Annotated in this window: 42 protein-coding genes (1 of these 42 only partly in view); 25 read left to right on the top strand and 17 right to left on the bottom strand. The window is 64.1% G+C overall.

The window, feature by feature from the left end:
• Window positions 1–185 precede the first annotated feature (185 nt).
• Both panP and pgm read right to left on the bottom strand, forming a co-directional pair.
• Window positions 186–1829, bottom strand: coding sequence for a pyridoxal-dependent aspartate 1-decarboxylase PanP (gene panP / locus DESUT3_RS06655; RefSeq protein ID WP_221251643.1), 1644 nt, complete (start codon window positions 1827–1829; stop codon window positions 186–188).
• 96 nt (window positions 1830–1925) lie between these two features.
• Window positions 1926–3578, bottom strand: coding sequence for a phosphoglucomutase (alpha-D-glucose-1,6-bisphosphate-dependent) (pgm, locus tag DESUT3_RS06660; protein WP_221251645.1), 1653 nt, complete (start codon window positions 3576–3578; stop codon window positions 1926–1928).
• A 138-nt stretch (window positions 3579–3716) separates the two neighbouring features.
• Here pgm and DESUT3_RS06665 point away from each other — a divergent pair, with 138 nt between their 5' ends.
• The 6 genes from DESUT3_RS06665 (at window position 3717) to DESUT3_RS06685 (ending at window position 5999) form a co-directional block, all read left to right on the top strand.
• Window positions 3717–3992: a cupin domain-containing protein gene (locus DESUT3_RS06665; RefSeq protein WP_221251647.1), complete on the top strand. Its 276-nt coding sequence runs from the start codon at window positions 3717–3719 to the stop codon at window positions 3990–3992.
• A 22-nt stretch (window positions 3993–4014) separates the two neighbouring features.
• Window positions 4015–4284, top strand: a complete 270-nt coding sequence (locus DESUT3_RS06670; protein ID WP_221251648.1) for a YkgJ family cysteine cluster protein — start codon at window positions 4015–4017, stop codon at window positions 4282–4284.
• Window positions 4285–4357: 73 nt separating this feature from the next.
• Window positions 4358–4759, top strand: coding sequence for a hypothetical protein (locus DESUT3_RS06675; RefSeq protein ID WP_221251650.1), 402 nt, complete (start codon window positions 4358–4360; stop codon window positions 4757–4759).
• 90 nt (window positions 4760–4849) lie between these two features.
• The gene (locus tag DESUT3_RS06680; RefSeq protein WP_221251651.1) at window positions 4850–5209 is read left to right on the top strand and encodes a hypothetical protein; all 360 of its coding nucleotides are present in this window, start codon (window positions 4850–4852) and stop codon (window positions 5207–5209) included.
• Between the two features lie 328 nt (window positions 5210–5537).
• On the top strand, window positions 5538–5672 hold the full coding sequence (locus tag DESUT3_RS21115; protein WP_264082191.1) for a hypothetical protein: 135 nt from the start codon (window positions 5538–5540) through the stop codon (window positions 5670–5672).
• Window positions 5673–5732: 60 nt separating this feature from the next.
• Window positions 5733–5999 carry a hypothetical protein gene (locus DESUT3_RS06685; protein ID WP_221251653.1) on the top strand — a complete coding sequence of 89 codons (267 nt, stop codon included), beginning with the start codon at window positions 5733–5735 and terminating at the stop codon, window positions 5997–5999.
• A gap of 92 nt (window positions 6000–6091) precedes the next feature.
• On the opposite strand, the gene DESUT3_RS06690 is transcribed toward DESUT3_RS06685, so the two are convergent.
• The gene (locus tag DESUT3_RS06690) at window positions 6092–6499 is read right to left on the bottom strand and encodes a rhodanese-related (seleno)protein (protein ID WP_318836001.1); all 408 of its coding nucleotides are present in this window, start codon (window positions 6497–6499) and stop codon (window positions 6092–6094) included.
• A 150-nt stretch (window positions 6500–6649) separates the two neighbouring features.
• On the opposite strand from DESUT3_RS06690, the gene DESUT3_RS06695 reads away from it, so the two are divergent.
• The 3 genes from DESUT3_RS06695 to DESUT3_RS06705 all read left to right on the top strand — a co-directional run bounded on the left by DESUT3_RS06695 (window position 6650) and on the right by DESUT3_RS06705 (window position 7753).
• The gene (locus DESUT3_RS06695; RefSeq protein ID WP_221251656.1) at window positions 6650–6889 is read left to right on the top strand and encodes a hypothetical protein; all 240 of its coding nucleotides are present in this window, start codon (window positions 6650–6652) and stop codon (window positions 6887–6889) included.
• A 68-nt stretch (window positions 6890–6957) separates the two neighbouring features.
• Entirely contained in the window at window positions 6958–7446 is a 489-nt protein-coding gene (locus DESUT3_RS06700) for a CreA family protein (RefSeq protein WP_221251657.1), read from the top strand.
• A 31-nt stretch (window positions 7447–7477) separates the two neighbouring features.
• The gene (locus DESUT3_RS06705) at window positions 7478–7753 is read left to right on the top strand and encodes a hypothetical protein (protein ID WP_221251658.1); all 276 of its coding nucleotides are present in this window, start codon (window positions 7478–7480) and stop codon (window positions 7751–7753) included.
• Between the two features lie 41 nt (window positions 7754–7794).
• On the opposite strand, the gene DESUT3_RS06710 is transcribed toward DESUT3_RS06705, so the two are convergent.
• Window positions 7795–9078 (bottom strand): MFS transporter, encoded by a 1284-nt coding sequence (locus DESUT3_RS06710; protein ID WP_221251659.1) that lies wholly within the window; start codon window positions 9076–9078, stop codon window positions 7795–7797.
• Window positions 9079–9260: 182 nt separating this feature from the next.
• Between DESUT3_RS06710 and dmpI the strand changes: the two genes are divergently transcribed.
• The 4 genes from dmpI to DESUT3_RS06730 all read left to right on the top strand — a co-directional run bounded on the left by dmpI (window position 9261) and on the right by DESUT3_RS06730 (window position 12869).
• Window positions 9261–9449, top strand: a complete 189-nt coding sequence (dmpI, locus tag DESUT3_RS06715; protein ID WP_221251660.1) for a 4-oxalocrotonate tautomerase DmpI — start codon at window positions 9261–9263, stop codon at window positions 9447–9449.
• A 35-nt stretch (window positions 9450–9484) separates the two neighbouring features.
• On the top strand, window positions 9485–9919 hold the full coding sequence (locus tag DESUT3_RS06720; protein ID WP_221251661.1) for a DUF4019 domain-containing protein: 435 nt from the start codon (window positions 9485–9487) through the stop codon (window positions 9917–9919).
• 247 nt (window positions 9920–10166) lie between these two features.
• Window positions 10167–10958, top strand: a complete 792-nt coding sequence (locus DESUT3_RS06725; RefSeq protein ID WP_221251662.1) for an RT0821/Lpp0805 family surface protein — start codon at window positions 10167–10169, stop codon at window positions 10956–10958.
• 96 nt (window positions 10959–11054) lie between these two features.
• Window positions 11055–12869, top strand: coding sequence for a trans-sulfuration enzyme family protein (locus DESUT3_RS06730; RefSeq protein WP_221251663.1), 1815 nt, complete (start codon window positions 11055–11057; stop codon window positions 12867–12869).
• Between the two features lie 176 nt (window positions 12870–13045).
• On the opposite strand, the gene DESUT3_RS06735 is transcribed toward DESUT3_RS06730, so the two are convergent.
• Entirely contained in the window at window positions 13046–13444 is a 399-nt protein-coding gene (locus tag DESUT3_RS06735; RefSeq protein ID WP_221251664.1) for a septal ring lytic transglycosylase RlpA family protein, read from the bottom strand.
• A gap of 129 nt (window positions 13445–13573) precedes the next feature.
• On the opposite strand from DESUT3_RS06735, the gene DESUT3_RS06740 reads away from it, so the two are divergent.
• Window positions 13574–14497 carry a histone deacetylase family protein gene (locus DESUT3_RS06740; protein ID WP_221251665.1) on the top strand — a complete coding sequence of 308 codons (924 nt, stop codon included), beginning with the start codon at window positions 13574–13576 and terminating at the stop codon, window positions 14495–14497.
• 112 nt (window positions 14498–14609) lie between these two features.
• Here DESUT3_RS06740 and tdh read toward each other — a convergent pair whose 3' ends face one another.
• The 3 genes from tdh to DESUT3_RS06755 are packed head-to-tail and all read right to left on the bottom strand — an operon-like array spanning window position 14610 to window position 17387.
• Entirely contained in the window at window positions 14610–15635 is a 1026-nt protein-coding gene (tdh, locus tag DESUT3_RS06745) for an L-threonine 3-dehydrogenase (protein ID WP_221252492.1), read from the bottom strand.
• 11 nt (window positions 15636–15646) lie between these two features.
• Complete coding sequence (locus DESUT3_RS06750; RefSeq protein ID WP_221251667.1) at window positions 15647–16837, bottom strand: glycine C-acetyltransferase; 1191 nt, start codon at window positions 16835–16837, stop codon at window positions 15647–15649.
• Between the two features lie 16 nt (window positions 16838–16853).
• The gene (locus DESUT3_RS06755) at window positions 16854–17387 is read right to left on the bottom strand and encodes a glycine cleavage system protein R (RefSeq protein ID WP_221251669.1); all 534 of its coding nucleotides are present in this window, start codon (window positions 17385–17387) and stop codon (window positions 16854–16856) included.
• A 372-nt stretch (window positions 17388–17759) separates the two neighbouring features.
• Here DESUT3_RS06755 and xthA point away from each other — a divergent pair, with 372 nt between their 5' ends.
• Together xthA and DESUT3_RS06765 are read left to right on the top strand one after the other, a co-directional pair.
• A complete protein-coding gene (gene xthA, locus DESUT3_RS06760; protein WP_221251671.1) occupies window positions 17760–18578 on the top strand; it encodes an exodeoxyribonuclease III in 819 nt (272 codons plus the stop codon).
• Between the two features lie 140 nt (window positions 18579–18718).
• On the top strand, window positions 18719–20296 hold the full coding sequence (locus DESUT3_RS06765) for an HDOD domain-containing protein (RefSeq protein ID WP_221251673.1): 1578 nt from the start codon (window positions 18719–18721) through the stop codon (window positions 20294–20296).
• 38 nt (window positions 20297–20334) lie between these two features.
• On the opposite strand, the gene DESUT3_RS06770 is transcribed toward DESUT3_RS06765, so the two are convergent.
• From DESUT3_RS06770 to DESUT3_RS06790, 5 genes are all read right to left on the bottom strand, one after another.
• The gene (locus DESUT3_RS06770) at window positions 20335–22326 is read right to left on the bottom strand and encodes a preprotein translocase subunit SecA (protein ID WP_221251675.1); all 1992 of its coding nucleotides are present in this window, start codon (window positions 22324–22326) and stop codon (window positions 20335–20337) included.
• Window positions 22323–24485, bottom strand: coding sequence for a hypothetical protein (locus DESUT3_RS06775; protein ID WP_221251677.1), 2163 nt, complete (start codon window positions 24483–24485; stop codon window positions 22323–22325). Before DESUT3_RS06775 ends, DESUT3_RS06770 begins: the two co-directional genes overlap by 4 nt.
• Window positions 24486–24636: 151 nt before the next feature.
• Entirely contained in the window at window positions 24637–26460 is a 1824-nt protein-coding gene (locus tag DESUT3_RS06780) for an efflux RND transporter periplasmic adaptor subunit (protein ID WP_221251679.1), read from the bottom strand.
• Between the two features lie 188 nt (window positions 26461–26648).
• Complete coding sequence (locus DESUT3_RS06785) at window positions 26649–27494, bottom strand: efflux RND transporter periplasmic adaptor subunit (protein ID WP_221251682.1); 846 nt, start codon at window positions 27492–27494, stop codon at window positions 26649–26651.
• Window positions 27491–29101 carry a TolC family protein gene (locus tag DESUT3_RS06790; protein ID WP_221251683.1) on the bottom strand — a complete coding sequence of 537 codons (1611 nt, stop codon included), beginning with the start codon at window positions 29099–29101 and terminating at the stop codon, window positions 27491–27493. Before DESUT3_RS06790 ends, DESUT3_RS06785 begins: the two co-directional genes overlap by 4 nt.
• Window positions 29102–29579: 478 nt before the next feature.
• Between DESUT3_RS06790 and DESUT3_RS06795 the strand changes: the two genes are divergently transcribed.
• The 3 genes from DESUT3_RS06795 to DESUT3_RS06805 are packed head-to-tail and all read left to right on the top strand — an operon-like array spanning window position 29580 to window position 42584.
• Window positions 29580–37823, top strand: a complete 8244-nt coding sequence (locus DESUT3_RS06795; RefSeq protein ID WP_221251684.1) for a cadherin-like domain-containing protein — start codon at window positions 29580–29582, stop codon at window positions 37821–37823.
• A gap of 45 nt (window positions 37824–37868) precedes the next feature.
• Window positions 37869–40823, top strand: a complete 2955-nt coding sequence (locus DESUT3_RS06800; protein ID WP_221251685.1) for an ATP-binding protein — start codon at window positions 37869–37871, stop codon at window positions 40821–40823.
• A 27-nt stretch (window positions 40824–40850) separates the two neighbouring features.
• Window positions 40851–42584, top strand: coding sequence for a GGDEF/EAL domain-containing response regulator (locus DESUT3_RS06805; protein WP_221251686.1), 1734 nt, complete (start codon window positions 40851–40853; stop codon window positions 42582–42584).
• Between the two features lie 48 nt (window positions 42585–42632).
• Here the strand turns inward: DESUT3_RS06805 and DESUT3_RS06810 are convergent, their stop codons facing one another.
• The 4 genes from DESUT3_RS06810 to gabT form a co-directional block, all read right to left on the bottom strand.
• Window positions 42633–45215 (bottom strand): ATP-binding protein, encoded by a 2583-nt coding sequence (locus DESUT3_RS06810; protein ID WP_221251687.1) that lies wholly within the window; start codon window positions 45213–45215, stop codon window positions 42633–42635.
• 343 nt (window positions 45216–45558) lie between these two features.
• The gene (locus DESUT3_RS06815) at window positions 45559–47430 is read right to left on the bottom strand and encodes an aldehyde ferredoxin oxidoreductase C-terminal domain-containing protein (RefSeq protein ID WP_221251688.1); all 1872 of its coding nucleotides are present in this window, start codon (window positions 47428–47430) and stop codon (window positions 45559–45561) included.
• A gap of 63 nt (window positions 47431–47493) precedes the next feature.
• Window positions 47494–47718: a MoaD/ThiS family protein gene (locus tag DESUT3_RS06820; protein WP_221251689.1), complete on the bottom strand. Its 225-nt coding sequence runs from the start codon at window positions 47716–47718 to the stop codon at window positions 47494–47496.
• Between the two features lie 336 nt (window positions 47719–48054).
• On the bottom strand, window positions 48055–49401 hold the full coding sequence (gene gabT / locus DESUT3_RS06825; RefSeq protein ID WP_221251690.1) for a 4-aminobutyrate--2-oxoglutarate transaminase: 1347 nt from the start codon (window positions 49399–49401) through the stop codon (window positions 48055–48057).
• Between the two features lie 325 nt (window positions 49402–49726).
• Between gabT and DESUT3_RS06830 the strand changes: the two genes are divergently transcribed.
• The 6 genes from DESUT3_RS06830 to DESUT3_RS06855 form a co-directional block, all read left to right on the top strand.
• Window positions 49727–51847, top strand: coding sequence for a PAS domain-containing sensor histidine kinase (locus DESUT3_RS06830; RefSeq protein WP_221251691.1), 2121 nt, complete (start codon window positions 49727–49729; stop codon window positions 51845–51847).
• Window positions 51848–51851: 4 nt separating this feature from the next.
• Window positions 51852–53282 carry a sigma-54-dependent transcriptional regulator gene (locus DESUT3_RS06835; protein ID WP_221251692.1) on the top strand — a complete coding sequence of 477 codons (1431 nt, stop codon included), beginning with the start codon at window positions 51852–51854 and terminating at the stop codon, window positions 53280–53282.
• 323 nt (window positions 53283–53605) lie between these two features.
• Complete coding sequence (locus DESUT3_RS06840; RefSeq protein WP_221251693.1) at window positions 53606–54844, top strand: ABC transporter substrate-binding protein; 1239 nt, start codon at window positions 53606–53608, stop codon at window positions 54842–54844.
• A gap of 60 nt (window positions 54845–54904) precedes the next feature.
• On the top strand, window positions 54905–55789 hold the full coding sequence (locus DESUT3_RS06845) for a branched-chain amino acid ABC transporter permease (protein ID WP_221251694.1): 885 nt from the start codon (window positions 54905–54907) through the stop codon (window positions 55787–55789).
• Window positions 55790–55939: 150 nt separating this feature from the next.
• Complete coding sequence (locus DESUT3_RS06850; RefSeq protein WP_221251695.1) at window positions 55940–56989, top strand: branched-chain amino acid ABC transporter permease; 1050 nt, start codon at window positions 55940–55942, stop codon at window positions 56987–56989.
• Window positions 56990–57002: 13 nt separating this feature from the next.
• Window positions 57003–57671, top strand: the 5' portion of a protein-coding gene (locus tag DESUT3_RS06855) for an ABC transporter ATP-binding protein (protein WP_221251696.1). The gene runs 63 nt beyond the window's last position; only the first 669 of its 732 coding nucleotides appear in the window; it begins with the start codon at window positions 57003–57005; its stop codon lies beyond the right edge, outside the window.

Genomic DNA, 57671 nt, shown 5'->3' on the forward strand with positions numbered 1-57671 from the left:
TAAAATGCAAGTGAAAATTTTCATAATGATTGGCTATGCGTGGGTTGTTAGCTGGAAAAAGGCGGTCTCTCGAGGGGCCGAACACGGATGGAGGGCTGGGAAATTTCCGGGAACCTGCGGGAAGAACGACAACGGCGAGGCCGGCTCAGCCACCAGGGCACCAGCCCGGGAGCGGCTTCGGGTGGTTATTGCGGTGGGGCAAGAGCCGCCAGCTTACGTACCAGCTGGATCGTTTCGCCCTGGCCGGCCAGAAAGAGCTGCTCGTCGAGAACCGAGGCGAGGATGGCGTCGGTGGTCAGGGGGTTGGCCAGTACGGCCCGAAAGACGGTGATCGAATCGCCACCGTAGCGGGCGGGAGCCAGGCGGGTACGGGAGACGAAGGATCGGCCCGCCGCGCGCTGGACTTTCTGCACGGTTTCGGTGATCTGATCCAGCAGGGCGTTGATCCGGGAGACTCTTTCCTGCGGGGCTTCGGCCAGGGCCGCCTGCAGCCAGGCCGGGTTGTAGCGGTAGGTGAGGATGTTGAGCTCCGGAGCGGTGACCAGCTCGAAGTCGGGATGGGCCTCGATCATGGCGGCGAAGCGGCGGGCCCGCTCGATCCCCTGGTCCATGAGCAACTCGTAGCCCTTGCGGCCGATGATCGCCAGGCCGGCATGCACCAGCATGGCCATGCCCGGGCGCGAGCCCTCCAGGGTGTGGCTGCCCAAATCCCGGGAGCCGCGCCGGATGATGTAGGCCGCGTGGTGCTCGATGGCCGATAGGGCTGCCGGGTCTTTGAACACCACCATGCCGGCACCCATGGGGACGTAGAGTTGCTTGTGAGCATCCAGGGTGACCGAGTCGGCCCGTTCGATGCCGCGCAGCAGGCCGCGGTGGGTCCGGGAGAAGAGGGTCGGCCCACCCCAGGCGGCATCGACGTGGAAGTGGCAGCCCAGCTCCCCGGCGAAATCGGCCAGGGCCTCGAGGGGGTCGACGTTGCCGGTTTCGGTGGTGCCGGCGATGCCGACCAGGGCCAGCGGGAGAATCCCCTCGTCGGCCAGTCGGCGACTGTACTCCCTCAATCGGCGCAGGTCGATGCGGTTGTGCTCGTCGGTTTCCACCCTGATCAGGTTGTCGCGGCCGATCCCCAGCAGGTCGGCCGCCTTGCCCAGCGAGTAGTGGCCCCGGCGCGACACCAGGATCGCCAGGCCGCTGCAGTCCAGGTGGCGCAGCGCCCCGGCCAGCCCTTCGCGGGCGATGCCGCGAAACTCGCCGGATGGAGCGCACAGGCGGTTGCGCGCCGTCCACAGGGCGGTGATGTTGGCCACCGTCCCTCCCGAGCAGAAGGCCCCCAGGGCATGATTGCTGTCGTGGATGAAGCGTTCGTAGAAGCGGTCCTCGCGGTCGTAGACCAGGCGGTGGAGCATGGCCAGCACCTGCCGTTCCATGGGGGTGAAGGCCTTGGAGGTCTCCACTTTGACCAGGTTCTGGTTCAGGGCGATCATGATCCTTGAGAGCGGCAACATGAAGTAGGGGATGGCCGAGGTCATGTGGCCGATGAAGCTCGGCGAGGCGGTGTGCACCGACTGGGCGACCAGGGTCTCTTTGAGAAACGCCGTGTAGTCCGAGACGAAGGTCGGCTCCTCGGGCACCCGGGAATCGCTGAAATCCCCCTCGATCTCGCTCATGTCCCGCTCCAGGGCGACGATGTGCTCCTGGAGAAAACCTGCCAGATTGTCGCTGATGGCCTGGTCGATCCTCCCCAGGGTGGAGTCGGGAGCCTCCGGAATGGTGAAGATCCGGTACAGGTTCTCCAGGTTGGCCTGGGCGAGTTCTTTGCTTCTGGGCATGGCGGGCCTCGAGAGGAGTCAGGAATCAGGGGCCAGGAGCCGGAGGCCGATTCTCATTGGTATTTTTACCCAGTATATGCCAAATTCTACCTGTTGCTAAACCCCCGCGGCCTGGAACGCGGCGCTGACGATCGCTTTGGCCTCGGTCAGGATAAGCTTCAGGTGCTCCTCGCCCTTGAAGGACTCGGCGTAGATCTTGTAGATGTCCTCGGTCCCCGAGGGGCGCGCCGCGAACCAGCCGTTGGCGGTGGTGACCTTGAGCCCGCCGATCTCGGCGCCGTTGCCCGGGGCGCGGGTGAGTTTGGCGGTGATGGCCTCGCCGGCCAGGGTGTCGGCTGTGACCTGCTCGGGCGAGAGCCTGCCGAGCACCGCCCGCTGCGCGGCGCTGGCTTCGGCGTCGATGCGGGTGTAGACGGGGGCACCGAATTTGCCGACCAGCTCCTGGTAGTGCTGGGCCGGATCGCGGCCGGTCACCGCGGTGATCTCGGCGGCCAGCAGGCAGAGGATGAAACCGTCCTTGTCCGTCGACCAGACGCTGCCGTCCTTGCGCAGGAAGCTCGCCCCGGCGCTCTCCTCGCCGCCGAAGCCGAAAGAGCCGTCCACCAGCCCGTCGACGAACCACTTGAAGCCGACCGGGACCTCGGCCAGAGGCCGCCCCAAATCGGCCGCCACCCGGTCGATCATCGACGAGGAGACCAGGGTCTTGCCCACCGCCGCGTCGGTGCGCCATCCCTTGCGGTTGCCGAACAGGTAGTGGATCGCCACCGCCAGGTAGTGGTTGGGGTTCATCAACCCCGCCGAGGGGGTGACGATGCCGTGCCGGTCGAAGTCCGGGTCGTTGCCGAAGGCGATGTCGAAATCGTCCTTGAGCCCGATCAGCCCCGCCATGGCGCAGGCCGAGGAGCAGTCCATGCGGATCTTGCCGTCCTTGTCCACGCTCATGAAGCTGAAAGTGGGGTCGGGGTGGCCGTTGAGCACTTCGATATTCAGCCCGTATTTTTCGGCGATGGGACGCCAGAAGCCGAGGCCCGAGCCGCCCAGGGCGTCGGCGGCGATGCGCAGGCCGGCCTTTTTGATCGCCTGCATGTCGATGACGTTTTCCAGGTCGGCGACGTAGGGGGTGACAAAATCGTGGAAAGCGGTGGTCGCCGCCGCCAGGGCCTGGTCGTAGCTCAGGCGCTTGACCCCCTGCAGCCCCTGGCGCAGGTAGCCGTTGGCGCGATCGGCGACCCAGGCGGTCACGTCGGTGTCGGCCGGGCCGCCGTTGGGTGGATTGTACTTGATGCCGCCGTTGTCGGGCGGGTTGTGCGAGGGGGTGATGACGATGCCGTCGGCCAGTTGCCCCTGGCGCCCCTTGTTGTGGCTGAGGATGGCGTGGGAAATCACCGGGGTGGGGGTGTATTGCAGGTTCTCGGCGATGCGCACCTGCACCCCGTTGGCGGCCAGTACCTGCAGGGCGCTGGCATGGGCCGGCTCCGAGAGGGCGTGGGTGTCCATTCCCAGAAACAGGGGGCCGTCGGTTCCGGCCTGGGAGCGGAAGTCGCAGATCGCCTGGGTGATGGCGAGGATGTGGGCCTCGTTGAAGGTCCCCTTCACCGAAGTGCCGCGGTGGCCCGAGGTGCCGAAGGAGACCTGCTGGGCATCCACCTGCGGATCGGGCTGCCGGGTGTAGTACTCGGTAATGATCCTGGGGATGTTGGGAAGGATCGATTTCGGTGCCGGCTGACCCGCCAGAGGGTGAAGCGCCATGCTTGATTCTCCTTGTGTTTGGCAATATCTTTAATGGGGTAAATCTCTTTTACTGAATCCCCGAGTGTAGCCGGTGCAAGAATTCTGTCAAGGATCAAGGTGGCCGCCGGCTTCCGAATAAATACGGAGGAAAATCTAATGCGCGATATTTCGGTCAAGCACAACCCGCCGCGCGCCGAGTTGGAAAAGCTGGGGGTGTTCTCCTGGCCGATCTGGGAAAAGGATGTCTCCGACTTCCCCTGGACCTACGGCGAGCGGGAAGTCTGCTATCTTCTCGAGGGGGAGGTGACGGTCACCCCCCAGGGGGGTGGGCCGGTTACCTTCGGCACAGGGGACCTGGTGAGCTTTCCCGCCGGCATGTCCTGCTTCTGGCAGGTGACCCGGGCGGTGCGCAAGCACTACCGTTTCGGCTGAAGCCGGCCTGAGGGGGCAAGGGATGGAATGCCGCGTGGGGTGCGCAGCCTGCTGCATCGCGCCGTCGATATCCTCGGCGATTCCCGGGATGCCGCAAGGCAAGCCCGCAGGGGAGCGCTGCGTCCAGTTGACCGCCGATAACCGCTGCCGGCTGTTCGGTTCGGCCATGCGTCCCGCGGTCTGCCGACAGCTGCGTCCCGCCGCAGAGATGTGCGGGGAGAGTGCCGCCCAGGCGCTGGCTTACCTGGAGCTGCTGGAGCGGCAAACCGGACCCTGCAAGGAAACAAGCTGACCCGATGTCCCCCTTTTCGGGCCGCTCGCCTGGGGGCAGCCAACCATCCTTGCCGGGAGGGAGGATTCGTTCCATGCTCAAATTGCTGCTCAGATCCCTGGGCCTCTGGTTGTTGCTGATTCCCGTGGCGATAGCCAATGCCGGGATCCGCGAAAAGCTGCTTGTCCCCCTGCTGGGAGAGGGCCTGGCGCTGCCGGCCAGCGGACTGCTGCTGTCTTTACTGATCCTGGCGCTTACCCTCGTGCTGCTGCCGCTGTTTCGCGGGGCGTGCGCCGCCCACTACCTTCTGGTTGGTGGGTTGTGGCTGGCTTTGACCTTGGCCTTCGAACTCGTCATGGGGCGGGTGGTCATGGGGAGGTCCTGGGGCGAGGTGGCGCAGGTATTCAACCTTCGGCAGGGGAACCTGATGCTGCTGGTGTTGCTCACCACCGCCCTGGCCCCATATCTGGCTGCGCGCTTGCGGGGGCGGCTATAAAACGGATTGCCTGTGACGAAAAGTGCCGACTCCGGCAGGCTAAGCCGAGCCGGTAGCAGGCAACAACCATCCTGATCTGCAAGGACCTCCATGAAAAGACGTACCGTTTGTGAATTTGTCCGCAAAGCCGAACTTTGGCCGCTGGTCGATGCCTGGTCTGGCGAAACCGGCTTCAGGCTGTGGCGCGAGGAAGGGGACCGGCGCATCTACCGCAAAGGGGCCTGGCTGTTGACCGCTCCGGCCTTTGTCGAGATCAGCCAACGGCAGGGCAGGGTGAGGATCGAGGCCTGGGTCAAGGCGGATTTTTTCCTGGTGCTCAGCCTGCTCAGCGGCCGTTCCGCCGAAGCGGGTATCGAATCGGGCGGCCTGACCGCCGCGGTGCCCCGCAAGCGGGCCCGGGCCGCATTGAACATTCTGCTGGGGCGCCTGGGCCAGAAACCGATTGGCTAGTTTCCCTCCCCCCCCCGGTGGGAGCGCTCCCGGCAATGGAGCTGTTCCCAACCGGAGCAGTGGCTGTTCCATTTTCCCCCGGGGAATCGAGACAAAATGGGCCAGAATGTCCCACCTGTTTGGCGCACATGTGCACACCTGACCCATGGGTGTGTGTCATGGGTGGCACGCGTAAATTGAAAGTTGTGAAAATTCAACAGCTTGAAGATTTGGCAAGATTGGCACGAGTTTGGCTAGGGAACAGGGGTGAAACCTTGAGGCATGCGTCGCGGCCTGTGGCGGATGCCGCACAATATTTTCCCCGCGTCCAAACAAAGGAGACAGAACAATGGGAGAACCGGCCAAAGCATTCTGGATCAACGAACCCGAGGAAGTTGAGGAAGCCGTCGAGTCGAGCTTCGAAGACATCGCCTGCATCTGCACCGGCCTGCCCGACGACTGCTGGAAATTCGGTTCCGACTAAACCTCCACCCCCTGTAGTGTTGAGTTCAGCAGCACAAGGCATTACCCCAGGAGTACTTAGATGAAAAGCTTTACCCGCAACCTTTGCTTGTCCCTGGTCTCGGTGGCGATCCTAGGCGGCACGGCCCTGGCCTCCCCCGCCAATCTGCCCGATTTCGACCAGGTCAGCAAGGACAACGACCGGGTCATTTCCAAGCATGAGGCCGTTCAGGCCAATATCCCGGCCGAATTCTTCCTGCGTGCCGACCAGAACCATGACGGTGTGCTGCAAAAGGAGGAGTACGACAAGCTGAAGGCCGAAAAGGCGCCGGAAACCGCGGCCAAGTAGTCGCGCCGACCAGCCAGCAGTCATCAGCAAAAGCCGGAAGCCACCCTCGCGAGGGTGGCTTCCGGCTTTTTGGGGGGCTGCTTCGGGCAGCCTTATTTCTTTTCTACCAGGTACCCGCCGTCCACCCAGGCCTTCCAGCCTCCTTGGAGGGCGTAGACCCGAGTGTATCCCATTTCCTTGAGTTTCAGCGCCACACTGGCGCTGGTGCCTTCGCTCGGTCAGGCACAGTACAGGACCAGTTTCTGGGTCCGAGGGTACTTCCCTGACCACTTCTCCGGGGAGGCCCCGTCCTCTCTGGCGGCGCCGGGGATTTTCCCGTCGCTGCTTTCCCAATCCGCTGCCCGACGCACGTCGATGATCACCAGGTCGGCGGACCCGAGTTCGGCCTGCAGCTCCGCGGGGGTGATCCGCGGAACCAGGTCCGCGGCGGGAACCTGCCCCAGGCAGCCCAGGAGCATCCCCGCGGCAAGTAGTGTTACCAAAAGCCAGCGTATGGTCATTGGTTCTCCTTTCAAAAGTTTTTGTGCACACCGATGGGATAACGCTATCATCCGTTAAGGATTTGGCAAGGGGGGGGCCGGCTGGCCCTGTTCAACGTCCGCCACAATCTGCTATTGTTGGACGGAAGACCTGCACCAAGGAGACGAAAAGTGTTTGCTGACGAAAATATTTCCCTGGAGTGTCCCTACTGCGGCGAGGCCATTTACCAACCGTTGAGCTGGTTCCAGAAGGCCTATTCCACTTGTCCGGTCTGCCAGAAGGGCTTGGCAGCCGGCCAGTTTGCCGCCAGGGTCAAGGAAATCGAGCAGGCGCTCGATGCCCATATCGAGGAGATGGTGGGCGGGGCGCGAAAAACCGGCTGCTGCGGCGGGAAATCTTCCTGCTGTTGAGGAATCCGAAAAGGCAGGATCAGGATTTACTGTAGATTTGATCCAAGAAGGAGGGCTGGAGTTCCAAAATGAAACGCATTGGCGTAATTGTCGGGGCGTTTGCCCTATTACTGCTTCTGGCCTTCGGCGGGTGGATTCTGAGCCGGCCCGAGCGCGGCACCACCGGCGCGGTCAGCACCAAGTTCCGCCTGCTTGGGCCCAACGACAAGATCGTGGTCGACGGTTTCGACGATCCCAAGGTCAAGGGGGTGGCCTGCCATGTGAGCCGGGCGCAGACCGGCGGGATCAAGGGGGGGATCGGCATCGCCGAAGACACCAGCGATGCCAGCATCGCCTGCCGGCAGGTGGGGCCGATCTCTTTCGTCGGCGAGCTCAGGGACGGGGAGCAGGTTTTCGATGAGCGCCGCAGCGTTCTGTTTAAGAAACTGCAGGTGGTGCGCTTTTTCGACCCTGAGCGCAACGTGCTGGTCTACGTCTCCTACAGCGACCGGGTGATCGAGGGGAGCCCGAAAAACAGCATCAGCACCGTGCCGATCATGCCCTGGCCACAGAAGTGACCATCGGCCGCCGTGCTGCCGGAAGAGAACGATGAAGCAGGTGCCTCTGCAGATCCGGGTCGAATGCTATGCCGGGTACCGTGGCGAGGAGACCCCGCGGCGCTTCTTCCTCGGCGCGCGGAGGATCGAGATCGCCGAGTTGCTCGATCGCTGGCTGGGTGAGGACCACCGCTATTTCAAACTCCGCAGCGTCGAAGGCGATCTATACATCCTGCGCCATGACCCCCGGGCCGGCTGCTGGGAATTGACCTTTTTCGAAGCCAAAAACAGAAGTCCCGACATTCCGCCCTTATCCCGCCTTTTCTGATTTTATCAGCGTGCCATTGCCTTTCCTGATTTATCAGGTTCTCACTGCATCTGCCGGCAGCCGGTCTCCCGGGTCAGCGCCACGCAGACCAGCGCCAGCACCGCCCAGACCAGCATCAACGAAAACCCGGTGCGGAAGGCGCTCAACTCGTAGATCCTGGCCCCCCCGGCCATCGCCCCCTGCCACTTGCGGTCGAGCATCCAGCCCACGGCGGGCTGCAGCAGCATCGGGCCGAGCATCGAACCCATGTTGCAGACCCCGGCCGCGGTGCCGGCCAGGTGTGCCGGGACCGACTCCTTGGCGAAGGCGAAGCCGATGATCATGCAGCCGGCGGCGAAGCCGATGACGATCAGCAGGGCGACCAGGACGGCGTAGGGGAGGGCCGGAACCAGGATGACCACCGCCCAGCCGGCGGTCAATACCGCACAGCCGGCCACATAAAGGGGCTTGCGCAGGCCGATGCGGTCCGACAGGCCGCCGCAGACCGGGCCGCCCACCGCCCAGGCCAGCAGCAGAGTCGAACAGAGCGCCGCCGCTTCCGGCGCGCCCAAGCCGTAGTGGGTGGTCAGAAAGGGAACTCCCCAGAGCCCGGCGAAGGTGAGAATGCTGCCGGCCACCGCCCCTGGGGCGAACAGCAGCAGCCAGGTGTTGCGGTAGCTGAAGACCTGCCTGAGGCCTTCGATAATCCCGGTGCGGGGCGTCCCGCTGGGTGCCTTGGGGGCGTAGCTGGCGTAGCCCCGCTCCCCAGGGTCGTCGCGAACGATGATCCAGATCGCCACCGCCACCAGCAGAGGCAGGACGCTGGCGGCGAGCATGACCGGCCTCCAACTGTAGGCGACCACCAGCAGGCGCAGCGGAGTGCCGGCGAAGACCGCGCCGAGAATCCCCAGAAACAGGGCCATTCCGGAGGCGAGGGCGAACTGGCGTGGGGCCATCCAGAGGCTGGAGAGCTTCATCATGGCGACGAAGGCCACCGCCACCGAGCCGCCGATCAGCAGCCGGCCCGCGCAGGCCCAGAACAGCCCGTCGGCCAGGGCGAAGCAGAGGCTGCCGACCCCCGCCACCGCCGCCCCCGCGGTCAGCAGGCGGCGCGGCCCCCAGCTGTCGGCGAGCAGGCCGGTGGGGATCTGCATGGCCACGTAGCTGTAGAAATAAAAGGCCGAAAGGTTGCCCAGGGCCGCGGCCCCCAGCGTGAACTCGCTCATCAGCTCGGCGGTCATGACCCCGGGGGCGACCCGCTGGAAGAAGCCGATGATGTACAGGGCGGCGCCCAGGCCCCAGACGGTCCAGGCCAGGCGGGCGGGGGGGAGCTTGGTTGAATGCATAAAACCTCGGTGAAGATGTCGGGATGCGCCAACTCCGGCGTCGGGACCTTTTGCTTCCCGCCAAAATATTAAAACGCTGTTCTCTTGTCAAACCCTAAACTTCCGGGCATAATACGGCATTTCATGAACGCAGCCTGCCGGCTGACTTGCTGGGTCCCCATTTTTTCCCCAAGGAGCGCCTCATGCCCATCATCGCCATTGAAGGTCCACCCATCGCCGCCCCTGCCGTCCGCCGCCAACTGGTCGAGGAGCTCACCGCCGCGGCGGCCAAAGCCTATGCCCTGCCGCCTGAGAAGATCATCGTGCTGATTCGCGAGAACAGCCCGGAGCAGGTCGCCGTGGGGGGCGTGCTGATCGCCGATCGCAAGTAGCCCTTCCAACGACTCACCTCTGACAGGAGACCACTTTGAACATCAAACGCCACCGCCATCTATTGGCCATTGCCCTGACCCTGCTGGTTGTCGTGCTGATGAACGTCGACTGGACCCCCCGGGAGAAAAAAGAGGCTGTCGGAAACACGGCGACGCAATTTCTCGAACTGATCGACGCGGGGCGCTACGGCGAGGCCTGGGATGAAGCGACGGGCTTTCTGCAGCAGAACATTCCCCGCGACCGGTGGATCGGCAAGGTCGCCGGCGAACGGGAGGGGATCGGGGCGCTGCTCGAGAGATCCCTGAGCGAAACCGGTTTTACCAGCGAGGCCTCCGGCGGCCCCGAGGGCGAGTACGCCGTGCTGGTTTATCAGTCCAGGTTCCAGCACAAGGGGCAGGCCAGCGAAAAGGTGACCCTGCTGCTGGGCAGCGACGCCGTCTGGCGGGTCGCCGGCTACTTTATCGAATAGGTTCATGGGGGCAGTTCCGCCGGATCGGGACCTGCCCCCTTTCCTCCCCCCACCGCCGCCGACCTGGTTTCAGGCGGCCGGTTCCCCCGCCTTCGAATCCCTCCCCCCGTGGATTGGCGCCCGATTCCCACTTGTTGGTAAAATGAGATAAGAAGCATCGGATATCTCGGCGCATGTCCCCGAAACTTCTGCAGAAGATCGGTTGCCTGTCGTTCCGGGGCGGCAGTTCACCGGGGAAGGAGCGATCATGAAACGCATAGGTACGCTGCTGTTGGGGCTGGTTCTGACCCTGGCCGGCTGTGCCCCCGTGATGGGCCCTCACGAACAGGGCGGCACCCTGCTCGGGGCGGCAACCGGGGCCCTGGCCGGGTCGCAGATCGGTGACGGACGCGGCAGGCTGGTGGCGGTGGCCATCGGCAGCCTGGCCGGTGCGCTGATCGGTCAGGGTGTCGGCCAGTCCCTCGACCGGGCGGACCAGCTGACCATGCAGAGGAACGCCCGGGTCGCCCTCGACCAGGGGCGCCCCTATCTGGCCTCCACCTGGGTGAACCCCGACACGGGCAGTTCCGGGTCGGTCACCCCGGTCAGGACCTTCGGCACCACCGATGGCCGCTATTGCCGGGAATACCTCCAGAATGTGCTGGTCGGCGGGGTACAGCAGCAGGCCTACGGCACCGCCTGCCGGCAGGCCGACGGCAGCTGGCTGATCGTGGCCAACAACCCGGTGAGCGACTATCGGCCGGTCACCACCGTCTATCAGACCCGCTACGCCCCCTCTGGCTATTACGGGGGATACTATTATCCCTGGTACTACAGTCCGGTGCGGCTGTTCTTCAGCCTCGGCTACTTTCATCATGGCCACCACGGCAGGCACCACCTGCATGGCGGACATCACTTCAAGGGCGGGCATCACTTCCGCGGCGGAAACCACTTCAGAGGGGGGCACCACTTCAAGGGGGGACATCATTTCAGGGGCGGGCACCACTTCAAAGGGGGGCACCAGCTGCGCGGCGGTGGGCATGGCTGGCAGCGCCGGTAGGCAGCCAAGCCGGGGACGGATTTGAATGGTAAACTGAAGGATAGATCAGCACGGCCTCCCGGGAAGGGAGGCCTTCTTTTCCCCGAGGAGGGCCCCATGACCACCCCGATGCAGCAGCTCAGCCCCCTGCGCAACACCACCCAGGCCGAGGAACCCGAGGCTCTGGCCGAAGAGCAGCTCCGGCATTTCGGCATCGACCCTCGGGGCGAATACGGCCAGACTCTGCTCAGGCTGACCCGCAGCCTCTACGAAGCACAGGCGGGCACCGCGGAGTTGTGGCGGATCACCACGGCGACCCTCGGCCGACTGGATCGCGGCGATCGCATCGCTTACTTCAACGCCAAGCGCTTCGTCTCGTTTCAGTTGGCCAAGATCCTCGACACCCTGCAGAACCCCCTGCGCAGCACCTACCAGTCGATCAGCGTGCGCGAGCACGGTTTCGCCTGCAAGGGGGCCTACCCGCTGTTCGACAACGTCGCCGCCATCTTCAGCTCCACCCCGGTGATCACCCGCACCGCCACCTACCTGTTCGCCTGCACCGAATGGGTGGAGGACGCCTTCAAGGGGCGCGAACCGCTGCTCGAGATCTACTCGCGATTGCTCAACCCGACCTCGATCAGCCTGGCCAATCACATGGTCGATCTGGAGGCCGGCCCCATGGCCGGCCAGTACCTGGCCTGGAACTTCAATTCGGGGATGGCCGCCATCGACGGGGTGCTGGCCCACCTGGTCGGCGCCCGCGACGTGGTGCTGGCCAGCCGCAACGTCTATGGGGGCACCTACCAGTTGCTGCACGACTGGTACGGCAAGAAGAGCAACCTCGACCTGGCCATCGAGTGGTTCGACGGCTTCGACGGCGCCGCCTTCGCCGCGGCCCTGGCGGCGACCCGGAAAAAATACGCGAGCCGCCTGGCCGAGGGGCGGCGGATCTACGTCTACCTCGAATCTCCCTGCAATCCCCACGGCAACGTGCTCGACGTGCCGGAGATCAGCCGGCTGGCCCATCGCGAGGGCTCCCTGGTGATCTGCGACGCGACCGTCGGCACCCCCTTCCTGCAGCCGGTGCTGCGCCGTGCCGACCCGGCCGAACGCCCCGACTTCGTCATCCACTCCTACACCAAGGACCTCTGCGGCAGCGGCACCACCACCGCCGGGGTGGTCATCGCCCGCAACGAGCGGATGTTCCTGCCCAAGGGGGAGAGCGCGACCATCGACGGCCCCGATGGCCGGCCCGAGACCATCCCCTGGGACGAGACCCTGTTCTGGAACGTCTACTACGTGAAAGGGGCTTTTCTCGACGCCGACAAGGCCTTCGAGGTGCTCAGCGGCCTGCGCACCTTCGAAAGCCGCGTGCTGCAGAAGGGGATCAACACCCTGGTGCTGGCCCGCGCCCTCGACCGCCATCCGGACATCAACGTGCACAGCCCGGCCGCCGAGGGGCACCCAAACGCGCCGCTGCGCGAACGGCTCATGTATCTGGGGCTGCCCGCGCCCCTGTTCACCATCGACTTCGAAGGCGGCGGCGGGCACCCCCCGGTCCCCCGCGAGTCCTTCAAGCGCTTTTTCGACTGGCTCGAGCCGGCGGTGGGGCTGCAGGTCAGCCTCGGCCAGACCAACACCATCGCCCTCTGCCCGGCCCTGACCAGCCACTCGGAACTCTCCGCCCAGGCCCTCGCCGAGGCGGGGATCGCGCCCACCACCATCCGCATCTCCGTGGGGCTCGAGGATCCCAGGGTGCTGATTGCCCATTTTCTCAAGGCCGCCGAGCTGACCATCGAGCCCGCCGTCCCCGGGTTCTGCGCCGGGTTCCCCACGGGGGAGGAGATTGACCGGCTCTACCGCGGCATCTATCTCGAATACCACCGGCGCTTCATCGATGCCCAGCCGGATTTTGCTGAGCTGGCGACCTGAAGGAAATAGGCAATATTCCATGACCTGGAAGAGGGAAGGTGCCCACGCGAAGGCGCGAAGAACGAGAAGTTGTCAAAAAAAAATCTGCCGAAAAAAACGGCATCAACCTGTCGGAGGTGTTTTTCCTTCGCGGCCTTCGCGCCTTCGCGTGAGACACGCTTTCCCCATTCACCGTTTCAGTCAACCGTCTTCAGCACGTGCAGCCGAACCCGTGCTACGCCCTGCTGAAGCATGCCGATGGCCTTGGCCGCGCGGCGGGTGAGGTCGATGATGCGGCCGGAAACGAAGGGGCCGCGGTCGTTGATGCGCACGTCGACGCTCTTGCCGTTTTCCAGGTTTTGCACGCGCACCCGCGTGCCAAAGGGGTAGCTGCGGTGGGCGGCGGTCAGGGCGTTCTGGTCCAGGCGCTCGCCGCTGGCGGTGCGGCGCCCCTGGAACTTGTCGTGGTAATATGACGCCAGCCCCACGGCGCCGGGCGCGGAAGGCTCCTCCTTGGGCGCAACCACCAGGCCGCAACCGGAAGCCAGAAGTCCGCATAGGGTAAGGGCGAAGAGAAGCAGAAGGTTTTTCTTCATCGCATAACACCTGCCCGCACAAGATTCAAACCTGTCAGTCTGAGCGGTTCACATCCCTCCCTGAGAGGGGGCGGCCTGTAACCAGTCTACTTGATCGGGGAGAACGGGCAAAGGAAGGCGGCATAACCCGTGAAGATCTTCCACAGCGACATACTCTCCTTTCCCCTCCACCCGAACCAGGATTTTCTCGTCGCCAAATACGAACTGCTGATCCGGCGCATCCTTTCCGCCGGCTTCGCCAGACCTCGGGAGCTTCTCACACCGCCCGAGGCCACTCTGGAGGAGATCACCCGGGTCCACGATCCCGACTACGTGGAGCGGCTGCTGAAGGGGCAATTGTCTCCCCGGGAGCTCCGCGAGGTGGGGCTTCCCTGGTCCCCAGGGATTATCGAGCGGGCGCGCCGCTCGACAGGGGCCACCATCGAGGCTTGCCGGTGGGCGCTGCGCGAGGGGGTGGCCCTGCACCTGGGTGGCGGCACCCACCACGCCTTTCGCAACCGGGCCAAGGGGTTCTGCTGGCTCAATGACTGCGCCATTGCCGCCCGGGCGATGATCGCCGAACAACGGGTGCGGCGGGTGCTGATACTCGACTGCGATGTCCACCAGGGTGACGGCACGGCGGCGATTTTCCGGGGCGACCCGGACGTGTTCACCTTTTCCATCCACGGCAGCTCCAGCTACCCCTACCACCGCAAGCCCGGCGATCTCGACATCGACCTGCCCAGCGACACCGGCGACCAGGCCTACCTTCAGGCCCTGGAAGCAGGGCTGAAAACCGCCCTGGAGCGGTTCACCCCGGAGTTGGTCATCTATCTGGCCGGCGCCGACATCTACGAGGGCGACCGCTACGGGAGCCTTTCTCTCAGCCTGGATGGGATCGGGCTGCGCGACCGGCTGGTCTTCGACTGCTTCGCCCGCTCCGAAACCCCGCTGGCGGTCACCCTGGCCGGCGGTTATTCCGCGCAGATCGAGGACGCGGTGGAGATCCACTTTCAGACCGCCCGTATCGCTTTCGAGTACCACCAGCGACGAAATGTCCGAATATCGGAATAAATGCAGAAGTGTGCAGGGAGTGATTAGGGAAGGTCTTTTGAATCGAACCGGATGACAGGAGAGAGGTTCGCTTGAACCCCCTCCGCCTTGAAGGGGGAGGGGGTTCGTTCAATCATTGCCAGTCGAGGATCACCTTGCCCGACTCTCCGGAGCGCATCACCTCGAAGGCCTGCTGGAAGTCGCTGAGCGGAAAACGGTGGGTGATCATCGGCGTCAGATCGAGGCCGGCCTGCACCAGGCTGGCCATCTTGTACCAGGTCTCGAACATCTCCCGCCCGTAGATCCCCTTGAGGGTCAGCCCCTTGAAGATGATCTTGCTCCAGTCTACCGGCATCTCCTCCGGCGGGATGCCGAGGATGGCGATCTTGCCGCCGTGGTTGATGGTCTCGAGCATCTCGCGCAGGGCCGAGGGGACGCCGGACATCTCCAGCCCCACGTCGAAGCCCTCGGTCATCCCCAGCTCCGCCTCCACCCTGGTCAGCGATTCCCGGTCGACGCGCACGGTGCGGGTGGCGCCCATGCGCCCCGCCAGTTCGAGCCGGTAGGGGTTGATGTCGGTGACCACCACGTGGCGCGCCCCGGCGTGGCGGGCCACCGCGGCGGCCATGATGCCGATGGGCCCGGCGCCGGTGATCAGCACGTCCTCGCCCACCAGGTCGAAGGAGAGGGCGGTGTGCACGGCGTTGCCGAAGGGGTCGAAGATGGCCGCAAGTTCGTCGGAGATGCTCTCGGGCAGCTTGAAGGCGTTGACCGCCGGCAGCACCAGGTATTCGGCAAAGGCGCCGGCGCGGTTGACGCCCACCCCGATGGCGTTGCGGCACAGGTGGCGGCGGCCGGCCCGGCAGTTGCGGCAGTGGCCGCAGGTGACGTGCCCCTCGCCCGAGACCCGGTCGCCGATCCGAAAGCCGCTGACCTCCTGGCCCACCGCGGCTACCACCCCGGCGTATTCGTGGCCGATGGTCATGCCGATGGGGATGGTCTGCTGCGACCACTCGTCCCAGTTGTAGATGTGGATGTCGGTGCCGCAGATGGCGGTCTTGGTGATCTTGATCAGCAGGTCGTTGTGGCCGATCTCGGGGATCGGCACCTCGTGCATCCAGATGCCCGGCTCGGGCTTGAGCTTGGCCAGGGCCCGCATGGTCTTGCCGCTCATCGGATCACCCCCAGTTCGCGGCCGACCCGGGTGAAGGCCGCCACCGCCTGGTCGAGCTGTTCGCGGCTGTGGGCGGCGGAGATCTGGGTGCGGATGCGTGCCTGCCCCTTGGGGACCACCGGGTAGGAGAAGCCGATGACGTAGATCCCCTCCTCCAGCAGCCTGTCGGCCATGCGCCCTGCCAGGGCGGCATCGCCGATCATCACCGGGATGATCGGGTGGTCGGCGCCGGCCAGGGTGAAGCCGGCCTTGCTCATCTGCTCGCGGAAATAACGGCTGTTCCCGGCCAGCTGCGCGCGCAGCTCGTCGCCGGCTTCGAGCATCTCCAGCACCCGCAACGAGGCGTAGACCACCGCCGGAGCCAGCGCGTTGGAGAAGAGGTAGGGGCGCGAGCGCTGGCGCAGCCACTCGACGATTTCCCGGCGCCCGGAGGTGTAGCCGCCGCTGGCCCCGCCCAGGGCCTTGCCGAGGGTCCCGGTGAGGATATCGACCCGCTCCATGACCCCGTGGTATTCGTGGGTGCCGCGCCCCCGCTCGCCCAACACCCCCACGGCGTGGGAGTCGTCGACCATCACCAGGGCGTCGTAGCGCTCGGCCAGCTCGCAGATGCGCGGCAGATCGGCGATCACCCCGTCCATGGAGAAGACCCCGTCGGTGGCGATCAGCCGAAAGCGCGCGTCGCGGCTCCGCTTGAGACAGTCCTCGAGCTCGGCCATGTCGTTGTTGGCGTAGCGCAGGCGGCGGGCCTTGCTCAGGCGGATGCCGTCGATGATGCTGGCATGGTTGAGGGCGTCGCTGATCACCGCGTCCTCTTCGCCGAGCAGGGTTTCGAAGAGCCCGCCGTTGGCGTCGAAGCACGAGGAGTAGAGGATGCTGTCCTCGGTGCCCAGATAGTGGCTGAGGTTCTGCTCCAGCTGTTTGTGGGTGTCCTGGGTGCCGCAGATGAAGCGCACCGAGGCCATGCCGAAGCCGCGCTCGTCGAGCCCGCGCTTGGCGGCCTCGATCAGCGCCGGGTGGTTGGCCAGCCCCAGGTAGTTGTTGGCGCAGAAGTTGATTACCTGCTCGCCCGAGGCGATGCGGATCTGGGCGCTCTGCGGCGAGTGGATCTGCCGTTCGTCCTTGTAGAACCCCTCGCCGCGCAGCTCCTCGATCTGCCTGGCCAGGTGCTGGTAGATTTTTCGGCTCATGAAAACCTCCGGCGGGCTACCCCTGCGACAGGCTGATCTCCACGTGCAGCTCGTCGGCCACCGTGGCGAGCCCCTCCTCGATGGCGCGCAGCGCGGTCCCCGCGGGGAGCTGGACGTGGATGTCCATCAGGTAGACGGCGGTGCCGCTTTCCGGGGAGGCCTGGGCCTGGGATTTGAGGTCGACGATGTTGACGGCGTTTTTAGCCAGGTACTGGCTGATCTTGTAGACGATCCCGGCCTGGTCGAGCCCCTCCACGTGGATAGTGGCTGCGGCGGCGGCGCGGGGAGCTTTGGCCTGGCGCGCCGGCAGCGGGCGGATGAAGGCCGAGATCTCCTTGTCCAGATCGAGCCGTTCGCATTCCTGGAGCAGGGTCTCCTCGACCCCCTCCTGGTTACAGGAGAACAGCAGGTTGAGGGTGAACTCGTCGGCCAGCATGGTCATGGCGGTGTCTTCGAGGTTGCAGCCGTTTTCGTAGAGCATCCGGGTGACGTCGGCAACGATCCCGGGACGGTCCTTGCCAAAGGCGGTCATGATGAAGCGATTCTGCATTGCAGCCTCCGTGGGTGAGTTTGGGATGCTGCAAGCTTAATACACGGGGGGGAAAAAGCAAAGGGGCCATAAAGACACGCTTGGCCGGGCGGGGATGAAGGTTGACATTCCGTGGCGGAGGGATTATCAAGGTCTGGCTGAAAACGCAGCACCCCACAGGCATACACCCTCAGGGCTGGCTCTGAGCTCCCTCCCCTTCAAGGGGAGGGCAGGGGTGGGGATGGGCCTGGCACGGCAGGTCGGCACCCCATCCCCCTCCCGACCTCCCCCTTGAAAGGGGAGGAGGTTAGTGCACCAATAACTATTGGACAGCAAGAAAAAGGCTGGTTTTTGCGGCGCGGCGCTCCGCCCTGCAAGGAAGGTTTTCAATCCATGAAACTGGTATCGTTCAACGTCAACGGCCTCCGCTCGCGCCTGCACCAGCTCGAGGCGGTGGTGACCAAGCACCGGCCCGACATCATCGGCCTGCAGGAGACCAAGGTGCAGGACGTCGATTTCCCCGTCGCCGCCATCGAGGCTCTCGGCTACCGGGTGGCCTTTCACGGCCAGAAGACCCACTACGGGGTGGCGCTGCTCTCGCGCCAGGAGCCCATCGAGGTGCAGCTCGGCTTCCCCGGCGACGGCGAAGACGCCCAGCGGCGCCTGATCCGCGGCTGGTTTCGGCTGGCCGACGGTTCGACCCTGCAGGTGATCAACGGCTATTTCCCCCAGGGGGAAAATCGCGAGCACCCGGTCAAATTCCCCGGCAAGCAGCGTTTTTACGCCGATCTGCAGGCATGCCTGGAACAGGGCTGCGACCCTGCGACCCCCCTGGTGGTGATGGGCGATTTCAACATCGCCCCGGTCGATCACGATATCGGCATCGGCGAGGACAACGCCCGGCGCTGGCTGCGAACCGGCAAGACCAGCTTTCTTCCAGAAGAGCGCGGCTGGTTTCAGGCTCTTCAGTCCTGGGGGCTGCACGACAGCTTTCGCGAACTGAACCCCGGGATCGACGACCGCTTCAGCTGGTTCGACTACCGCAGCCGCGGCTTCGAGAGCGATCCCCGGCGCGGCCTGCGCATCGACCACATCCTGCTCACCGCCGGGTTGATGGAGTCCTGCCGGGAGGCCGGCATCGACTACGAGATCCGCGCCATGGAAAAGCCCTCCGATCATTGCCCGGTGTGGGCGGATCTCGAACTGGGCTGAGCACTGCTGCCTCCCCTCCAAGGGGAGGGCCAGGGTGGGGAGGGGCTCCGCTAATCCTTGGTCTCCGTCTTGCATAACCCAGCCGAAATCCGGCGGGTGCCAAAAATCCGCCGGATCGCCTCATTGCCGGGAGGATGCGGATGGCCCCAGAGACCAGTCAGAAAATAGTAACGCTCAAGGAACTGCTCGCCCGCATGCAGGAAGAAAAGAACTTTCCTGCCGTCTCCCGGCACATCTCCGAAATCAACGCCAAGGCCTCCCCCAACAGCAACTCCTCGGCCCACCAGCTGGCCGAGCTGGTACTCAAGGACTACGCCCTGACCAGCAAGCTGCTGCGGGTGGCCAACTCTGCCCTGTTCGGCCAGTTCTCCGGGCAGATCTCCACCATCTCCCGTGCGGTGGTCGTGCTCGGTTTCGAACAGGTGCGGCTGGCCGCAACGGGCCTGATCTTTTTCGAACACCTGCAGGACAAGGCCCGCTCCCATTACCTCAAGGAGGCGGTGCTCGCCTCGTTTCTGAGCGGCATCCTGGCGCGCGAACTGGCCCGTCACCTGCGGCTGGAGGGGGGGGAGAGGTATTTCATCGGCGCCATGTTCCACGGCTTCGGCCGGCTGCTGGCGATGTACTACTTTCCGCAGGAATACGAGGTTTTCCAGGAGCTGACCAGGGCAGGGGAGGGTTCGGAGGAAAAGGCCAGCCGCAGGGCGCTGGGCATCTCCTTCACCGAGTTGGGCATCGGGGTGGCCCGCTCCTGGGGGTTGCCCGAGATCATCATCGGCAGCATGAAAAAACCCCGCCCCGAGGACCTGGAGAAGAAAACCGGCAAGGCCGATCACCACCAGTGCCTCTCCGGCCTGGCCAACGAGCTTTGCGCGCTGACCATGAACCTGCCGGTTCAGGAGCGCCCCGCCCGTCTTCAGGAACTGCTGAAGAGATACAAGGAACTCTACCCCGTCCCGCAAAAGAAGATCCTGGAGATGCTGGACGGCGCCCTTTCGGAAATGGAAAAGTTCTCCGACGTCCTGAGCCTCAACCGGGCCGATCTCGCGCTGCTGAATAAACGCAAGTTTGCCGGGGACGAAGAGGAGGGGAGGGCGGCCGCCGAACCCGAGCTGGTGGAGGCGCCCGCTGCTTCGGCGCTGAAGAAATTCCAGGTCAGGGAGCCCGCGCAGCGCATCCACCGCGATGCCGACCCCGAGGACCGGCGTCAGCACCTGATGGCGGGGATCCAGGAGATCACCAACGTCATGCTGGATGATTTCGCCCTCGACCAGATCCTCAACATGATACTGGAAACCGTCTACCTGGGGATCGGCTTCGACCGGGTCCTGCTGTTCATCAAGGACCCCCGCTCGGGCGCCATGCTGGCCCGCTTCGGGCTGGGCAAAAACACCCGCGAGCTGGTCAAGGGATTCAGCTTCCCCGTCGATGAGGGAGGCTCGGACCTGTTCAGCTGGGTACTCGCCGAAGGGCGCGATCTCTACGTCGGCAACATCTCCGATACCGCCGTCCGCGACCACAAGCCCCGCTGGTTTCGCGACGCCATCTTCTCCCCCAGTTTCGCCCTCTATCCCATCACCGTCGACAAAAAGTGCATCGGCCTGATCTACGGCGGCCATGACCAGCCGGGCGAGCACCTCGACACCCAGCAGCTCAATTCCATGAAGACCCTGCGCAACCAGGCGGCGCTGGCCATCAAGCAGTGCTATGCGGGTTAGGCGGTAGCCGCGATACCTTCCTCGTCAATCGATCCCATTCACCCCTCCACCTCCGAGCGGGCAAACGACAGCGCATCGCTCAGCCAGTCGTCGGTCTGCAGGACGGTTTCGCGCTGGCGGAAGGCCAGGCGCTGGGCGGCCTGCTGGGCGAGGGCTAGGGTTTTTTCGACGAGAGCGGCGGCCCCCGGGCGGTTTTCGGCGAGGGCCCGGGCCAGCAGGCGGCGGGCGGGCCGGGGGGCGAAGCGCCGCAGCAGTTCGTCGTCCATGCTGATGTAGCTGCGGGCGCTGCCGGGTTCGCCCTGGCGAGAGCAGCGGCCGATCAGCTGGCGGTCGATGCGGCCGGCCTCGTGGCGTTCGGAGACGATCACGTGCAGGCCGCCGAGTTCGGCCACCCCGCGGCCGAGGTGGATATCGGTGCCGCGGCCGGCCATGTTGGTGGCGATGGTCACGGCGCCGCGCTGGCCGGCGCCGGCGATGATCTGCGCCTCTTCGCGGTGGCGCACCGCGTTGAGCAGCTGGCAGGGAACCCCCTGGCCGGAGAGCATTGCGGCCAGCTCCTCGCTGGCCGCAATGCTGCGGGTGCCGACCAGCACCGGCCGCCCCGCCCGGTGACATTCCAAAACCTCGTCGGCAATCGCCCGCCATTTGCTCTGTCGGTCGGCATAAACGCGGCTCGGCAGAATCTCGCGGATGCAGGGCTTGTGGGTGGGGACGGCCAGCACCGGCAGGTTGTAGATATGCCAGAATTCGCCGGCCGCCTCCCGGGCGGTCCCGGTCATCCCCCCCAAATGCCGGAAGAACCGGAAAAACCGCTGAAAGCTGAGCCGGGCCAGGGTTTCGCTGGGGTCGGAGAGGGCCAGCCCCTCGCGGGCCTCGATGGCCTGGTGCAGGCCCTGGCGCCAGGTGCGCTGGGGCATGAGCCGCCCGGTGAATTCATCGACGATGACCACCTTGCCCTCCTCCACCACGTACTGCTTGCCTCGCCGGTAAAACTCCCGCGCGCTCAGCGCCGTGAGCACCAGCTCTTCGCGGCGGGCTTCGCCGCGCCAGAGCCCCGGCAGCTCTTCGGCCGCGGCGCCGAGCCGGGCGCGCCCCGCTTCGGTCAGGCGGATTTCGTGGTAGCGCTCCTCGCTGCGGTAATGCTCCCCGGGGACCAGGGAATCGGCGATCCGCTGGGCCAGCAGGCTGGTCTCGGTGAGCGCCCGGTTTTCCTGCGTCGCGGAGATGATCAGCGGGGTGACCGCCTCGTCGATCAGCACGCTGTCCGCCTCGTCGATGATCGCCGTGTCCAGCCCGCGCATCACCCGGGCGTCGTTCTGCACCGCGCGGGGGTCGAGCAGCCGGCGCAGCTGGCGGCGCGCCGCATCGCTGCAGAGCCCGGGCTGCAGCCGGTCGCGCAGAAAGTCGGCGAGCAGCTCCTTGCTGGTGGTGTAGACCACGCCCCGGGCGTAGTTGCTGCGCCGCTCCGCCGGCTCCATCTCTCCCCCCACCCAGCCGGCCGACAGGCCTGCAAAGCGGTAGAGAGGGGCCATGATCCCGGCATCGCGGGAGGCGAGGTAGTCATTGGCGGTGACCACGTGGCAGGGGCGGCCCGACCAGGCGGCGAGGATCGCCGGAAAACAGGCGGTGAGGGTTTTGCCCTCGCCGGTGGCCATTTCGGCCAGGCAGCCGTGATGGATGGCCAGGGCGCCGAGCACCTGCACCGGGTAGGGGCGCATCCCCAGGGTCCGTTCGGCGCTTTCGGCCAGCAGCGCCAGGGCCTCGGGGAGCTGGGCCTCGTACCCCTTTTGGCGCCGGCGGAAATGGGCCTGCATCTGCTGCAACTCCTCGCGCAGCCGGCGTTCGGAGAGCAGCCGCTGCTGCAGCGAGCGGGCGACGATCTGCTCGGCCTGCTCGCGGTAACGCTGCAGGGTGCGGCCGCCGCCGCGCAGCCGTCCCAGGGCGTCGTGAGCCCAGCGGTCGAGTCCCTTGGGCAGCTTGCCGGGGGTGGCGATGCGGGTGGCATGGTAGTCGCGGGCCGGCAGCATCATGTCTGGTAGCGCCTCTGCAGCAGCTGGCGCAGTTTGCGCGCCCATTGGCTCAGCAGGGGCTCGGCCGGCAGGCTGAAGCGGATGCGCCCCGACTGGCCGTGGAACAGCGCGGCATCTGACGGATTCTGCAGTTCGGCGAAGATCTGGAAAAACGGCTCCACGGTCTGCAGGCCGCTGTCGTCCTTGCCCGAGACGGGGATTTCGCCGCCGGCCAGCCAGCCGAGGGCGGCCGAAGGGAGCCGTTCGTGCTGGAAGGGGATGAAATCGCTCCGGCGGACCTTCAACGGCGAACCCGCCTGGCCGTTGAGGCGCACCTCGGCCTCGCCGGCAAGGCTGTCGCTGAACAGGTTGGCGGCTTCTTCCTGGGAGACCACCGCCGAGAACCGGAAGCTCTCCGGGTTGACGATCACCCCGAACTGGGTGCCGCGGGTCAGCCAGCTGCCGGCCAGCTCGGGGCTCTCCGGGGCCACCCAGACCCCCGCCTCGCCCGCCTTGATCAGCAGCGCCCGGCGCTGCCGCTCAAGCTTTTCGCGCCGCTGCTCCAAAGCCGCCAGGCGCTGGCGCAGCATCTCCCGCTCGGCGTCCCCCTCGGCGACAATGCTCTGCTGGCGCAGCGCCATAAGCTCCGCGCGCTGGGCGGCGACGGCCCGCAGTTCCAGCTCCAGCTCCGGGTTCTCCAGGCGCAGCAGCGGCGTGCCCCGCTCCACCCGGGTTCCGCTCGGCGCCAGGATCTCGGTCAGCTGCCCGGGGGCCTCGCTGGCGACCCGCAGGAAGGTCTGCGCCTCGAGGATCCCCGGTGCGCGGAACCCGCTCGGGAAGGGGACCACGGCCAGAAACAGCAGGCAGAAAAGGAGAGCCCCCAGGCTGACCGCCACGGCCCGCGGTCGGTTGCGGGCCAGGCGCGGGCTGGCGGCGAGGTAGCCGGCCAGGCGCCCGGCGGGCAGGATCCCCCAGGTGACCATGCAGAAGACGGCCATCAGCAGGCCGGCCAGCAGGAAGCGGTCGGCGACGAACAGGATGATGCCGCCGTAGACGATGATCCGGTAGAGGCCGCTGGCCAGGCCGTAGCCGGTCAGCCAGAGGGCCTCGCGACGGCTGCCGGCGGGGCTTTGGGCATGTTCGCAGCCGAACAGCCGGTGTTCGGCCAGGTATTTGAGCTGGGCGAAGGAGCGGGTGTTGAGGTTGGGGATGCCGGCCAGGTCGGAGAGGATGTAGTAGCCGTCGTAGCGCAGCAGCGGGTTGGCGTTGAACACCACCGTCGAGACCGAGGCGACCAGCATCATGTTGAAGGCGACGCTGTGCAGGGTGCCGGGGCCGGTGTTGGCCCAGAGCAGCGCGGCGCAGAAGGCGGCGAACAGCTCGAAGATCATCCCCGCGGCGCCGACCAGGATCCGCTGCCGGCGGCTGCGGAACGACCAGCTCGAGGTGGCGTCCATGTAGGGCAGGGGGGTGAAGACCATCAGCATCACCCCCATGGTGTGCACCTCGCCGCCGAAGCGCTTGCAGAGGGCGGCGTGGCCGATCTCGTGCAGCAGCTTGACCAGCACCAGGCCGGCGTAGAGCGGGATCAGATTGTCGAAGGCGAGCACGCTGCGCGCCTCGTGGGCCAGGGTATCCCAGTTTTCGAGGACCGCCTTGCCCGCCAGCAGGGCCAAAAGCATCCAGAGCGCCGCGGCCGCCGGGCCGGTCAGCCAGCGGATCAGCGCTTCGCTGCGGCGCAGCAGGTTTTCGGGATCGAGCAGCGGAATCCTGATGAACATCAGGTTGAGGAACTTGGAGCGGATCTCCCGCTGGCGCTTGTCCGAGTAGCGCTCGAACAGCCGCGCGCTGTCGGCGGGCAACTCGCAGAAGAGCAGGTTGGCGAAGTAAAGCTGGCCGAGCAGCGCGATCACGTCCTCCTGCCCGGGGGCGCCGTCGGGGTCGCGGGCCAGGCACTGCTCCCAGACCTGCCCCACGGTGCGCTCCGGGTGCAGGCGGATGGCGAATTCGTGGGCCTCGGGGCGCAGGCGGAAGAAGCTGTTGTTGAAGGGGTCGTGCAGGACGTACCACTTCTCCCCGCGGAACATCTGCCGGCGCACCCGCACGTTGGGGCGCAGCCCGATGCGCAGCTCGGCCACCCGGTGCCAGGATTCGCTGAATGTTCGTCCTTGGGAGTTCATGGCTGTCCTTTGAAAACAGCTCTTTCACCACCCGCTCGCGATGCTGCTCGCTGAAGGACACGAAGATCACGAAGAAAATCCAAAACAGGAAAAGCTTTTGGGGGTTTCTTCGTGTTCTTCGTGCCCTTCGTGGTGAAAAGTTCTCTGGTTTTCACATCCACAACCGCATGCGCAGAAAATCAATCGTGCGGTGGGTGATAATCCAGAGAATCCGCCGCTTGCCGACTTCGACCTTGGCGATGCCGCTCATGCCTGGGCGCCACCAGCCGGGCGGGGCTTCGGCGGGGGCGGCGCGGACGTGGAAGAGGTTGCCTTCCTCGCCGGCCTGGGCCACGGGGTCGATGCGCTCCATCCGCATGGCGAACTTGAGCCGGGGCTGGCTGACGAAGGCGATCTGGCCCGGTTGGCCGGCGGCGATTTCGTGAATGTCCCGCTCGTTGAGCCTGATCTGGGCGAAGAGGTTTTCGCTGCGGGCCACTTTGAACAGGACGTTCCCCTTGTCGACGGGCGCCCCGCGCAGCTCTTCCAGGTCGCCCTCGACGACGATGCCGTCGATAGGCGAGCGCAGCTGCGCCTGGCCCAGCCGGTAGCGGACCAGTTCGAGCTGGGCCGCCGCCTGGTCGGCCTGGGCCTGGGCGATCTGCATGTCGACCAGGGCGCCGCGGGCCCGGGCCTTTTCGGCTTCGCGCAGGTAGCGAATCTGGTTGGCGACGGCCGCCGCTTCCTCGAGCAGCAGATCGTCGCTGTCCAGCGAAAGCAGCAGATCCCCCTGGCGGACCTGCTGGCCGATCCTGACGTGCACCTCGTCGATGTATCCCTCGAAGGGGACCGACACCTGGCGGACGTCGTCGCTCTTGAGTATGAAGGGGGCCTCGACCCGGTAGGGGATCTTGATCACGATCATGGCGGCCAGCAGCAGGCAGGCGAGCAGGGCGCAGCCCTTGGCCAAGGTGTGCTCCACCCCGAGCAGGGCGGAGGTCTTGTCGCGCAGCGCATCGGCCAGCTTCGCCCCCCACCAGCGGCCCGCGGCCTTCAGGTCACCGAGCCGGCGGGCTGTCTGGTCGCAGAGCACCCGCAGGCCGAGCAGCTCTTTTTCGGTAAAAGGCGCCTGCTGCCGCTCGCAGCTCAGCACCCCCACCGGCTCGCCGTCGAGGCGGATCGGCAGCGAAACCATGTACGGCACCCCCTGCTCGGCGGCGAACTGCGCATGGTCGCGAACCACCGCGCCGCTCTGCTCGCCGGGCGGCAGCACAATCTCCTCGTCCTGGTCGAGGGCCTCCTCCATGGCCGCTTCGAGCCTGCCGACGATCTCCATCTTGCGTTCGAAGCGCTCCATGTGGCTGACGGCCTGCAGGCGGACATACCCCTTCTCGAGCCAGCCCAGGCTCACCCGCGAGCAGCCGATGCGGGCCGCGGTCTCGTTGACCAGGGTCATGGCCGCGGCGAAGTGGTTCTTCTCGGCGTTGAGCAGCACCAGCATGTCGAGGGTTTCGCCCACCGCGGCCATTTGCTGCAAAGCCCGCCGCGCCGCCCGCTCGCGCTGGTACACGGCCGGGGCATCGGCCAGCAGCTGCAGGCCGGCAAGGGTCCGCTCCTTTTCCCCGTCCCGGGTCCCGCCGGCGACAAATACCGCCACGCTGTCCTGACCGGCATCTTCCTGGTGCAGGCGCAGACCGAACAGCACCAGATCGGTCTCCCCTGCCTTCGCGCCCGGGACGCAGGCCCAGGCGGTCCCCTTCTGCAGGGCCGCGTCGGAGATCTTCTCCGCGGCTTGCAGCAGTTTGGGGGGGATGTTGCGGCTGGCCTCGGGCCAGTGGCTCAGAGGCTTCCAGGTGCCCGGGTTGCGCTTGCGGGTCAAGAGGATGGCGGCTTCGGCCCTGGCCTGCCCGGAGGCGAACTCCAGAAAGGCGGGCCAGAACCGGCCCGGATGGTCGGGGAATTGATGGATTTCCCGGATGGCGGCTGCTGGGTCCAAGGGCGGGACTTTCTTAAAATCCTAAAAGCAAGAATTAGCCACGGATAAAATCTGATAAATTCGGATAAGGCAAAATCATGAACTTCCTAAGGTTTCTGAATGATTCGGTTTTTTGTTGAGTTCTCCAGGTTTTGAAAAATCAGATTTGATCAGATTTGATCCGTGGCCAATTGCCTTTATAAGGGTTTTCAGTTCAGAATCATCGCCCCGGCAACCCCCGGCACGATTTTCCCTTCCTTGTTGTCGAACACCGCCTTCACCTTGCGCAGGCCGCTGGCCGGGTCGACCACCGGGCTGACCAGGATGATCTCCCCCTTGAGGCTGACCGGGTCGCCGCCGGTCTGTAGCTGCAACTCGACCGCCTTGCCCGGCTTGAGGTCGCGGACGGCGGCCAGCTCGAGGTTGGCGACGAAGGTGCCGCGGCTGGTGTCCACGAACTGGACCAGCGGCTTTTCGATCTCGCAGTTCTCGCCGGGGCCCACCAGCAGTTCGGCGACGGTGCCGGTGAAGGGGGCGCGCAGGTAGCGCTTGGCGAGTTGCTCGCGGGCAATGTTGTATTCGATCTCCTCGCGCGCCTCGGCGGCTTCGAGCCGGGCCAACTCGGCCTGGGCGAGGGCGAATTCCAGCTCCTGATTTTCCAGCTCTTCGCGGTTCACCGAGCCGGTCGAGGCGTAGAGTTCGCCGGTCGATTTGAGGTGGGCTTCGAGGGTCTTCACCTGCCGGGCGGCGGACTCGACCTCCGCCTTGCTCTGCCAGATCAGCTTGCGCCGTTCGGCCTCCAACTCCTCGCTGCGTTTGTCCAGCTCGAGGATGACCTCCCCCTTGTTGACCCTGGCCCCTTCGGCGACATGGATCTTCGCCACCCGCCCGGCCACGGCGATGCCCAACGCCACATCCTGGTAGGGTTCTGTGACCCCCGGGATGCTGAACTGCTCGGCAGCTGCCAGGGGCGCCGCCCCTGCCAAGCAGAGCAGCAGGGCGGCCAGCAAGGAAAAAAGTTTGCGGACGGGGGATCTTTTCTCGGTGCAACTCAAAGTTCGACCTCCATCAGTTCAACGCCATGATTGACCAGGGACATGCCTCCTGCCACCTCCAGGCTGACCAGGGCTTTCTGCAGGTTCACCAGGTTTTTAAGGGAGGCCTCCTGGGCCTTGCGGTAATTTTCCTCTTTTTCGAGAACCAAACGGCTGTTGCTTTTGCCGGCCTCGAGGCGGGCGATTTCCGCGTCGAGCAGCTGTTTGTGGATCTCGACCACGTCGCCGGCGTAATCGACCTGCTCGGCGGCGCTTTGGACATTGTGGACCGCCGTGTCGATGCCGTTGGTCAGCTCGACTTCGATCGCCTTGAGCATCAGCAGGGCCCGCTTCTTCTCCAGGTTGGCCTTCTCCAGTTCGCTGGCTCCGGCACGGTTGCCCAGCAGAGGCAGGTTCAGCTCCAGGCCGATGGACCAGTCGTCGAAGCGGCTGTCCTCGATCTGCTCCCAGGAATCGCCCCTGGAGAAGTCGAGGCCGTTGAGGCCGAAGCTGGCCTTGAGGTCAAGTTCGGGCCAGCGCTGGTTGCGGGCGTAGGCGACCTTGAGGCCCGCCCGCTCGATTTTTTTCTGCGCGGCCAGGTATTCGGGGCGCAGGCGGAAGGCCCTCTGCCGCATGGCCTGGAGGTCCGGGACGCTGGTCTCGGCTTTGGGCGAGTCACCCGCTTCGAGCGGGGCCGTGCCGCGCTCTCCGGCCATGGAGACCAGGGTGCGCAGCCGGTTGACAGCTTCGAGGTGTTCCTGCCGCGCCTCGCTGCGCAGGGCCAGGCGGGAGATCACCCCGGCCTTGGCCTCCAGCACCTCGGTGCGGGCCATCTTGCCGATGCGGAAGCGCTCCTCACTGTCCTGGAGAATCTGCTCGGCGACCCGCAGCGATTCCTCGCGCATCCGGAGCTTTTCCTGGGCCTGGTAAAAATTCCAGTAGCGCGCCGCCGTCTCGCCGACGATGCGCATCAACTCCTGGCGGTATTCCTGGAACGCGACCTGGCTTTCCGCCTCGGCGACGCGGATGCCCGACATGGTGACGGCAATCCCGGCGTTCTTGAGCAGCGGCTGGGTCAGGGTGATGCCGAGAAACATCTGGTATTCCCGCTCCTCGTCGGTCAGGGTGCGGGTCAGGGTGTTGGACAGCCGGCGGTAATCGTAGCCCAGTTGAATCTGGCCGCCGGTGGGCAGCAGGCCCTGCACCGCGGCGCTGAAGTCCCAGTTGCGCTCCTCGTAAGTCAGGGTGAACTGGCGGCTTGCCGACTCCTCGGCGGTGTTTCTCTGGCTGCGGTCCTCCAGCTGCAGCGAGCTGACCAAGCGGGGCTCGAAAATGCCCCGGGCCTTTTCCATTTCCGCCTTCTGGATACCCCACTGAGCCTTCTGTGCCTGGATCTGCTGGTTGTTGGTCATCACCAGCCGGACAAAGTCGGCAAGAGTGAGCTTGCCCGCGGGGATTCTCCCCGTGGTTTCACCGGGCTTCTCCGCCGGATCCCGCAGGGTAGGCGCCACCGCGGCCCCCTCACTGGGAGCAGCGGTGGTCCCCTCGGGGAGGTTCCAGGCCAGGGCCTTGTGGTATGGCGGAGTCTCTTTGCCAGCGGGGGCGGGCTGCTCAGACAAAACGCCCATTTGGGACCAGCCTGAACCGATCCTCCCGATGGTCAATCCCGCTCTTCCCGTTGTGGGGTAAAGCAGCAACAGCGATGTCGCAAGCAGTAATAGCCGCATGGGTTCCACTAAGAATCCTTGCTGAAGAAATCTCTTGGCATGATCGGCAGAAGGCCGATTTTTTCTAATTTTCCGTCAAATCACCTATCCCGGGCCCTGGGGGTTGGCCTTCCGAGGCCTGGATTTGCAAGAACCCTGCCCGGGATTGGGTTGCTGTGGAAACAGTTAATAAACCTGCTCCAAATACACCGAGGGACTTGGCCGGGGGTGGATTCCGGGGGCTTTTAAAGGCGTGGCAAGGAAAGGTGAAAGCAGCGGTCGGGCAGGGCTGTTGGGTGGGTTGCCTGCCGTTGCGGCTGCCTTGGATTAGGTTTTGCAAGAGTTGCTTCTATTGTATTGGAGCTCTAGGCGGAGGGTGCATAAAATGGGGAAATCATCGGTGTCGAAATTTTGGCTCGAACCTCTCGAGCCCCGCCTGCTCTTCAGCGCTGACCTGGTTCCGCCGCCGCCCGAGGGGGGCATCGCCGCGGGCGAAGCCCCGACGGTGCTCGAAATGCCCCTGCAACTCGATGCCGCTGAAGCGCAGCAGGCGCAGAGCGCCGAATCGCTGCGCCGCGAAGTGGTCTTCATCGATGCCGATGTCAAAGATTACCGGCAGTTACTCGACGATTTCACGGCCCGGCAGGACGGCCAGCGGCAAATCCAGGTCGTGGTTCTTGACGCCAACCGCGACGGCATTTCCCAGATCAGCGAGTACCTGGGTGGCCAGCGGGATATCGACGCCATCCACCTCATCTCTCACGGCAGCGACGGTGCGGTGAAGCTGGGTAATGTCTGGCTGACCGGGCAGAACCTCTACGCCTACGCCGAGGCCATGGAGGGGTGGCGCGAGGCGCTTTCCGGGGAGGCGGACCTGTTGCTTTACGGCTGCAACCTGGCCCGGGGGGAGGCTGGCGAGGGGCTGCTGCAGAATCTCCGCTTGATCACCGGGGCCGATGTGGCCACCTCCGATGACATCACGGGCCATCAGGGCCTTGGCGGTGATTGGGATCTCGAATACCGTGCCGGAGAGATCGAGACGCAGATTGTCTTGAGCAGCGAGCTGCAACAGAGCTGGCAGGCCGTGCTGGCGACGACCTGGGTGGCTCACGAGACGGCGACGGATTCTTCCGAAGTGAAATCCGACCAGAACTGGGGACAGACTTTTTCCTACACCAGCGGCGCCGGCAGCTACACCGTCGACCAGGTGAGCGTCCAGCTCCGCAAAGAGGCCGGCGCAGCGGGCCAGATCATCACCGTCTCGCTGCGCGACAGCTGGAACGGCACGGTACTGGCCAGCAACTCCATCAGCGTGGCGGATCTGACCACCAATCTGGCCTGGTACGCCTTCGATCTCAGCGAGGTCAGCCTCAACGACGGCCAGATCTACTACCTCCGGGTTGCCAGCAACAACGCCTCCGGCAAGGTGCACGTCGGCATCGATTCCGCCGGCGGCTATGCAAATGGCGATCTCATCAACAAGGACGGCGCTCCAGAGGTTGGCAAAGACATGGCCTTCCGGGTCACGGAGGTCGCTCAGGAGGGGCTCTGGATCACCACCGATAAAGACCTGAGCGCCGGCGGTGAAAGCTGGGGCAAGGCCGACCTGGTGCAGATCGCCGACCCCAACCTGGCTTTCGAACCCGGCACGACCAGCGGCACCCTGGATATCGCGGCGGCCTTGTCCGCGCACGCTGACAATAAACAGATCAACGGGGTCCATTATGTTTCATCGGATATCCAGGTGGGCACCACGAACTTTCAGCTCTATGCAGGCGATGTCCTGTTCACGTCCGCGGATGCCTCCGCAGCGGCATTCGGAGGCCTGAATGTCGACAAGGACGACGTTGTGCTGTTCCGCCCCGATGCTCCTAATGATTACAGCTCGGGGACCTTCTCCATTCTATTCCGGGACATGGTCCCGGGGCAGGAGATCCGGGGGATCACCCTGGTTGAAAGGGACACCGTTGTCGGTGGTATCACCCTCAATGCGGGGGATTTCCTCTTTTTGCGCCAGGGGGGCACCGAAGAAAAGCAGATCTGGCGTTACACCGATTATACGGCGGGAGGTGTCGCCGGCGGTACGGCCAGCGTCCTGATCAAGGGGGGCGATAATCTGGTCAATCTTCCCAAACGCCTCGTAGGAATCGATCTGGTGGAGACCTCCACCCGCATCGGCGGCCGGACCCTCAACGCGGGGACGATCCTCCTTGCTACGGATACCGATGGTACGTTCGGCCGGGATGGGCTGCCGGTCAAGAAAACGGATATCTTCGCTCTCGAGGTGATTACCGCCTCCGATCCGGTGCTCGACCATATCGGCGAGGCAACGGCCTCGCTTTTCTTCGAAGGTGCCGACCTCGGCATCACCGACAAGATCGACGGCTTCACCCTCAAGGTGCCCCAGAACAGCCCCCCGGCGGCGACGGCGAACACCGTCAACACACCCGAGGACACTGCCTACAATTTCCGTGTTGCCGATTTCACCTTTTCCGACGCCGAAGGCGACCCTCTGGTCTCGGCGACCCTCACCAACCTGAACCTGGCCGGCGGGACCCTGGCCCACAGCGGCGGCACGGCGGTCAACAACGGCGACACGCTGACGGCGGCACAGCTCGACACGCTGGTCTACACCCCGGCGGCCAACGCAAGCGGCAGCCCGCTGGCGAGCTTCGACTTCACGGTCAACGATGCCGCCAGCGGGACAGTCGCGGCGCAGATGCAGATCGAGGTCACCGCGGTCAACGACGCTCCTGCGGTCGCCATGAACGAACCCCTGACTGTTCCGGAAGGGGCGTCAAGAACAATAACCTCGGCGCATCTGGAAACCACCGACCCGGACAACAGTCCCGACCAGATCGTCTACACCTTGACCAAGCTGCCCGATGACGGCTCGGTGCGACTCGGCGGCGTTACTTTGACGGTGGGCCAGACGTTCACCCAGGACGACATCAACAACGGTCGTGTTTCCTACCGCGACGCTGACGAGGGGGAGACCACCACCTTCGAGCTCACCGTCGGCGATGGCACAGTGACCCTGCCATCCCCTATCGTTTTCAGCATCAACGGACAACCCTTGAACGATGCCCCGGTGGTGACGGGGCCGGCAGGTGGCCTGAATGCGACCGAGCAGATCGGGCTGGCCATCCATGGGAATGGGTTCGGAGTCAGTGACGTCGATGCAGCCGGGTCTGGAGCCCTTGCCACACTGACCGTCGGTGAAGGAACCCTTTCGGTGGTTGCGGGCAATTCAGGGGTGGTCATCGCCGGCGGCAACGGCACCGGGACGGTGACCCTGTCGGGAACCATCGCCCAGCTCAATGCCCTGCTCACCGGTGCGAGCACGGGGACCATCACCTACCTGAACAGCTCCGATACCCCGGGTGCCGCAACCCTGCTGACGGTGACGGTCAATGACCTGGGCAACACCGGGCAGGACCCCGGTTTGACAGGTAATGCGACCTCGGAAGAGGGAAGCAACAGCGTCATCATAAATATTACGGCGGTCAACGATCGCCCGGAGCTTGGGGCCAATACCCTCACCATAAGCGAAGGTGGCACGGTAGTCCTTTCCGGGGGCGAACTTTCGGCCACCGATGTGGAGACCCCCGACGACACGCTGATTTTTACTGTCGACAATGTCACCGGCGGCCGGTTTGAACTGACCACGGTTCCAGGAGTGGCTGTCACCAACTTTACCCAGGCCCAAGTGGTCAACAATGAAGTTCAGTTCGTCCACGACGGCGGCGAAACGGCGCCGAGTTATGATGTCAGCGTCTCCGACGGGTCGCTCTCCGATGGGCCCGCGCCCGCCGTCATCAACTTCACCAACCTGAACGACCGTCCGGTTCTGGGCGCCAACAGCCTCACCATCAGCGAGGGTGGCACAGTCGTCTTCTCCGGCTCCCAACTCTCGGCCACCGACGCCGATAATGTCCCTTCCGACCTGGTTTTCAACGTCACCGGAATCAGCGGTGGCCGGTTCGAGTTGGTGGGCAGTCCGGGAATACCGATTTTCAGCTTCACCCAGGCCCAGGTGACCGCCGGGGATGTCCAGTTCGTCCACAACGGCGGCGAGTCGGCCCCTGCCTACCAGGTGAGCGTCTCCGACGGGGTCCTCTCCGACGGGCCCGCGGCTGCCGCCATCAGCTTTGCCAACCAGAACGATCCGCCAACGCTGGGGAACAACACCCTGACGATTCTCCAGGGCGAGACGGTTGTCCTTGGCACCGGTCAGCTTTCGGCTACGGATCCGGATAACGCCGTTGCGGGCCTGATCTTTACCGTCAGCGGAGTCACCAACGGTCGGTTTGAACTGGTGGCCAGTCCCGGTGTTCCGATTACCATCTTCACCCAGGCCCAGGTGGCTGGCGGAGCGGTCCAATTTGTTCATGACAACAGTGCCTTGGCCCCAAGCTACCAAGTGAGCGTCTCCGACGGCTCTCTTTCCTACGGTCCTGAGGCCGCTGCCGTCAACTTCAATACCGTCAACCAGCCGCCGGTGCTGGGCAGCAATACCCTGACCGTCAGCGAAGGGGGCACGGTGGTTCTCTCCACCCTCGACCTCTCGGCCAGCGACCCGGACAATCCCGCTTCCAGCCTGAGCTTCAGCGTCTCTTCTGTCACTGGGGGCCAGTTCGAATTTACCTTCGACCCTGGGGCAGCGATAACCAACTTCACCCAGGCTCAGGTGACCGGCGGTGTCGTGCAGTTCGTGCATGATGGCGGCGAGGCAGCACCCTCCTACCAGGTGAGCGTCTCCGACGGTTCGCTCGCCGATGGCCCCGCGGCTGCGGTCATCAATTTCACCAACCAGAACGACGCCCCTTCACTGGGGAATTACATCATCGACATCAGTGAAGGAGGGACGGTTGTTCTCTCCGGTTCCAACCTCTCGGCCAGCGATGTGGATAGTGTTCCTGCGAGTTTGGTTTTTTACGCCAGCTCTGTAAGCGGCGGTCATTTCGAACTGACCAACAATCCGGGCGTGCCGATTACCAGCTTCACCCAGGCCCAGGTGACCGGCGGTGTAGTACAGTTCGTGCATGACGGCGGCGAGGCGGCACCCTCTTTCCAAATCAGCGTCAGCGACGGATCTCTCTCGGACGGACCGGTAGTCGCGGTCATCAACTTCACCAACCACAACGATGCCCCGGTGCTGGAGAACAATACTCTCACCATTGCAGAAGGAGGCTCGGTCGTTCTCTCCGGCACCAACCTTTCAGGCACCGATGTTGATGATCCCGATTCCCTCCTGATCTTCAATATCTCCTCTATCACCGGGGGGCAATTCGAATTGGTGGGCAGCGCCGGCGTGCCGATTACCAGCTTCACCCAGGCCCAGGTGAACAGCAACGCGGTGCGGTTCGTACACGATGGCGGTGAGGCGCCCCCTTCCTACATGGTGAGCGTTTCCGATGGCTCTGTCACTTCGGTTCCAGTTGCCGCTTTCATCAATTTTACTAACCAGAATGATCCCCCTGTTCTGGTGAACAACAGGCTCACCATCAGCGAGGGGGGCAGCGTGGTCCTCTCCGCTGCGGAGATCTTCGCCAGTGATGCGGAAAACGCTGCCCTGACTTTCACTGTCTCCGCTGTCAGCGGCGGCCACTTCGAACTTGATAGCGCCCCGGGGGTGCCGATTTTCAGTTTCACCCAGTCCCAGGTGAACAGCAACGCGGTCCGGTTTGTGCACGATGGCGGCGAGGCAGCGCCCTCCTATCAGGTGAGTGCCTCTGACGGCCTGCTCTCCACCAATCCCGCGGCTGCCGACATCAGTTTCACCAACCAGAACGATCCCCCCGTGGGCGGCTTTACCGTCGCCGACATTATCCCCGGTGCCCAGATCATCCAGAGCACCGACGGCAGCGGGGTCATCACCATCAACTGGAAGGCCACGGATATCGAACTGGACCAAGTCACCCTGGACAATTTCCTGTACAGCGATGACGGCGGTGTCACCTGGTACGCTCCGAACAACGGCGAATTTTCGGGGGCTTTTTCCGCGAACTGGTTCGACAACGGCGGCGCCGGCTGGTCGACCGGCTCGAGCTTCGGCAGCGCGCCGGCCCATACCTTCACCTTCAATACGCAGCACGCCGACGTCACTGCGGTTCATTCCCTGGACAACGTGGACCAGAGCGATATCCAGATCAAATTTACCCTCAACGACGGCAGCGACATCAGCTCGGTCACCTCGGAGAGTTTCAGGGTCGATAACGAAAACCCGACGCCTTCCATCAAGAGTGCCCAGTACTACTTTGCCGACAGCACGCTGCACCTGAAAGGCCCGGGTTTTTCAACGATTGCAGATGTTGGAACAGATGTGAAGACCTATCTGGACTGGTCCAAACTGCTAATCGACATCAACAGCGATGGCGCGGCGACCCCCGACATTTCTTTCTCGCTTGCGGATGTCTCCAGCGCGATCATCACTAAAAACAACGAACTGGTGATCCAGTTCACCCCGGCTAAGGCGGCCGCCATCGAGGCGACGCCAGGCTTCGGTCAGCCGGGTGGATTCGACAGCCTCTCGGTCACCTCGGGTTTCTGCCGTGATGCCTTCGGCAACGCCGCGACCACCGACGGTACCGTGCCTTCTCCCCTCAGTGTCGTCAACCTGAATGCGACCCAGGTTTATATCGAGGACTCGCAGCTGGATTTCATCAACGAGTTGGAAATCGTCTCCTCGGGACAGGACGTATCGGTGGCCCTGGTCCTTTCCGACCCGATGGCCGGCGGCCTGAGCACCGGCACAGTCGGGACGGCCACCTCGACCTACGATGCCGGCACCGGCCTCTGGCTGGTGAGCGGCGACGTCGACGACGTGAATGCTTTGCTCGCAGCTCTCAAGTTCACCCCTTCGGCCAACTATGCCGCCAATTTCACTATTTCCATCAGTGTCTCCGACGGTGTATCGACGCCCCTTAGTGGGTCCTGGGACATGTCGGCCAAACCGGTCGGTGATACGCCCACCGTTGCGAACATCACCACCGACGAGGACACCCAATCGGGGCTGATCGTTCTGGATCGCAATGCAGCAGACGGAACCGAGGTGACCCACTTCCGCATCTCCGCCATTACCGGCGGCACCCTCTACCTGGCCGATGGGATTACGCAGATCAACAACGGCGATTACATCACCTACGCCCAGGGCCAAACGGGCCTGCGCTTCACCCCGGCAACTGACAGCAACTTCGCCGGCTCCTTCAACGTCGAATCCTCGCAGGATGGAATCAGCGTCGCGGCGCAAAGCGGCATTGCCACTTCGACCATCACCGTCAACCCCGTCAACGATGCGCCGGTCGCTGGTCACGAGAATCTGACCATCTTCGAGGACAATCCCCTCACCATCACCGACCTGCTGGCCAATGACACGGATGTCGACGGCGACAAGCTGACCCTGGCCTCCTTCACCCAGCCGGCCAGGGGGGCCCTGGTCGATAACGGCGACGGCACCTTGACTTATACGCCCGGCGCCGATTTCAACGGCACCGACAGCTTCAGCTACACCATCAGCGACGGCAAAGGCGGCACGGCCACCGGCACCGCGGTTATCGTGGTTAAGCCCGTCGGGGACACTCCGCAGGTAACCCACGGCTCTGTCGTTGCGGGACGCCAGTCGGATCTGATCTTCGTCACCCCCAACGCTGCCGATGGGGCGGAGGTGACCCACTTCCGCATCTCCGGCATCAGCGGCGGCATCCTTTATCTGGCCGACGGCGTGACCCGGGTCAACGACGGCGATTACATCACCGTCGCCCAGGGGAAGGAGGGGCTGCGTTTTACCCCCGCAGCCGGGACCACCGCGGATGGCAGTTTCAACGTCGAAGCATCGGAAAACGGCGTGGCGGTTTCGGCCCAAAGCGGCGTTGCCACAGCGGGAATCAAGGTTATGCCACCTCCGCAACAGGAGTCTTCCACGTCGGAAGCCGGCAAAGAGGTTGCCGAGGAAATTCCTGAGGAAGGGAAAGCCGAGGACGAAAAAATGGTCCCGGAGATCTCCGAAGCGCTGGATCGGACCGGGGAAACCGCAGAGCCCCCGGCGGATTTTTCTCCCCCTCCCGCGGCAGAGGCCACCCAGCCCGTCAAGTCTTTCGCCCCGCTTTACGTCATGGATCGGGAGAATGCTTCCGGTGACTTGGCGGGTAGTGTTTTCGAGGGATTGAAAAACCTCATCGAAACAGCCCCGGATCTTTTGGCCGGTTTTCAGAACGCCCTGGCCAACCTCGATATCGCGCCTCTGTCCCCCGAGGCCTACGCGCAGGTCCGTGACACCCTGGACAGCATCAAGGAAGAACTCGGGGCGCAATCTCACGTGGAAAAGGCGGTGGTCGGCTCGGCCATTGCCACCTCCATTGGGCTGTCGGCCGGTTATGTGGTTTGGATGCTCAAGGGCGGCTCGCTGATGGCGTCGGTGCTCTCCTCGCTCCCGGCATGGCAGCTCACCGATCCGCTGTCGATTCTGGCCGGGCACAAAAAGGACGATGAGGATGATGACGAATCCCTGGAGCGGATCATCGAAGACGGGGCGGAAAGCCGGAACCCAAGCGACGATGAGGGCGACGATGAGGGCGACGATGAGGGCGACGATGAGGGCGACGATGAGGGCGACGATGAGGGCGACGATGCGAAAATTCAATGATCCGAAATCCTGCCTGGTTGTCGCGGTTGGTCCGATGGGGGCTCCATGAAGCTGTTTAGTCCAAAAGTCCGCATCGTTACGGGGCTGGTCGGGGTGATGACCAGTCTGGTCATGCTGGCCTTTTTTCTCAACATCATTCCCGACCGCAACAGCGCGGTCCTCCAAGGGCGCGCCGCGCTGTCCGAAGCTATCGCGGTCTACAGCACGGCGCTGGTCCAGAGTTCCCGGGTCGCGTCGGCAGGCGGCAAGCGCCTCGAGGGGGATTTCGCCCTGCTGGCAGAAAGAAACGACGACCTGCTCTCCCTGGCCCTGCGCCAGGAGGGGGGCGAGGTGCTGGTGGCCACCGGCGATCATTTGGAACGCTGGAAAATGATGAGTGGCGAGTATTCGAAGGACTCCCAGGTCCGCGTTCCGATCTGGGCCGGCGAGCGCAAATGGGGGGAGCTGGAACTGCGGTTCAGGCCCTTGGCCGCCCCCGGAATGTGGGGGATACTGACCACTCCCCTGGTGCAAGCGGTCCTCTTTATGGGGCTGGCGGGCTTTCTGATCTACTATTATTACCTGGGCAAGGTCCTGCGGCAGCTCGACCCCTCCCAGGCCATCCCCGGCCGGGTGCGCGATGCCCTGGATACCATGGCCGAGGGACTGCTGATCCTCGATCGCCGGGAGCAGATCGTGCTGGCGAACCAGTCCTTCGCCGCCATGGTCGGCAAACCGGCCAATACCCTGCTCGGTTATCGCGCGGGGGAGCTGCCCTGGGTCGATCTGCAGGGGAAAAAGGTCGAGAAATCCCAGCGCCCCTGGGTCAGCTCCCTGCTGCAGGGGGAGGTGCAAAAGGACAGCGTCATCCGGTTGCGCCTGGCCGGGGATTCGTTTCGCACGGTTAAGGTCAACTGCTCGCCGGTGCTCGGCACGGGGGGAAAATACGCCGGGGTGCTGGTCAGCTTCGACGATGTCACCGCCCTTGAGGAAAAGGAGGTCGAGCTGCGCAAGTCCAAGCTCGAGGCCGAGGAGGCCAACCGGGCGAAAAGCTCATTTCTCGCCAACATGAGCCACGAGATCCGCACCCCGATGAACGCCATCCTCGGCTTCACCGAGATTCTCAAGCGCGGCTACGTCAAGAACGAGGCCGAGAGTCTTCGCTATCTCAACACCATCCACTCCAGCGGCAAAAACCTGCTCGAGTTGATCAACGATATCCTCGACCTTTCCAAGGTTGAGTCGGGCCACCTGGAGATCGAGAAAACCCGGGTCGAACCCTACCCGATCATCCACGAGGTGATCCAGATGCTGGGGGTCAAGGCCGCCGAGAAGGGGATTGTCCTCGAAATGAGCCCTCAGGGCGAGCTTCCCAAGGAGATCGAAACCGATCCGGTGCGGTTGCGGCAGATCGCCTTCAACCTGATCGGCAATTCCGTCAAGTTTACCGAACAGGGAAGCGTGAGCGTGCGCTGCCGTTTCGAACCCGATGCCAGGGACCCGCGGCTTCTCCTCGAGATCGTCGATACCGGCATCGGCATGAGCAAGGAAGCCCAACAGAATATCTTCGATCCCTTCGTGCAGGCCGACAACACGGTGACCCGTCGTTTCGGCGGCACCGGCCTCGGGTTGGCCATCAGCCGCAAGTTCGCCCACGCCATGGGGGGCGACATCACCGTGGAAAGCGAGCCGGGGCAGGGGAGCACCTTCACCGTTTCCCTTCCCCCCGGCGATCTGACGGGGGTTGCCATGCTGCGGCCCGATGAGTTGGCCGCTCTGCAACACCGGGCAAACACCGAGCAGGAAACCCGCTGGCAATTCCCCCATGCCCGGGTACTGGTGGTGGATGACGGGGTGGAAAACCGCGAACTGGTGAGGTTTCTGCTTGAGGAGGCGGGGCTGGCCGTGGAGGAGGCGGAGAACGGCCAAGACGGGGTTGACAAGGCCCGCACCGAAGCCTTCGACGTAATTCTCATGGACGTAAACATGCCGGTGATGGACGGTTTTACCGCGGTGGGGATCCTGCGTCGCGAGGGGCTGAAAATGCCGGTGATCGCCCTGACCGCCAACGCCATGAAGGATTTCGAGGCCGATTGCCTGAAGGCCGGTTATTCGGGGTACCTGAGCAAACCCATCAATATCGACCGGTTCATGGAAACCATGGCCGAGCTGCTTGGCGGCCGGCAGGAAGCGGCCCTGGAGGCCCAGGTCGATCCCCAGGTCCAGGCCGGGGAGGGGGCGAGCGTCCAGCCCGTGCCGCCCGCGGAGGCCAGGCCCATCGTCTCCAGGCTGCCGATGAGCAACGAGAAGTTCCGCTCGATTGTCGGCCGCTTCGTGGCGCGGCTCGGCGAGCAGCTCGAGGCCATGGAGCGGGCCGTGGCGAGCGACGATTTTGCGGCGGTGGCCGAGCTGGCCCACTGGCTGAAAGGGGCGGGCGGTACGGTGGGCTTCGGGGTTTTCACCGAACCGGCGGTCGAACTGGAGAGCTTCGCCAAGCAGGGGGACCGGGAGCGGGTGGTCCAGGTCGTCGCTGGGTTGCGCAACCTGGAGGCGCGCCTGGTCAATCCGGCCAAGGAAGGCGGCGAAGCGCCCGGCGCGCAGCCAGTCGCGGCCGCGACTGCCAGGCCGGCCGCGACTGCCGGTTCGTTTGGCCGCGAACCGGCTCCGGTGGTATCAAGGCTGGCCGGCAACCAGCGGTTGCACAATACTCTGCTCAGCTTCGTCCGGAAACTGGACGACCAGATCGTTGCGATGGAGCGGGCGCTGCAGGCCGGCAAGATGCCGGAGCTGGCCGACCTGGCCCATTGGCTCAAGGGGGCCGGAGGCACCGTTGGCTATGACGCCTTCACCGAACCGGCAGCGAATCTGGAAGGTTTCGCCATGGCTGGCCAGGCGGATCAGGCCGCCCTCGCTCTGGCCGAAATCAAGTCCTTGGCCCAGGCCCTGGTGCCGCCGACGCCATGCGATAAGCCGCCCGATCAAAGCAGCCGCGCCGTCGGTTGCGCGGGCATTGAATCCTGATCAACTTATTATACATAGAGGGACTTCATGGACTTGCAGGGCCATGGCCAGCGCAAGCTGAACGACGCAACCATAATGATCGTCGACGACGAACCGATCAACATCGAGGTGGTGCAAGCCTTTCTCGAGGATGAGGGGTATCGCAACTTCCTCACCGTGGAAGATTCGACCCGGGCGCTGGCGATGCTGGAAGAAGGGCGCGTCGACCTGCTGTTGCTCGACCTGGTGATGCCCGGGGTGAGCGGTTTCGATATCCTGGCCGCAGTGCGCGCCCATTCGAAGCTGAAACATCTGCCCGTCATCATCCTGACCGCTTCCAGCGATGCGGAGAGCAAGCTCAGGGCTCTGGACCTGGGGGCCACCGATTTTCTGGGCAAACCTCTTGACCCCTCGGAACTGGGGCTGCGGGTACGCAACACCCTCGGGGCCAAGGCCTACCAGGACCAGCTCGCCTATTACGACCCGTTGACCCGACTGCCCAACCGGCAGCTGTTTCTCGAGGAGCTGAGCTGGGTTCTTCAAGCCGCCCGACGCCATGAGGAGCTGTTGGCCCTGCTGAGCATCGAGCTCGACAACTTCGAGAAAATCAACAACACCATGGGGCTCAGTGCCGGGGACGAGGTCCAGCGTCTGGTGGTACAACGGGTTCAGGGCGTGGTGCGCAGCATCGATGTGTTGGCCCGCGCCGCTGGTGATGAAAGTGCCGAAATGTCTCTGTATCACCTGGACGGCAGTGTTTTTTCCCTGATCCTCAACCGCATAAAAAACGCTGAAAGCGCCGCCTATGTCGCCGAACGCATCGTCAAGGCGGTCAAGGCTCCCATGCAGATCGAGGGGAGAGAGGTCTACGTCACCGCCAGTATCGGCATCGGCTCCTACCCGGATACCGGCGAGGAGCCGGGCGCCCTGCTGCGGCTGGCCTCGAGTGCCAAGGATTTTGCCAAAAAGCAGGGGGGCGACGGCTTTCAATTCGCCTCGCGCTCCATCAGCGAAATGTACGAAAAACGCCTGCGGCTGGAAACCAGGTTGCGCAGGGCTCTGTCGAATGGTGAATTTATTCTGTATTATCAGCCGAAAGTCGACCTGGAGACGGGAGCGATCGGGGGAGTGGAGGCGCTGTTGCGCTGGGACAGCGACGAAGGCGTCATCCCGCCGGGGGATTTTATCCCCATGGCCGAGGAGATGGGGCTGATAATCCCGCTGGGCGAATGGGTTATGGCCGAAGCCTGCAGGCAGTTGAAAGCCTGGCATGACGCAGGAAAAAACCACCTCGGCATGGCCATCAATGTCTCGGTCAGGCAGTTTACGGCGCCGGGGTTCATTGCTGCGGTAAAGCGGATCATCCAAACCAGCGGCATCGATCCGCGCTATCTGACCCTGGAACTAACCGAAAGCCACCTGTTCGACGACATCGATGAAAAAATCATCTTGCTGCAGAGCTTGAAGGAAATGGGGTTCAAGCTCTCTATCGACGATTTCGGCACAGGATATTCGTCGCTCAGCTACTTGCGCAGGCTTCCCGTGGACGAATTGAAAATAGACCGCTCCTTCATCAAGGAGGTCTCTGACCGGGCGGACAGCCGGGCCATCGTTTCGACCATTATTTTTCTTGCCCGTAGCCTTAACCTGCGAACCGTGGCGGAGGGGATCGAGAAACAGGTCGAGCTGGAATTCCTGCAGAGCGAGGGGTGCCAGCAGTATCAGGGCTTTCTCTTCAGCCGCCCATTGTCCGCCGCCGAGTTGTTCGCCAAGCTTGAATGAGAAGTCGGCCCTTGGGGCCCCAGCCTCGAAGCAGAGTTGCCCGCGGCGTCAGGCGCAGCTTTCCATGTCGTCTTCCGGGGGCGGTTCCAGGTACTTTTCCACCACCTCGAAAAGTTTTTCCCGTGAGGCCGGCTTGCTGAGAAAATCATCCATCCCGACCTCCAGGCAGCTTTTCTTGTGGTCGAGCAGGGCATGGGCGGTCAGCGCGACAATCGGTGTCCGTCGCCCCTTTGTGGATTTTTCCCGCTCGCGGATTTCCCGAGTGACGTCCAGGCCGCTCATATCCGGCATCTGCAGGTCCATCAGGATCAGGTCGAAAGCCTCCTCCCTCAGCAGCTCCAGCGCCTCCCGGCCCCCCGTGACGGTGGTAACTTCCCAGTGGCGTTCGGCCAGGGTCATGGTAACGATCTTCCTTACCCGGGGATCATCATCCACCAGCAGAACCCGCCCCGCCTGCCGCCTCTGCAGGTTTTCCTGAACCTCCTCGCCGGCCGCGGCGCGGGCCTCTCTGGAGTCCTCCGGCTGCTGACTCCAGGCCGGCAGGGTGAAGGAAAAAACACTCCCCTTGCCCGGGGCACTCTCCACCCAGATGGTGCCGCCCATCAGGTCCACCAGGGCCTTGCTGATGGCGAGCCCCAACCCGGTCCCCCCGTACTTGCGCGTCAGGGAGCTGTCCACCTGGCTGAAGCTTTGGAAAAGCCGGTCCCGCTTGTCCTCGGCGATGCCGATTCCCGTGTCCCTGACCGACAGGATCAGACTGTCCGGCCGGACACCGACACGGATGGCCACCTCGCCCTGGTGGGTGAATTTCATCGCGTTGCCCACCAGGTTAATCAGCACCTGGGTCAAACGGTCCGGGTCGCCGTGGATCGTAGCGGGGACCTGCGGGTCGATGGTATAGCGCAGGCGCAGGCCCTTGCCCTGGGCCTGCATGCGAAACATTTCGATAATCTTCTCTATGCATCCCCGCAGGTCGAAGGCGTCCCGGCGGATTTCCACCCGGCGCGCCTCGATGCGGGAAAAATCCAGGATGTCCTCGATCAGGCTGTGCAGGCTGTCGGCCGAACTGTCGGCCAGCTCGAGGATGGCTTTCTGCTCGGAGTCCTCGGTGGTGTGGAGCAGATGATCGATGGAGGCGATCACCACGCTCAGGGGGGTGCGGATTTCATGGCTCATCACCGCCAGAAACTCGCTTTTGGCCCGGTTGGCCTCGTCGGCGCTCTCCTTGGCCCGGATCAGCTCCGCCTCCATCGCCTTGCGGGCGGAAATATCCTCGAAAATCTGCAGCAGGTAGGGTTTGCCGCCGATCTGGATCATCTGCCCGGTGAGCTGAAGCTCCAGCAGCGATCCGTCCTTGGCCCTGCCCAGGGTCTCGTACTGGTGCCAGCCGCTCTTCTGGGCCAGCCATTGCCGGTCCCGGGCATCTTCGGGGGGGAGGTTCGCATCGATATCGACCATGCCAAGGCTGGTGAACTCCTCCCGGCTGTATTTCAGAAACTCGTGGGCTTTCTGGTTGAAGCGGACGAAGCGCAGATCTCCTGGGTCCAGCAGAACGATCCCCAATGGTGAATTCTCGAAGAGGATGCGCAGCTGCTCCTCCCTCTCGCGAAGGGCCTCGGTGGTCGCCTCCAGTTCGGCATTGATGGCTTTGAGTTCGGCCATGCGCTCCTCGACCAGCTCCTCCAGGCGGTCCTGGTACTGGCGCAGCTCCTCGGCGGCCAGGGTGGCGTCGGTGACGTCCTGAAAGGAACCGGACATGCGGCGGCTCTCCCCCCCGTTGCCGGCCACGGTCATCCCGCGAGCCAGGAGCCAACGGGTTTCCCCGCTCCCGTTCCTGATCCGGAAGCGCAATTCCTGCTGTTCCCCGTCGTCCTTGAAGCGGTGTCGGAGGGCCAGCCTCACTTTTTCCAGGTCGTCGGGGTGGACCAGCTCCATCAGGGTGCTGGCCGCGGGGGCGATTTCACCCGGATTGCGGCCGAGCATCTCGTAAACCCGGGGGGACCACCACATGGCGTCCTGGTTTACATCGGGCCAGTCCCAAAGGCCGTCGCGGGAGCCCTTAACCGCCAGGTCGAAACGCTCCTGGGTCTCGCGCAGGTCGCGAAGCAGCAAAAGGGCGCTCAGTCCTTCCGCGATCCGTCGGCCAATGCCCTCGAACAGTTCCTGCTCATCTCTGCTCCAGGTGCGGTCATAGGAGCATTGGTGCATGCCGAACATCCAGGGCTTGCCGACCCGGGGGTAGATGGCCATGATCACCTGCGAGCGAACCCCGAACTGTTCCGCTAACTCATGGAATATCGGCGGATCGGTATCGGATCTAAAAACGACCGGGCCCTCTGTCTCAAGGACCTTGGTGCAGAAACCCTCGCCCAAGGACCACATGGGTATATCCTGATTCAGGGCGAGTGCCCCCGGATATTCTTTGCGGAAGATTTCCACCGGTATCCGGAAAGTGGGAGCTTTCGGATCACAGGGATACAGCAGCCAGATGCGGTCGCAGTCAAAGATGGAATAAGCCGTCTCCAGGGCGTTCCACAGCATCTGCTCGACATCGTCAGCCTGCTGGATCGCCCGGTTGATCCGCTCCATGCATTCCAGAAAGTGGAAGCGCGCCCGGTTTAATTCTTTCATGGTCTCGGCACTCTCCTGCATTGCCCCGTGGTTTCGGCCCTTTCCGAAAATAAGGTGCCCGGGCTCTGAGGCTTTCGGGGCTCCGGGGGTGTTTCCTGATTGGAATTTTCAGCCGATTGGATCTTTTTGTCAATGGCGATGCCCAAATTCTCGCGCAATTACGGATCGCCGCCTCTCGAAAGCGGGATTTCCGAGGTCTCAAGCCCCGGGGGCCGGAGATCTGTTTGGCGGATAAGTCGAGCGGGGGAAAAGGGGGAGGGGAGGGACGAAAAAGCGCCCGGGCACAGATGGCCGGGCGCTTTGAGGTATTTCCGTAACGGGCAGCGATTGCCCGGGCCATTGCCTACTGCGGCTTTTTCGCCGTGAGGTCGCCGGGAGTGGGGAGCAGCCCTTCCAGCTCCGGCTCGAACACCTCCCAGACCCGTTTGCTCAGCTCGGCGAGAAACTCCGGACTGGTGATGTTGGGCAGCTTGATGTTTGGGTTGGGCTGTTCGAAAACCTCGGCCGGGATCGTGTACTCCTCCTTGCTGTAGCCCTGGCGCAGCTCCAGCGCCAGGCCGCGCAGAAACGCCCGGCGCACCGCTGCGGCCAACTCCTCGGTGGTGACCTCCAGGCCGCACTCGCTCTGCAGGCAGTCCACCACCATCTGGGTGCAGATCCCCTTGGCGATGTCGAAGAACTTGCACAGGCCGATCATGTCGAAGCCGACGATCTGCAGCTTGGTCCGGGTGATCCCCTCCACCCAGGAGTCGATGTCCGACTTCCCCTCGCGGGTCAGCAGCCCGTAGCTGCCCATGGACATGTGGCCGCCGGCGATGGCCCAGGCGTAGCCCGGGTTGGTCTCGGGCTGGTAGGCGGGCAGCTCCAGCCCCTTGACGTGATAGGCGTAGGAGGTCTCGCCGGTGCTCTCGGAAAGGCGCTTGGAGCCCTGGCCGACCTCGGGCAGCTGGCCCTCGCCGGCCTGGATGACCAGCTCGCGGATCTTTGCGTAATCGCCGAAGGTGGCGCCGTTGAGCAAAGGCTTTTCCGGGTGCCGCTCGTTGTAGGCGAGCACGTAGGAGACGGTGACCCCCAGGGAGATGGAGTCCATGCCGTAGTTGTCCCCCAGCTGGATCAGGCGCGCCGCCTGGCCGGCATCGTGGATGCCGAGGTTGGTCCCCAGCAGGTTGAGCGGCTCGTAGTCGAACTTGGCGATAAACTCGCCTCTGCTGCCGTCGGCATGCTTCTCGTAGACGTTGTTGTGGCAGGTGATCCCACAGCGGAAGCAGGCCTCGGACTTGATCTCGAAGCTCTTCTCCACGTTCGCGCGGAAGAGCTTCTCGGGCAGGTCGTTCCCCTGGGGGCGGAAGTTGTTCAACGGCACGGCGTGAAAGGGCTGCATGACGTCGTAGGCGGCCCAGGTGCCGCCGCCCCCGCCGCGGCTGATCGGCTGCAGCCGCGCCGAACCGCCGCCCTTGACCACGTTGATGTTGACCTTTTTCACCGCTTCGGAGACCGCCTTGGTCTTGTCGGTGCTCTGCGCGACCAGGGCGAGCAGGTTCTTGTAGCCCATCAGGCTGCCCATGCCGCCGCGCCCGGCAAAGCGGCATTTGTCCTCGCCGGATTTGAGCTGGTTCTCGGTGGAGAGGGCCACCGCGCCCATGTAGACGTTCTGCCAATGCTCTCCGGCCTGGCCGATGGCGGCGAAGTGGGCGTCGGGGTACTGCTTCTGCAGGGCCATGATCTTCTCGTGGGTGGAGAGCCCGAGCAGGTGCCCCGCCGGCTTCAGTTCCACCACCGGGCCCTCGGCCCCCTCGCGGAGCAGGGCATAGACGGGCTGATCGGAGCGGTTCTCGAAGATCAGCTCATCCAGGCCGGTCCACTTGAACTTGGCGCCGAACTTGCCGCTGCCCGTGGACCACATGGCGGCCGGCAGCCCCTTCTTCGACTCCTTGATGGGGCTGTAGCCGGAGAAGTAGGTGCGCAGCCCGGTCATGGCGCTGCTGCCGGTCAGCAGGCCGGTATTGACGATCAGCGGGTTCTCGTCGCAGTAGGCGGTGCGGATCTCCCGCTCGGCCAGCAGCTGGAAGGAGCGGCCGAAGCCGCCCAGCACCTCCTCGAGGTTGCGGCAGGGGACGTCCGCGAATTTCATCGCGCCGGTCTTCAGATCGACTGTGCAGCGCTTGTAGAGAACCGACGAGGGGTCCGCAGCGGGCCGGTTGGTCAGAAACTTCATGGTGTTCTCTCCTTGTCCTGATCGGCAGAACATCTTGGCAATGCAGAGAATGCGGGTTTCGCTCTAGCCGCCATCGAGCATGGGCAGCAGGCTCAGGGTGTCGCCCTCGTGCAGCTCCGCGTCGAGGTCGGCGTGCACGTCGTTGATCACCACGATTCCCAGCAGATGGTCCGGGAAGCGCAACTCGTCGACCACCTCCCGGACGCAGGTGCCGGGCGGGTAGCTGCGGAGCTCTTCGGTGAAGCGGCCGATGCGGAAGACGCCGTGGAGTTTTACGGTTATCTGCATGGGAAGAGTCCGTCGCCCCGCTCGGTCGGTGAAAATCTCCAAAGCGTTATTCTAAAAAAAGCAGTGCCTTACCGCAAAGCCGCAAAGTTCGCGAAGCGATCACAGAGTTGATTCCTATGCAGTGCCCACTGGCTGGGGGAGAAGGGTCTATATTTCAACAGTTTGAAATTCTTTGCGTTCTTGGCGTCTTTGCGGTGCAAATGTCTTTTAAAGGTCTATATATAGCAGCAATAAGGCTATTGCGCCAGATTCGACGGCCGATTCGGGCCTGCCTGCAGGCGCGGAGGAAATATTGGTGGGGGCCGGAGTACTCCCGGCCCCCACCGGTCGATCCGCCTATTTGCCGAGCACCTCGGCGAGGGCCTCGGCGAAGGCGTCCAGGGCCGAATCGAGCTGGCTGTCGGTGATCGCCAGCGGCGGCAGGAAGCGGATGACGTTGCCGAAGATGCCCGCGCCCATGGTCAGCACGCCGCGCTTGAAGCAGGCCTGGATGATCTGGCCGACCTCGTCCTTGGCCGGGGCCTTGGTCGCGGGGTCCTTGACCAGCTCGATGGCGACCATCGCGCCCAGCTCGCGGACATCGCCGATCTGCGGGAAGCGCTGCTGCAGCTCGCGCATGCGGCCGCTGATGGTGGCGCCGATCTTGGCGCCGCGGGCGCTGAGATCTTCCTTGGCCATCAGCTCCAGCGTCGCCAGGGCCGCGGCGCAGGCCACCGGGTTGCCGCCGTAGGTGCCGCCGACCCGCCCGGGGGTGGGGGCGTCCATGACCTCGGCCCGGCCGACCACCGCCGAGAGCGGCATCCCCGAGGCGATCCCCTTGGCCAGGGTCATCAGGTCGGGAGTCACGCCGTAGTGCTCGACGGCGAACATCTTGCCGGTGCGGGCGAAGCCGGTCTGCACCTCGTCGGCGATAAAGAGGATGTCGTTCTGTTCGCAGATCTGCTTCAAGCCGGGGAGAAACTCCTTGGGCGGCACGATGAAGCCCCCTTCGCCCTGGACCGGCTCGATGATCATCGCGGAAATGTTGTCCGGGGCGACCTCGGAGATGAAGAAGCGCTCGAAGGCCTCCAGGCAGTGCATGCCGCACTCGGGGTAGGTCGATTTGTAGATGCAGCGGTAGCAGTAGGCCGAGGGGATCTTGTAGACCTCCGGGGCGAAGGGGCCGAACTGGTGCTTGTAGGGCTTGACCTTGCTGGTCAGGGTCATGGTCAGCAGGGTGCGGCCGTGGTAGCCGGCCTCGAAGGCGATCACCCCCGGTTTGCCGGTGGCCGCGCGGGCGATCTTGACCGCGTTCTCCACCGCCTCGGCGCCGCTGTTGACGAACATGGCCTTCTTGGCGTGGTCGCCCGGGGTGAGCTGCGTCAGCTTTTCGGCCAGCTCCACGTAGGAGTCGTACATGGCCACCATGAAGCAGCTGTGCAGCAGCTTGTCGGCCTGCGCCTTGATCGCATCGACCACGCTCTGCGGGCAGTGCCCGGCGTTGATCACGCCGATGCCGCCGTAGAGGTCGATGTAGGTGTTCTGGTCGATGTCGCGGAGTACCGCGCCCTTGGCCGATTCGATGAAGATCGGCGCCAGGTTGGAGATCCCCTGGGAGACGTACTGCTGTTTTTTCTGCAGCAGTTCCTTGGTGCGGTCCCCCTGGCCCTTGCCGGCCGCCTGCAGTTCCTGTCCTGTCAGCATGGTGGTTGTCCTCCTTTAGGTTGCGCCTTCCGAGGAAGGGAAGTCTTGAGTTGGTGAACGGTCGGGATATCTGAATAGTCAAGATGTGTGCCAATTCCGAAATAAATTCCGAATCGGGGAATTCCGGATGGATACCGGTGTGCGGCAGCGGCGACGGGGGCATAACCGGAGACAGTTTTTTTCAGAAATGAAAAAAGAATTTCACTGCTGAAAACTTTTTGGGGCCCCGGCCCCGCGGGGAACGGCCCCGCGGGCGGGCGAAGCAAAGCTGGCAAATATCTTGCTGGATGAGGTACAGTACACCCGTCCCCCGGAGTTTGAGGCCATGCCCCAGAGAATAAGAAAACCGCTCATCGTCCTGACCCTGCTCTCGATGCTGATCCTGGTCGCGGCGGGCATCACCTATCGCAGCACCACGGTCCTGGTCGACCAGACCCTGGCCGACCACCAGCAGGCGATCGCCGACGAGGCTGCGGAGATGACCGAGATCTGGCTGAGCCAGCAGACCCGCATCCTCAATGCCACTGTCGCCTCGGCCAGCGTCTTGCCGCTGACCGGCAACCCCGACACCCTGCGCCTGCTCAAGCTGGCGATGCGCGCCGGCCACTTCAGCGACGTCTATATCGGTACGATCTCGGGTGAGCTGATTGATGGCGCCGACTGGATCCCGTCGGCCGATTACGACCCCCGCCGGCGCCCCTGGTATCAGCGCGCCGTGGAGGTCGGCGAGACCTCCTTCACCTCCCCCTACGTCGACCTGGTGACCAACGAACTGGTCATCGCCCTGGTCTCGCCGATCACCCTCGACGGGGTCTTTCGCGGGGTCATGGGGGCGGATACCGTGCTCGACACCCTGGTGGCCAACCTCTCCACCGTCAAGGTCGGCGACACCGGCTACGCTTTCATCGTCAACGAAAAGGGTACCATACTCATCCACCCCAATCCCGACTACGTCCTCAAGGTTCGGCTGCAGGACACCGAGACCGGCCTGGCCAGGATCCTGGAGAGCTTCGAGCGTTCCCCGGCGGGGACCTTTTCCTATCCGCAGGGCGAGGCGACCAACATCCTGGCCTACCGCAGGATTGCCGGCAGCAACTGGTACCTGTGCACCACCATCCCCAGCGCCGAGGCCTATGCCATCTCGCGCAAGACCACCATGCTGTTCGTCGCCGAAATGGTGCTGAAATCTCTCGCGGTGTTGGCCCTGGCCACCCTGCTGCTGGTGGTCGGCGGCGTGCTGGTGCTGCTCGTCTTCAGGCGCCAGTATTCCAGCACCCTGCAGAAGCAGCGCGAGGAGATCACCGGCATCAACCAGGACCTGGCCTGGAACATCAGCAAGCGCAAGGAGTTCGAGACCCACTACCAGACCCTGTTCAACGTCGCCAACGACGGCATCCTGGTCAGCAAGGACCTGACCTGCATCGAATGCAACGAGAAGGCGACGGAGGTGTTCGGCCTCTCGCGGCTGGGGCTTATCGGCCGCAGCATGCTCGACATCTCGCCGGCCCTCCAGCCCGATGGCGAGGATAGCCGCGAGCGGCTCCAGCGCATCCTCGATGCGGCCAACGCCGGCAAGCACCAGGTGTTTGAATGGACCTTCCATCGTGCCGACGGCAGCGAGTTCCCGGCCGAGGTCGGCCTCAAGACCCTGCAGCTCGATAAGGAGCGGCTGTGCCTCTCGAGCATCCGCGACATCTCCAAGCGGGTCTACGCCGAGCAGCAGCTGCGCCAGGCGCAGAAAATGGCGGCCATGGGCGAGATGCTCGGCGCCATCGCCCACCAGTGGCGGCAGCCGCTCAATACCCTGTCGACCTATATCGCCAGCCTCCAGTCGGCCCACTACAACAACATGATCTCCAAGAATTTCGTGGATACCCTGGTGGCCGGTGCCGATGCCCAGATCCAGTTCATGTCCAAGACCATCGACGATTTCCGCCATTTTTTCCGCCCCTCGAAGAACAAGGAGGCCTTCGACGTGGCCCGGGCGGTCGCCAACGCGGTCAAGCTGCTGGAGCCAAACCTCAAGCAGGATGCCGTCCAACTGGCCATGCGCATCGAGGAGCCGGGCCCGCCCTTCGTGGTGCAGGGCTTCCCCAGCGAATTCATCCATGTGGTGGTCAACATCCTCGCCAATGCCCGCGATTCCATCGTCGAGCGGCGCACCAGGGATTCGCTGGCGGGCCCCGGGATGATCGAGGTCGACATCAACGGCGGCGGCGAGGCGGTGCTGGTCCAGGTACGGGACAACGGGGTGGGCATCCCCCAGCATCTGCTGGAAAAAATCTTCACCCCCTATTTCACCACCAAGGGGACCACCGCCGGGACCGGCATCGGTCTGTACATGGCCAAGATTATCGTGGAGAAGGAGATGAAGGGAGAATTGCTGGCCGACAACCTCGAGCAGGGGGCGCGGATGACCATCCGCATACCCAAGGCGGCGGCCTGATAACATGCTGAATCTCAACGACAAGAACGTCCACATCGTGCTGGTCGACGACGAGCAGGCGGAGCTCGACGCCTACCGCTTCCTGCTCGAATCGATGGGGGTGCGGCAGATCACCCAGGTGAACGACAGTCTGCAGGTGCTGGCTACCCTCGAGCAGATCCCCTCGCCGGTGGTGTTCCTGGATCTCAACATGCCGCGGATGAGCGGCCAGGAGGTGCTGGCGGCGATCAAGGAGAAGATGCCCCAGGTGCCGGTGATCATCTGCACCGCCAACTCGGATATCGAAACCGCCGTCGAATGCCTCAAGCTGGGGGCCCACGACTATCTGGTCAAGCCGATCAGCCTCAACACCTTCGGCTCGGCCCTGCGCAACGCCCTGGAGATCGGCGCCCTGCGCAAGGAGGTGCTCTCGCTCAAGGGGATCTCCTTCAGCGAGGGCAGATACAACAGCGCAGCCTTCGAGGGGATCATCACCCGCAGCCCGGCCATGGAGGGGGTGTTCCAGTACATCGAGGCGATCTCCCGCAGCCGCCAGCCGGCGCTGATCCTGGGGGAGACCGGCAGCGGCAAGGAGCAGCTGGCCCGGGCCGTCCACCTCTCCAGCGGGGTGTCCGGCGAGTTCGTGGCAGTGGATGTCTCCGGGCTGGACGACACCCTGTTCGCCGACACCCTGTTCGGCCACCGCAAGGGGGCCTTCACCGGGGCCAGCGGCGACCGGCCGGGGCTGATCGAGAAGGCTGCCGGGGGGACCATCTTTCTCGACGAGATCGGCGACCTGAGCGAGGCCTCCCAGGTCAAGCTGCTGCGCCTGCTGCAGGAAGGGATCTACTACAGCCTCGGATCCGACGCGCCCAAGCAGTGCCGGGCGCGGATCGTCGCCGCCACCAATCTCGACCTGGTGGGGATGGCGGCGCAGCAGCAGGGGTTTCGCCGCGACCTCTACTACCGGCTCAGCACCCACCTGATCAAGGTGCCGCCGCTGCGCGAGCGGCGCGAGGACATCCCCCTGCTGGTCCAGCACCTGGTCGCCGAGGCCGCCGCGGGCCTGCAGAAGACCCCGCCCTCGGTCAGCATTGCGGCCCTCGAGCTGCTGATGAGCCACCCCTTTCCCGGCAACATCCGCGAACTCAAGACCTACCTGTTTGACGCCGTGGCCCGCTGTGGCGACGGGCAGATCACCGACCTGCTGCTCCAGGAGCGGCTGGCCGGCGCCCACGCCGAAATCTCCGCCGCATCCGGGGGCCAGGCGATTAACGCCGCGGCAAGCCCCCTGGAGTCGCTGCTGGGGCGCTTTCCCTCCCTGGAGGAGCTGGCCGAATTCGCCGTCAGCCAGGCCCTCGCCAAGAGCGGCAACAACCAGAGCCAGGCTGCCCGCCTGCTGGGCATCTCCAAGCAGGCCCTGCACAAACGCCTGAAGAAGCGCGAAGACTCTTAGATGTAGTCGCCCAGGCCCTTCTGTTGTTCTCCCTCCCCTTCAAGGGGAGGGTCGGGGTGGGGATGGGCATCCTCCAGTCGTTGGCACCCCATCCCCCTTCCTAACCCTCCCCCGTAACGACGTCAACCCTGGTTGACCGCGTCAACCAGGGTTGACGTCGTTGGTTGACGCTCCCCTCCTCGGTTCTTCTCGCCTAATCCCTTGTTTTCTAGCTTTTCCCCCTTGGCACAGGCGTTGCTCAATTGCTGTTCGAGAATGGCCGGCGGTGGCCGGCCCCTGTGTCCACATTGGGAAACTGCAAGCACACAAGGGAGGAAACAATTATGACCTGGTCCAGCAAGTTCATGGCAGCAGCCGCGGCGTTGACCCTGACGCTCGGTACCGCCGGCTTCGGTGCAGCGGCAGACGTGGTGAAAATCGGCAACATCGAGCCGCTCTCCGGCCCCTCGGCCGCGGTCGGCATCCAGGGGCAGAAGGCCCGGGAGATGGCGGTGGAGGAGATCAATGCCGCCGGCGGCATCAAGTCCCTGGGCGGGGCCAAGCTCGAACTTCTCTACGCCGACAGCAAGGGCGACCCGACCACCGGCGTGACCGAGGCCGAGCGGATGATCAACAGCGAAAAGGTGCACCTGCTCACCGGCTGCTGGAACTCGGCGGTCACCTATCCCACCACCCAGGTGGCCGAGCGCTACGGCGTCCCCTTCATCGTACCCGTCTCGGTGCGCGACACCATCACCGAGCGCGGCTTCAAGAACGTGTTCCGCATTGCCGCCAAGGACTCCTGGTGGACCCGCGACCAGTTCCAGTTCCTCAAGGACATGCAGCAGGAGTTCGGCGCCGAGGTGAAGAAGGTCGCTTTCGTCTATGAAAACGGCGACTGGGGCACCGGCTTCGCCGAAGGGTGGCGCAAGCTGGCCAAGGCGGCCGGCTACGAGGTGGTGCTCGACGAGCCCTATCCCAGCACCGCCAGCGACCTGACCCCGGTGGTGATCAAGCTCAAGCGCGCCAAGCCCGACGTGGTGTTCATGACCTCCAACGCCGCCGACGCCATCCTGCTGACCAACACCATGGCGGAGATGAAGGTCAACGTGAAGGCGATCATCACCAGCGGCGGCGGCCACGCCGACCCCTCCTTCATCGCCGCGGCCGGCAAGAACGCCGAGTACCTGTTCGATATCGTCGAGTGGGAGACCGACCTCAACCGCCCCGGCCTCAAGGAGGTCAACGCGAAGTTCAACGCCAAGAACGGCCAGAACCTCAACGGCGAGTCGGTGGACGCATATGCCGCCATGTACCTGATCAAGGACGTGCTGGAGCGGGCCGGCTCCCTCGAGCCCGGCAAGATCCGCGAGGCGCTCGCCTCCACCAAGCTCTGCGGCGGCGACGTCGGGCTGCTGGCTTACGACTGCATCGAGTTCGACGAGAGCGGCCAGAACCAGAACGCCAGCCTGGTCGTGGTCCAGCTGCGCCAGAACGGCGAGACCATGGACCGCATCACCGTTTGGCCGAAGAACGTGCGGCGTGACGGTTACACCCCGGTCTTCCCCCAGCCCGCCAAGTAAACCCGCCACCCGGGGGCGGGCAGCGGCCCGCCCCCGGTCTTTTCGTTCCAGGAGACATCGATGCTAGGTTTTATCGAATCGTTGCTTAACGGCATCCTGATGGGCTCGATCTACGGCCTGACGGCGGTCGGCCTGACCCTAATCTTCGGGGTGATGAAGGTGATCAACTTCGCCCACGGCTCGATCCTGATGGTCGGCATGTACGCCGCCTACTGGGTGGTCACCAAAACCGGAATGAACCCCTACCTGGCCCTGCTGGTGGTCGTGCCCTTCCTGTTCTGTTTCGGCTACCTCCTGCAGCGCTTCGTGATCAAACCGATCTTCGACGCCGAGAAGGATGTGCGCGAACCGATCACTGTCATCATCGTCACCACAGGCATCTGGTACGTGCTCGACAACCTGGCGCTGATCCTGTTCGGCGCCGAGTACCGGGTGGCCAAAACCTCGGTGACCGGCAAGATGTTCGAGTTCATGGAGATGTACTTTCTGGTGCCGAAACTGATCGGCGCGGGGATCACGCTGCTTTGCGGGGTTTACCTCTACTGGTTCCTCAAGCATTCCCGGACCGGCAAGGCGATCCGCGCCACCAGCCTCGACCGTGAAGCGGCGACCCTGATGGGGATCAAGCAGTCGCAGATCTACAACATCGCCTTCGGGCTGGGCGCGGCCTGCTGCGGCGTGGCCGCCTGCGTGCTGATCCCTTTCTACTACGTCTACCCGACGGTGGGGGTCCCCTTCGACATCAAGGCCTTCGTCATCGTGGTGCTCGGCGGCCTGGGGAGCATCCCCGGGGCGATCCTCGGGGGCATCATCATCGGCATCATCGAGACGGTGGGCGCCCAGTTCATGGCCGCCACCTGGACCGAACTGCTGATCTACGCCGTGTTCCTTGTAGTTCTGTTCGTCAAGCCCTCGGGTCTGTTCGGACTGCGACAAGATTTCTAGGAGGAGCAGGCCGAGGAAAAACGCCCATCTGCGGCGTTGCCCTCATCCTTCGTCAACGACGTACCCTCTGGGTACGCCTTATTCCTCAGAATTTCGGGCGCCTGGCATCTGGACATTTTTGCTCGGCCTGAAACAGGGGAGGATAACCACATGAAATTCATTTTCGAACAACCGCCCGTGGTCCGGAATCTGACCCTGCTGCTGCTGGCGGCGCTGTTTCTGCTGCCGACGGTGGTGACCAGCCCGACGCTGCTGCAGATCTTCATCCTCATCATCTTCTACGCCTACCTGACCTCTTCGTGGAATTTCGTCGGCGGCTTCGCCGGGGTGCTGCCGCTGGGGCATGCGGCCTTCGTCGGCATCGGCGCCTACACCTCGACGCTGCTCTACCTGACCTGGGGGATCAGCCCCTGGATCGGCATGCTGGTCGGCGGGGTCCTCTCCATGCTGGTCGGGGTGATCATCGGCCTGCCGACCCTGAAGCTGCGCGGCGCCTACTTCGCCCTGGCGACCATCGCCGTCGGCGAGGGGCTGCGGGTGCTGGTGGAGAACGTCGAGAATTTCGGCCCCTTCAACGTCCGCGGCCCCAAGGGGTTGCTGATCAACCTGGTTCCCGACGCGCCCTTCAGCGCCTTCCAGTTCCAGTCCAAGGTCCCCTACTACTACATCATCCTGGTGATGCTGCTGGTGGTGCTCTACCTGACCCAGCGGATGATGAACTCCAAGATCGGCTACTACCTGGCGGCCGGCGGCGAAGAGCCCGAGGCGGCCGAGGCGCTGGGCATCAAGGTCTCGCGCTACAAGCTGATCGCCATGGCCATCAGCTGTTTTCTCACCGCGCTGGGCGGCACCTTCTACGCGCAGATGTTCCTCTACTTCTACCCCAAGTCAATCATGGGGCTCGAACTCTCCTACGAGATCGCCTTCATCGCCCTGATCGGGGGGCGCGGAACCATCCTCGGCCCGGTGGTTGGGGCGCTGCTGCTGCGGCCGGTGAGCGAGCTGACCCGCATCTACCTCTCGAGTACGCTGCCGGGGCTGCACCTGGTGATCTTCGGCCTGGTGCTGATCGTGGTCATGCGCTACCAGCCCAAAGGGCTCATCGCCCCGCTGCGCCAGCTGTTCGAGAACCGCATCATCCCCAGATTATCCCGGCGGAGCGCCCGATCCGGCGCCGTTCTCCCGTCGAACAACGATTAGCGAGGAGCGGACCATGGCACTGTTATCCGTCGAGAACGTCACCAAGAAATTCAGCGGCCTGACCGCGGTCAACGCCGTCGACCTCACCGTCGAGCAGGGGCAGATCGTCGGGGTCATCGGCCCCAACGGCGCCGGCAAGACCACCCTGTTCAACTGCATCGCCGGGGCGCTGGCGCCGACCTCGGGGAGCATCCGCTTCGACGGTCACGAGATCGCCGGCAAGAAGCCCTACGAGATCTGCCAGCTCGGCATCACCCGCACCTTCCAGGTGGTCAAGCCCTTCGCCAGCAAGACGGTGCTCTACAACACCATGGTCGGGGCCTTCGCCACCACCAACCACCTCCACGAGGCCGAGGAGAAGGCGCTCAAGGTGCTGGAATTTCTCGGCATGAGCAAAAAAAAGGACGTCTTCGCCAAGAGCCTGACCCTGCCCGAGCGCAAGCGCCTGGAGTTGGCGCGGGCGCTGGCCACCGAGCCGAAGCTGCTGCTGCTCGACGAGGTGATGGCCGGGCTGCGTCCCGGGGAGGTGGCCGAGATGCTGCCGACCATCCGCAAGATCAACGAGGCCGGGGTGACCATCGTCATCGTCGAACACATCATGCAGGCGATCATGAACCTGTCGGAAAAGATCTACGTCATCAGCTTCGGCAAGAAGATCGCCGAAGGCGAACCGCTCGCCGTG

Source organism: Desulfuromonas versatilis, from assembly GCF_019704135.1.
GTDB classification, from domain to species: Bacteria; Desulfobacterota; Desulfuromonadia; order Desulfuromonadales; family NIT-T3; genus Desulfuromonas_A; species Desulfuromonas_A versatilis.

Coding starts and splice junctions, on each gene's coding strand:
- DESUT3_RS21115 (WP_264082191.1), top strand. CDS start 5,538: ATGGGAGAACCGGCCAAAGCATTCTGGATCAACGAACCCGAGGAAGTT.
- DESUT3_RS06770 (WP_221251675.1), bottom strand. CDS start 22,326: ATGATGCTGCCGGCCCGCGACTACCATGCCACCCGCATCGCCACCCCC.
- DESUT3_RS06840 (WP_221251693.1), top strand. CDS start 53,606: ATGACCTGGTCCAGCAAGTTCATGGCAGCAGCCGCGGCGTTGACCCTG.
- DESUT3_RS06680 (WP_221251651.1), top strand. CDS start 4,850: ATGAAAAGACGTACCGTTTGTGAATTTGTCCGCAAAGCCGAACTTTGG.
- DESUT3_RS06675 (WP_221251650.1), top strand. CDS start 4,358: ATGCTCAAATTGCTGCTCAGATCCCTGGGCCTCTGGTTGTTGCTGATT.
- DESUT3_RS06820 (WP_221251689.1), bottom strand. CDS start 47,718: ATGCAGATAACCGTAAAACTCCACGGCGTCTTCCGCATCGGCCGCTTC.
- DESUT3_RS06775 (WP_221251677.1), bottom strand. CDS start 24,485: ATGAACTCCCAAGGACGAACATTCAGCGAATCCTGGCACCGGGTGGCC.
- DESUT3_RS06790 (WP_221251683.1), bottom strand. CDS start 29,101: ATGGGCGTTTTGTCTGAGCAGCCCGCCCCCGCTGGCAAAGAGACTCCG.
- DESUT3_RS06685 (WP_221251653.1), top strand. CDS start 5,733: ATGAAAAGCTTTACCCGCAACCTTTGCTTGTCCCTGGTCTCGGTGGCG.
- tdh (WP_221252492.1), bottom strand. CDS start 15,635: ATGCGGGCCCTGGCCAAGCTCAAGCCCGAGCCGGGCATCTGGATGCAC.
- DESUT3_RS06735 (WP_221251664.1), bottom strand. CDS start 13,444: ATGAAGAAAAACCTTCTGCTTCTCTTCGCCCTTACCCTATGCGGACTT.
- pgm (WP_221251645.1), bottom strand. CDS start 3,578: ATGGCGCTTCACCCTCTGGCGGGTCAGCCGGCACCGAAATCGATCCTT.
- panP (WP_221251643.1), bottom strand. CDS start 1,829: ATGCCCAGAAGCAAAGAACTCGCCCAGGCCAACCTGGAGAACCTGTAC.
- gabT (WP_221251690.1), bottom strand. CDS start 49,401: ATGCTGACAGGACAGGAACTGCAGGCGGCCGGCAAGGGCCAGGGGGAC.
- DESUT3_RS06800 (WP_221251685.1), top strand. CDS start 37,869: ATGAAGCTGTTTAGTCCAAAAGTCCGCATCGTTACGGGGCTGGTCGGG.
- DESUT3_RS06810 (WP_221251687.1), bottom strand. CDS start 45,215: ATGAAAGAATTAAACCGGGCGCGCTTCCACTTTCTGGAATGCATGGAG.
- DESUT3_RS06705 (WP_221251658.1), top strand. CDS start 7,478: ATGAAGCAGGTGCCTCTGCAGATCCGGGTCGAATGCTATGCCGGGTAC.
- dmpI (WP_221251660.1), top strand. CDS start 9,261: ATGCCCATCATCGCCATTGAAGGTCCACCCATCGCCGCCCCTGCCGTC.
- DESUT3_RS06845 (WP_221251694.1), top strand. CDS start 54,905: ATGCTAGGTTTTATCGAATCGTTGCTTAACGGCATCCTGATGGGCTCG.
- DESUT3_RS06730 (WP_221251663.1), top strand. CDS start 11,055: ATGACCACCCCGATGCAGCAGCTCAGCCCCCTGCGCAACACCACCCAG.
- DESUT3_RS06850 (WP_221251695.1), top strand. CDS start 55,940: ATGAAATTCATTTTCGAACAACCGCCCGTGGTCCGGAATCTGACCCTG.
- DESUT3_RS06830 (WP_221251691.1), top strand. CDS start 49,727: ATGCCCCAGAGAATAAGAAAACCGCTCATCGTCCTGACCCTGCTCTCG.
- DESUT3_RS06665 (WP_221251647.1), top strand. CDS start 3,717: ATGCGCGATATTTCGGTCAAGCACAACCCGCCGCGCGCCGAGTTGGAA.
- DESUT3_RS06755 (WP_221251669.1), bottom strand. CDS start 17,387: ATGCAGAATCGCTTCATCATGACCGCCTTTGGCAAGGACCGTCCCGGG.
- xthA (WP_221251671.1), top strand. CDS start 17,760: ATGAAACTGGTATCGTTCAACGTCAACGGCCTCCGCTCGCGCCTGCAC.
- DESUT3_RS06725 (WP_221251662.1), top strand. CDS start 10,167: ATGAAACGCATAGGTACGCTGCTGTTGGGGCTGGTTCTGACCCTGGCC.
- DESUT3_RS06805 (WP_221251686.1), top strand. CDS start 40,851: ATGGACTTGCAGGGCCATGGCCAGCGCAAGCTGAACGACGCAACCATA.
- DESUT3_RS06670 (WP_221251648.1), top strand. CDS start 4,015: ATGGAATGCCGCGTGGGGTGCGCAGCCTGCTGCATCGCGCCGTCGATA.
- DESUT3_RS06710 (WP_221251659.1), bottom strand. CDS start 9,078: ATGCATTCAACCAAGCTCCCCCCCGCCCGCCTGGCCTGGACCGTCTGG.
- DESUT3_RS06835 (WP_221251692.1), top strand. CDS start 51,852: ATGCTGAATCTCAACGACAAGAACGTCCACATCGTGCTGGTCGACGAC.
- DESUT3_RS06815 (WP_221251688.1), bottom strand. CDS start 47,430: ATGAAGTTTCTGACCAACCGGCCCGCTGCGGACCCCTCGTCGGTTCTC.
- DESUT3_RS06750 (WP_221251667.1), bottom strand. CDS start 16,837: ATGAGCCGAAAAATCTACCAGCACCTGGCCAGGCAGATCGAGGAGCTG.
- DESUT3_RS06700 (WP_221251657.1), top strand. CDS start 6,958: ATGAAACGCATTGGCGTAATTGTCGGGGCGTTTGCCCTATTACTGCTT.
- DESUT3_RS06765 (WP_221251673.1), top strand. CDS start 18,719: ATGGCCCCAGAGACCAGTCAGAAAATAGTAACGCTCAAGGAACTGCTC.